General features: G+C 35.2%; 53 protein-coding genes and 1 pseudogene (1 of these 54 running past the window's edge). 41 read left to right on the forward strand and 13 right to left on the reverse strand.

The features are described 5' to 3' along the window. Positions 1 to 139: 139 nt before the first annotated feature. From ACOCEA_RS17360 to ACOCEA_RS17420, 13 genes are all read left to right on the forward strand, one after another. Positions 140 to 913, forward strand: coding sequence for a DUF6090 family protein (locus tag ACOCEA_RS17360; RefSeq protein WP_420757545.1), 774 nt, complete (start codon positions 140 to 142; stop codon positions 911 to 913). A gap of 188 nt (positions 914 to 1101) precedes the next feature. Continuing rightward, a complete protein-coding gene (locus ACOCEA_RS17365) occupies positions 1102 to 1344 on the forward strand; it encodes a type II toxin-antitoxin system ParD family antitoxin (RefSeq protein ID WP_047414192.1) in 243 nt (80 codons plus the stop codon). Beyond that, positions 1341 to 1643: a type II toxin-antitoxin system RelE/ParE family toxin gene (locus ACOCEA_RS17370; RefSeq protein WP_068452287.1), complete on the forward strand. Its 303-nt coding sequence runs from the start codon at positions 1341 to 1343 to the stop codon at positions 1641 to 1643. Before ACOCEA_RS17365 ends, ACOCEA_RS17370 begins: the two co-directional genes overlap by 4 nt. Positions 1644 to 2134: 491 nt before the next feature. After that, positions 2135 to 3274, forward strand: coding sequence for a phosphatidylserine decarboxylase (locus ACOCEA_RS17375; protein ID WP_420757546.1), 1140 nt, complete (start codon positions 2135 to 2137; stop codon positions 3272 to 3274). A gap of 615 nt (positions 3275 to 3889) precedes the next feature. After that, positions 3890 to 5191 carry a serine hydrolase domain-containing protein gene (locus ACOCEA_RS17380; RefSeq protein WP_420757547.1) on the forward strand — a complete coding sequence of 434 codons (1302 nt, stop codon included), beginning with the start codon at positions 3890 to 3892 and terminating at the stop codon, positions 5189 to 5191. 221 nt (positions 5192 to 5412) lie between these two features. Further along, on the forward strand, positions 5413 to 5829 hold the full coding sequence (locus tag ACOCEA_RS17385) for a YybH family protein (RefSeq protein WP_420757548.1): 417 nt from the start codon (positions 5413 to 5415) through the stop codon (positions 5827 to 5829). A 282-nt stretch (positions 5830 to 6111) separates the two neighbouring features. Continuing rightward, positions 6112 to 8277, forward strand: coding sequence for a molybdopterin-containing oxidoreductase family protein (locus ACOCEA_RS17390; RefSeq protein WP_420757549.1), 2166 nt, complete (start codon positions 6112 to 6114; stop codon positions 8275 to 8277). A 267-nt stretch (positions 8278 to 8544) separates the two neighbouring features. Beyond that, positions 8545 to 8871: an ArsR/SmtB family transcription factor gene (locus ACOCEA_RS17395; protein WP_420757550.1), complete on the forward strand. Its 327-nt coding sequence runs from the start codon at positions 8545 to 8547 to the stop codon at positions 8869 to 8871. After that, positions 8868 to 9839: an SRPBCC domain-containing protein gene (locus ACOCEA_RS17400; RefSeq protein ID WP_420757551.1), complete on the forward strand. Its 972-nt coding sequence runs from the start codon at positions 8868 to 8870 to the stop codon at positions 9837 to 9839. The genes ACOCEA_RS17395 and ACOCEA_RS17400 overlap by 4 nt, the downstream gene beginning before the upstream one ends. Beyond that, positions 9839 to 10225, forward strand: coding sequence for a DoxX family membrane protein (locus ACOCEA_RS17405; protein ID WP_420757552.1), 387 nt, complete (start codon positions 9839 to 9841; stop codon positions 10223 to 10225). Before ACOCEA_RS17400 ends, ACOCEA_RS17405 begins: the two co-directional genes overlap by 1 nt. A 451-nt stretch (positions 10226 to 10676) precedes the next feature. Continuing rightward, on the forward strand, positions 10677 to 11708 hold the full coding sequence (locus ACOCEA_RS17410; protein ID WP_420757553.1) for a serine hydrolase domain-containing protein: 1032 nt from the start codon (positions 10677 to 10679) through the stop codon (positions 11706 to 11708). Between the two features lie 271 nt (positions 11709 to 11979). Beyond that, on the forward strand, positions 11980 to 12453 hold the full coding sequence (locus ACOCEA_RS17415; RefSeq protein WP_420757554.1) for a hypothetical protein: 474 nt from the start codon (positions 11980 to 11982) through the stop codon (positions 12451 to 12453). A 164-nt stretch (positions 12454 to 12617) separates the two neighbouring features. After that, on the forward strand, positions 12618 to 13016 hold the full coding sequence (locus ACOCEA_RS17420; protein WP_420757555.1) for a hypothetical protein: 399 nt from the start codon (positions 12618 to 12620) through the stop codon (positions 13014 to 13016). A 121-nt stretch (positions 13017 to 13137) separates the two neighbouring features. On the opposite strand, the pseudogene ACOCEA_RS17425 reads toward ACOCEA_RS17420, so the two are convergent. Further along, positions 13138 to 13374, reverse strand: a pseudogene (locus tag ACOCEA_RS17425) (transposase); the annotation flags it as partial. Between the two features lie 260 nt (positions 13375 to 13634). Between ACOCEA_RS17425 and ACOCEA_RS17430 the strand changes: the two are divergent. The 10 genes from ACOCEA_RS17430 (at position 13635) to ACOCEA_RS17475 (ending at position 23764) form a co-directional block, all read left to right on the forward strand. Further along, positions 13635 to 14345, forward strand: a complete 711-nt coding sequence (locus tag ACOCEA_RS17430) for a DUF6090 family protein (RefSeq protein WP_420757556.1) — start codon at positions 13635 to 13637, stop codon at positions 14343 to 14345. Positions 14346 to 14450: 105 nt separating this feature from the next. Continuing rightward, entirely contained in the window at positions 14451 to 15893 is a 1443-nt protein-coding gene (locus ACOCEA_RS17435; RefSeq protein ID WP_420757557.1) for a P1 family peptidase, read from the forward strand. Between the two features lie 186 nt (positions 15894 to 16079). Beyond that, complete coding sequence (locus ACOCEA_RS17440; RefSeq protein WP_420757558.1) at positions 16080 to 16499, forward strand: DUF6090 family protein; 420 nt, start codon at positions 16080 to 16082, stop codon at positions 16497 to 16499. 99 nt (positions 16500 to 16598) lie between these two features. Further along, complete coding sequence (locus ACOCEA_RS17445) at positions 16599 to 16799, forward strand: hypothetical protein (RefSeq protein WP_420757559.1); 201 nt, start codon at positions 16599 to 16601, stop codon at positions 16797 to 16799. A 180-nt stretch (positions 16800 to 16979) separates the two neighbouring features. Further along, positions 16980 to 17771 carry a DUF6090 family protein gene (locus ACOCEA_RS17450; RefSeq protein ID WP_420757560.1) on the forward strand — a complete coding sequence of 264 codons (792 nt, stop codon included), beginning with the start codon at positions 16980 to 16982 and terminating at the stop codon, positions 17769 to 17771. Positions 17772 to 17912: 141 nt separating this feature from the next. Beyond that, the gene (locus ACOCEA_RS17455) at positions 17913 to 18743 is read left to right on the forward strand and encodes an alpha/beta fold hydrolase (RefSeq protein WP_420757561.1); all 831 of its coding nucleotides are present in this window, start codon (positions 17913 to 17915) and stop codon (positions 18741 to 18743) included. Positions 18744 to 18800: 57 nt separating this feature from the next. Then, positions 18801 to 19709 carry an amidohydrolase family protein gene (locus ACOCEA_RS17460; RefSeq protein ID WP_420757562.1) on the forward strand — a complete coding sequence of 303 codons (909 nt, stop codon included), beginning with the start codon at positions 18801 to 18803 and terminating at the stop codon, positions 19707 to 19709. 32 nt (positions 19710 to 19741) lie between these two features. Further along, a complete protein-coding gene (locus tag ACOCEA_RS17465) occupies positions 19742 to 20524 on the forward strand; it encodes a hypothetical protein (RefSeq protein WP_420757563.1) in 783 nt (260 codons plus the stop codon). A gap of 175 nt (positions 20525 to 20699) precedes the next feature. After that, entirely contained in the window at positions 20700 to 22388 is a 1689-nt protein-coding gene (locus ACOCEA_RS17470; protein WP_420757564.1) for an arylsulfatase, read from the forward strand. A gap of 689 nt (positions 22389 to 23077) precedes the next feature. Then, positions 23078 to 23764, forward strand: a complete 687-nt coding sequence (locus ACOCEA_RS17475) for a DUF4386 domain-containing protein (protein ID WP_420757565.1) — start codon at positions 23078 to 23080, stop codon at positions 23762 to 23764. A 639-nt stretch (positions 23765 to 24403) separates the two neighbouring features. On the opposite strand, the gene ACOCEA_RS17480 is transcribed toward ACOCEA_RS17475, so the two are convergent. Next, positions 24404 to 26353, reverse strand: a complete 1950-nt coding sequence (locus tag ACOCEA_RS17480; RefSeq protein WP_420757566.1) for an amylo-alpha-1,6-glucosidase — start codon at positions 26351 to 26353, stop codon at positions 24404 to 24406. 446 nt (positions 26354 to 26799) lie between these two features. Here ACOCEA_RS17480 and ACOCEA_RS17485 point away from each other — a divergent pair, with 446 nt between their 5' ends. From ACOCEA_RS17485 to ACOCEA_RS17500, 4 genes are all read left to right on the forward strand, one after another. Further along, positions 26800 to 27309 carry a ferritin gene (locus tag ACOCEA_RS17485; RefSeq protein WP_420757567.1) on the forward strand — a complete coding sequence of 170 codons (510 nt, stop codon included), beginning with the start codon at positions 26800 to 26802 and terminating at the stop codon, positions 27307 to 27309. Positions 27310 to 27325: 16 nt separating this feature from the next. Beyond that, complete coding sequence (locus ACOCEA_RS17490; RefSeq protein ID WP_420757568.1) at positions 27326 to 27841, forward strand: hypothetical protein; 516 nt, start codon at positions 27326 to 27328, stop codon at positions 27839 to 27841. 431 nt (positions 27842 to 28272) lie between these two features. After that, on the forward strand, positions 28273 to 32529 hold the full coding sequence (gene glgP, locus ACOCEA_RS17495) for an alpha-glucan family phosphorylase (protein ID WP_420757569.1): 4257 nt from the start codon (positions 28273 to 28275) through the stop codon (positions 32527 to 32529). Positions 32530 to 32551: 22 nt separating this feature from the next. Beyond that, the gene (locus ACOCEA_RS17500; protein WP_420757570.1) at positions 32552 to 33013 is read left to right on the forward strand and encodes a pyridoxamine 5'-phosphate oxidase family protein; all 462 of its coding nucleotides are present in this window, start codon (positions 32552 to 32554) and stop codon (positions 33011 to 33013) included. A gap of 22 nt (positions 33014 to 33035) precedes the next feature. Here ACOCEA_RS17500 and ACOCEA_RS17505 read toward each other — a convergent pair whose 3' ends face one another. Together ACOCEA_RS17505 and ACOCEA_RS17510 are read right to left on the reverse strand one after the other, a co-directional pair. Further along, the gene (locus ACOCEA_RS17505) at positions 33036 to 33206 is read right to left on the reverse strand and encodes a F0F1 ATP synthase subunit gamma (protein ID WP_420757571.1); all 171 of its coding nucleotides are present in this window, start codon (positions 33204 to 33206) and stop codon (positions 33036 to 33038) included. A gap of 51 nt (positions 33207 to 33257) precedes the next feature. Next, positions 33258 to 33767, reverse strand: coding sequence for a nicotinate-nucleotide adenylyltransferase (locus ACOCEA_RS17510; protein WP_420757572.1), 510 nt, complete (start codon positions 33765 to 33767; stop codon positions 33258 to 33260). Between the two features lie 187 nt (positions 33768 to 33954). Between ACOCEA_RS17510 and ACOCEA_RS17515 the strand changes: the two genes are divergently transcribed. Beyond that, positions 33955 to 34419: a hypothetical protein gene (locus ACOCEA_RS17515; RefSeq protein WP_420757573.1), complete on the forward strand. Its 465-nt coding sequence runs from the start codon at positions 33955 to 33957 to the stop codon at positions 34417 to 34419. A gap of 6 nt (positions 34420 to 34425) precedes the next feature. Here ACOCEA_RS17515 and ACOCEA_RS17520 read toward each other — a convergent pair whose 3' ends face one another. Further along, the gene (locus ACOCEA_RS17520) at positions 34426 to 35925 is read right to left on the reverse strand and encodes a Do family serine endopeptidase (RefSeq protein ID WP_420757574.1); all 1500 of its coding nucleotides are present in this window, start codon (positions 35923 to 35925) and stop codon (positions 34426 to 34428) included. A 255-nt stretch (positions 35926 to 36180) separates the two neighbouring features. Between ACOCEA_RS17520 and ACOCEA_RS17525 the strand changes: the two genes are divergently transcribed. The 3 genes from ACOCEA_RS17525 (at position 36181) to ACOCEA_RS17535 (ending at position 39708) form a co-directional block, all read left to right on the forward strand. Beyond that, positions 36181 to 37209 carry a S1C family serine protease gene (locus ACOCEA_RS17525; RefSeq protein ID WP_420757575.1) on the forward strand — a complete coding sequence of 343 codons (1029 nt, stop codon included), beginning with the start codon at positions 36181 to 36183 and terminating at the stop codon, positions 37207 to 37209. A gap of 938 nt (positions 37210 to 38147) precedes the next feature. Next, positions 38148 to 38786, forward strand: a complete 639-nt coding sequence (locus ACOCEA_RS17530) for a hypothetical protein (RefSeq protein ID WP_420757576.1) — start codon at positions 38148 to 38150, stop codon at positions 38784 to 38786. A 103-nt stretch (positions 38787 to 38889) separates the two neighbouring features. After that, positions 38890 to 39708 (forward strand): universal stress protein, encoded by an 819-nt coding sequence (locus tag ACOCEA_RS17535; protein ID WP_420757577.1) that lies wholly within the window; start codon positions 38890 to 38892, stop codon positions 39706 to 39708. Between the two features lie 34 nt (positions 39709 to 39742). On the opposite strand, the gene ACOCEA_RS17540 is transcribed toward ACOCEA_RS17535, so the two are convergent. Then, on the reverse strand, positions 39743 to 40753 hold the full coding sequence (locus ACOCEA_RS17540) for an AI-2E family transporter (protein ID WP_420757578.1): 1011 nt from the start codon (positions 40751 to 40753) through the stop codon (positions 39743 to 39745). Positions 40754 to 41102: 349 nt separating this feature from the next. On the opposite strand from ACOCEA_RS17540, the gene ACOCEA_RS17545 reads away from it, so the two are divergent. Together ACOCEA_RS17545 and ACOCEA_RS17550 are read left to right on the forward strand one after the other, a co-directional pair. After that, entirely contained in the window at positions 41103 to 41753 is a 651-nt protein-coding gene (locus ACOCEA_RS17545) for a dienelactone hydrolase family protein (protein WP_420757579.1), read from the forward strand. Between the two features lie 7 nt (positions 41754 to 41760). Beyond that, positions 41761 to 42387 carry a phosphoribosyltransferase gene (locus ACOCEA_RS17550; protein ID WP_420757580.1) on the forward strand — a complete coding sequence of 209 codons (627 nt, stop codon included), beginning with the start codon at positions 41761 to 41763 and terminating at the stop codon, positions 42385 to 42387. Here ACOCEA_RS17550 and ACOCEA_RS17555 read toward each other — a convergent pair. From ACOCEA_RS17555 to ACOCEA_RS17585, 7 genes are all read right to left on the reverse strand, one after another. Beyond that, a complete protein-coding gene (locus ACOCEA_RS17555) occupies positions 42377 to 43825 on the reverse strand; it encodes an RtcB family protein (protein WP_420757581.1) in 1449 nt (482 codons plus the stop codon). The genes ACOCEA_RS17550 and ACOCEA_RS17555 overlap by 11 nt on opposite strands. After that, a complete protein-coding gene (locus ACOCEA_RS17560; RefSeq protein WP_420757582.1) occupies positions 43825 to 44235 on the reverse strand; it encodes an archease in 411 nt (136 codons plus the stop codon). Before ACOCEA_RS17560 ends, ACOCEA_RS17555 begins: the two co-directional genes overlap by 1 nt. Then, positions 44232 to 44870: a class I SAM-dependent methyltransferase gene (locus ACOCEA_RS17565; RefSeq protein ID WP_420757583.1), complete on the reverse strand. Its 639-nt coding sequence runs from the start codon at positions 44868 to 44870 to the stop codon at positions 44232 to 44234. Before ACOCEA_RS17565 ends, ACOCEA_RS17560 begins: the two co-directional genes overlap by 4 nt. Before the next feature lie 178 nt (positions 44871 to 45048). Further along, a complete protein-coding gene (locus ACOCEA_RS17570; RefSeq protein ID WP_420757584.1) occupies positions 45049 to 45255 on the reverse strand; it encodes a dodecin family protein in 207 nt (68 codons plus the stop codon). Positions 45256 to 45306: 51 nt separating this feature from the next. Continuing rightward, a complete protein-coding gene (locus tag ACOCEA_RS17575; protein ID WP_420757585.1) occupies positions 45307 to 46173 on the reverse strand; it encodes a universal stress protein in 867 nt (288 codons plus the stop codon). A 33-nt stretch (positions 46174 to 46206) separates the two neighbouring features. Continuing rightward, positions 46207 to 46608: a hypothetical protein gene (locus tag ACOCEA_RS17580; protein WP_420757586.1), complete on the reverse strand. Its 402-nt coding sequence runs from the start codon at positions 46606 to 46608 to the stop codon at positions 46207 to 46209. A gap of 124 nt (positions 46609 to 46732) precedes the next feature. Next, positions 46733 to 47182, reverse strand: a complete 450-nt coding sequence (locus tag ACOCEA_RS17585) for a pyridoxamine 5'-phosphate oxidase family protein (protein ID WP_420757587.1) — start codon at positions 47180 to 47182, stop codon at positions 46733 to 46735. 176 nt (positions 47183 to 47358) lie between these two features. Here ACOCEA_RS17585 and ftsH point away from each other — a divergent pair, with 176 nt between their 5' ends. The 8 genes from ftsH to ligD form a co-directional block, all read left to right on the forward strand. Continuing rightward, positions 47359 to 49314, forward strand: a complete 1956-nt coding sequence (ftsH, locus tag ACOCEA_RS17590) for an ATP-dependent zinc metalloprotease FtsH (protein ID WP_420757588.1) — start codon at positions 47359 to 47361, stop codon at positions 49312 to 49314. A 113-nt stretch (positions 49315 to 49427) separates the two neighbouring features. After that, positions 49428 to 49814 carry a hypothetical protein gene (locus tag ACOCEA_RS17595; RefSeq protein WP_420757589.1) on the forward strand — a complete coding sequence of 129 codons (387 nt, stop codon included), beginning with the start codon at positions 49428 to 49430 and terminating at the stop codon, positions 49812 to 49814. Positions 49815 to 50034: 220 nt separating this feature from the next. Further along, complete coding sequence (locus ACOCEA_RS17600) at positions 50035 to 53010, forward strand: CheR family methyltransferase (protein WP_420757590.1); 2976 nt, start codon at positions 50035 to 50037, stop codon at positions 53008 to 53010. Then, positions 52997 to 54718 (forward strand): sensor histidine kinase, encoded by a 1722-nt coding sequence (locus tag ACOCEA_RS17605; protein ID WP_420757591.1) that lies wholly within the window; start codon positions 52997 to 52999, stop codon positions 54716 to 54718. Before ACOCEA_RS17600 ends, ACOCEA_RS17605 begins: the two co-directional genes overlap by 14 nt. 151 nt (positions 54719 to 54869) lie before the next feature. Beyond that, positions 54870 to 55247 carry a response regulator transcription factor gene (locus ACOCEA_RS17610; RefSeq protein WP_420757592.1) on the forward strand — a complete coding sequence of 126 codons (378 nt, stop codon included), beginning with the start codon at positions 54870 to 54872 and terminating at the stop codon, positions 55245 to 55247. 379 nt (positions 55248 to 55626) lie between these two features. Next, positions 55627 to 56295, forward strand: coding sequence for a BON domain-containing protein (locus ACOCEA_RS17615; protein ID WP_420757593.1), 669 nt, complete (start codon positions 55627 to 55629; stop codon positions 56293 to 56295). 286 nt (positions 56296 to 56581) lie between these two features. Next, on the forward strand, positions 56582 to 57253 hold the full coding sequence (locus ACOCEA_RS17620) for a BON domain-containing protein (RefSeq protein WP_420757594.1): 672 nt from the start codon (positions 56582 to 56584) through the stop codon (positions 57251 to 57253). A 43-nt stretch (positions 57254 to 57296) separates the two neighbouring features. After that, a protein-coding gene (gene ligD / locus ACOCEA_RS17625; RefSeq protein ID WP_420757595.1) for a non-homologous end-joining DNA ligase crosses the window boundary here: on the forward strand, positions 57297 to 57671 show its beginning. It continues 543 nt past the right edge of the window; the window shows 375 of its 918 coding nt (coding positions 1-375); its start codon is at positions 57297 to 57299; its stop codon lies beyond the right edge, outside the window.

Raw genomic sequence — 57671 nt, forward strand, 5'->3', positions numbered from 1 at the left:
ATTTTTAGGATACTTTGATGAACATGTGTTTAGAAAAAAAGAACAATCAGTGAGGTTAGAAACTAACTTAGTGTAAACTCTAATCTATAACTTTTGTAAACAATGTATATTAACGAACATTATCAGAAACCGCTAACCAATGATAAAATTCTTTAGAAAAATTAGACAAAACTTACTTTCAGAAGGAAAATCTGGAAAGTATTTGAAATATGCAATCGGAGAAATTATACTTGTAGTTATTGGAATCTTAATTGCGCTTCAAATCAACAATTGGAATGAAAAGCATAAAGCTAATACCCAAGAACAAGAGTACTATTGTTTATTATTACAAAATATAGAGCAGGACAAAGAACAAATAGCAAAATTAAAAACTTTAGTCCAAAAGCGATTTGAGGCTAGTTTTGGACTTATAAGAGAAATACAGAAAGAAAAGCCCGAAACTGTGCTATTTGCAAAAAAATGGTTCCCAGCATTTCAGAAATCAAATAATACGTTTAAACCTAATGACGCAGTGTATTCAGATATAAAATCGAGTGGTAATTTAAAGCTTATTAAAGATAAGTCAATCACCAATGCGCTGAATTTATATTTTAAGAATGTCACTGGATTTTCAGAAGCTATTTTATCAAATGAACAAAGTTTAATTAATAAATTATACAGTTTGGAAACATATTTTGAAATTGGGTTTTACCAAGCATATTTCGAAGATAACGACAAAAACTTCCCCGAAGATATTGTATTTAAAGTCAAGACGGATTTGCCCAAGCATATATCAGACGATTACAAGCCAAAATTATATGATATGGCACTTTTTCTTGGAACAGTTAACCAAAGACGAAGTGAATTATTGCTGGAGATAGAAAATCAGGTGGAAAATATCAAAGAAATTTTAGAAAGGAAATGCAAAAAATAACGAAAGCACAACAACGTGTATAGCTCATTGCGGCTGAATTCCTAATCGGAATTCATTGCAATTTGCTATCCTCGTTTTACAGCGGAAAATCATAGCTGATTTCCCGAAACGAGCCATACACAAAACCGTTGTGTGCAATTTGGCTACGTTACCAAGATTTGGTATTTTTGAGTAAAATTATAGTCAAAATGGGAAAAAACACATCAATATCACTCGGAAATCATTTTGAGGATTTTATCAGAGAAGAAGTAAATTCAGGTAGATATGGTTCTGTAAGCGAAGTTATTCGTTCTGCATTACGTTTACTGGAACGCGAAGAAAAAAAAGAAAGAGAATTAATTAAAGCTCTCGAAGTCGGAGAAAATAGTGGTTTTATTGAAAATTTTGACCCAAAACAAAACCTGACTGAATTACATCGCAAGCACTTATGAGTAAAAACCAATACCGAATAAGTAAACAAGCGATTGATGATTTAAATGATATTTGGGTTTATACTTTTCACAAATGGTCTAAAGAACAAGCCGACAGATATTACGACTTAATAATCGGAGAGATTGAATTTATAGCGGATAACTATCTGATTGGAAAATCGGCTGAACAAACTCGAAAAAACTATCGAGTAACGAAAATCAAATCACATCTGATTTTTTATAGAAAGGTCGAAAATGAAATTGTTGAAATCGTTAGAATTTTACATCAGAGAATGGATATTAAAAAACGACTGAAATAAACAAACTTAGGACGGCTATAGTAACCTTACTCTGCTCTTTTGTTCTTTGATTATATCTAATTTAAATTAATAGAAAACAAACTTAGGCTGGCTATAAGTAATTGCTTGTTCTCGCCTACTTCTGAAAATCCTCGCGGATTTTCAGTTTGGTGTGTACTTGCAAAGTTAAGTGCTAACCCACGCAACTACTCATAGCCTAAACGTTGTGTCGAATTCAGCTGAAGCTGACCTATGTTGCTATACTTTGCCCTGCAAAGCCCCACACCAAAGGAAATTCGACACAATGCCCCGCTAAACCAAATTGCTTATCTCCCACCAACATACAGCTTTGGCGCTGCCGGTTCAAACCGTCCACTCCACACAACAATCGTTAAAAGCAATTTGGCAAGGTTCACCGGTCTTTTAAAACTACAGGAATAAATTCCCTATTTTTAAAATCCAGAACCTCACTAGGTTTAGCGGGGCGTTATGCTCAATTAAAAAATACGAAAATGATTAAAAAAATTATTTGCCTTTTTACTATTCTTTTAATTGGATTTAATTCATCGGCACAAGAGGAAAGTTTACCTGTTGAAAATCTAAAAAATCTTTATAAAAACAATAAAGAATTAAGGAATACCGTTGACTTAATGCTCGAAAATGTACACGATTTACCTAATGGGAACTCAAACCCTTGGAAGGACAAAAACGTTGATGATTTATATGATTTTTTAAACGACTGGTTCTATTTCCTGCCAAATACCCATAATGGACTGGATAGAATACTAAAATTTTCCTTTCTCTATTATAAAAATCCTGATGGAATGAAGTTCGTTCTAAGCGAACCAGGCCTTAGTTGGACTATTTCGTTCATCGAAGAACGTGGTAAATTTATGGATAGTCCAGAATCTGCAAAAATAATTGAGGAATGGTTGTCTGATAATTCTCTCGGAAATGAAGACTTTGTATTGCCAGAAAATGGATTTAAGTCCTTCAATGATTTTTTTACTCGAGACTTAAAACCTGGAACTCGACCCATAGATGATGCTACAGACAATTCTGTGCTAGTTTCGCCAGCTGATGGAATTATTAATATGATAGCCAATGAACTGGAATTAGACACTGAAATTCCAACAAAAGGTAGAATGACAATGAGCCTAAATTCTCTTCTTGATAATTCAAAATATGCCGAAAAATTTGTTGGAGGTTCGGCAATGGCCGTTTTTCTAATGCCAGACAATTATCATCACTATCATTCACCTACAACCGGAAAAATAGTGGAATCAAAAGAAGAAGTAGGAAGCAGACTTTTTGGAATGCCTGACTTGCTTGATATGATTAATAATGGCAATCCGGGTTATAATAAAGACTATAGTGTGTTTGAGAACTTTAGACACGGATATTTCATTATTGAAACAAAAAAATACGGATTCATTGCAATGGCTCCTATTGGATTACAAACAGTTGGTTCAGTAGTATTTAAGAATGAATTTAAAGAAATTAATAGTGAAAATCCAATACAGATATACAAAGGAGATAAGCTTGGTCATTTCGAATATGGTGGCTCAACTGTGTTATTGATTTTTGAGAAAGGTAAGTTGAATTCCATAACAGTTGAACAAGGACAAAGAATTGGAAAATTAAAATACTGAGCATAACAAAACCTAAACTGCATTAAAACGCAGTTTAGGTTTTGTGTCAAAAAACAAGCTTTTTCTTTGAAATTTAGGAAACAAATTGATTTATCAAGTTGTTATCCCGCGCAGCAAGGGCTTCATGCTTTTGCTGCTTTTTGTTTCAAATTTCGCATCATAAACTTCTTCGTTCTTCCACAAGGTGTACATCAATGTCAGTAGTTTTCGCTGAACAGCTATTAAAGCAACCAACGGCTTTGCTTTATTGGGTTTATCATCCTTGCTCGCGTTTGATTCGATCTCTGTAATCAGGATCTAGGTACTGTCCGGATTCCAAGAAAATAATAGAAGGGCGGGGTTTCTATGAAACGATATCACTATGTATGTGTATTTGGCCGAGAACTCGCTATCCCTTCTATTTAAGCTTATTGTTAATTATCCAAGCTAATGTTTTAAACATTAGCTTGGGAAGGGTATGAAAACTATGGAGCAATATCCTTCCCAAGTATCTAGCCGAACCTCGAAATCACTCTTCTTTACCAACTCTTTTATTATTCTAAATATCTTATCTTCAAACTTAGAACCAAACATAAGAGCTAAACCGTTGTGTGTCAGCTTAAAAATAAAAATATTATGAGAAGAAAACTAGTTATACTATCACTTTTGCTATCGGTAAGCCTAAGTTTAAATGCTCAGGAGTCGTTGAATGCGGAACAATCCGATCCGACTAAATTAGGTTGGATGAATGGTTTTCCACCACCCAAAGACAAAATAATTTCCGCATTAGATGGGAGCTTTTTTAGGTTTCCAGCCTTAAGATACAGCGTCTGTCATATGCGTCAATTTATGCCGACAACTGTTGTTGAAGCTGCTAAGACCAAACAGTACAAATTCAAAGAAAAATATGATAACGTTATTGACTCGCTTTCATTTTTTCCTCTGAATAGTTCTGAATCGATGACATGGAAAGAATCACTTTCTAAGAACTATACAGATGGCATTTTAATATTGCATAAGGGTAAAATTGTATATGAAAAATATTTTGGAGAATTGAAACCAGATGGTTTACATGCAGCGATGTCTGTTAGCAAAACACTCACGGGAACTTTAGGAGCTTTACTAGTAGAAGAAGGTAAGTTGGACGAAAATAAAGCGGGAGCAAGTTATGTTCCAGAATTAAAGGGTTCAGCCTTTGGTGATGCTACAATTAGACAAATACTTGATATGACTACAGGATTGAATTACAGCGAAGACTACTCGGATCCTAAGGCTGAAATATGGGTATTTTCAAGTGCGGGCAATCCCTTTTCAAAACCCGTTTCTCAAAATGCTCCATCAAACTATTATGAGTACCTGGAGACTGTTCAGAAACAAGGTGAGCATGGAAATGTTTTTGCTTATAAAACAATCAACACAGATTTATTGGGTTGGATTATATCAAGAGTTACAGGGAAAACTATTCCTGAATTACTGTCGGAACGTATTTGGAAACCTTTAGGTACACATATCGATGGTTATTACCAAATTGATGGAGCCGGGATAGCCTTTGCCGGTGGTGGATTTAGTGCAAACATGCGAGATATGGCAATGTTTGGAGAAATGATACGCAAAATGGGAAAGTTTAATAAAAAACAAATCTTACCCGTCGAACTCATAGAAGATATAATGAATGGAGGAAGTCAAGAAGCATTTAATAAGTCGGTTTATGCTAATACACTAAAGAATTGGAGTTACAGGAATATGTGGTGGAAAACCAATAACAAACATGCGGCATTTGCAGCACGTGGAGTTCATGGGCAAACCATTTACATCGACCCGAAAGCTGAGATGGTGATAGTTAGATTTGCTTCTCATCCTGAAGCCAAAAATTCTAAAATTGACCCTACTTCTTTACCTGCTTATCATGCTGTCGCTGAATATCTTACGAAAAAATAAAGCCGAACGCACAACAGTGTGTAAAAGAAATAGCGGGTTCAGTGCAAAATCAATGCTCAGTTTTTTTAATAAAAGTCTATGCTAAACTGAAAGTTAAGTGCTTTTAAAACTAGAGGAATAAATTCCCTATTTTTAAAATCCAGAACCTCACTACATTTAGCGGGGCGTTGGCAACAAGCTAAAAAAATGACATTTTAACAGAAATAATCAGACAAAAGCATATGAAGGAAATCGAAGATTTTTTTGAAGACTATAAAAATGCAGTTTGGCAAAAAGATGCAACCATGTTATTAAAACTATATGCTAATGAGGTTATGTCATTTGACATGTGGGACATAGGGTATTATAAAACCCTTAATGAATGGACCCCCGAAATTGAAAATTGGCTATCATCCTTGGGAGAAGAAAAAGTGAAGGTTGACTTTGAAATGATTAAAGTGTTCAAATCAGATACAAATGGATTTGCAAGTGGCTTAGTAGAATTTCAAGCTATAAATACTCAAGGGGCAGTAATAAGGAAAATGAAAAATAGAATTACTGTCGGATTTTCAAGATTCAAAAATGACTGGAAAGTGGTTCATCAACATGTTTCGGCACCTGTAACCTCTGAAAATCTCACTGCCATTTTGGATTTATAAATGATTTTTAAAAATAATTATGAAATGGGATAAAACGAAATTCGAGAAAGTAAACAATGGTATAATTGAAAAGCCTGTTACCAACAGTGTATAAAAAAATAGGGTTAATAGGTATTAAACAAAGGCTTGGGCGTATTTATAAAGTTGCCAAATCTTTTAATTTGGGTTTCAGAAAAATAAAAACAAAATACAAAAGCTTTGGCTTGTAGCTAAACCAAATAGTCATCGCTTAGCAACGGCCCTACTTTTCTTATACTAGATGGTGGTCATTAAAAACTAGAGATGAAGTCAAAGAAGAATAAAGATATAGATCGCAGGGAGTTTATTGAAATAAGCGCCAAAACTGCCATAGGGATTGGGCTGACTCCTTTGCCCCTATTGACTAACAGTTGCCTCGCTTCTACAACTACCAAAATAGTACACGGTGCGTGCTATCACGATTGTCCGGACAGATGTAGTTGGAAAGTGACAACAATTGAGAATAAGGTTACTGATTTTCAGGCAAGTCAGAATCCCTACACCGCTGGAAAATTATGTAATAAGATGGTCAACTTCCCTAATGATGTGACATTCAATTCCGATAGAATATTGACACCCCTAAAAAGAACCGGAGATAAGGGGAAAGGTGAGTTTACTCAAATCAGCTGGAAACAAGCCATAAACGAAGTTTCAGCAAAACTCAAGACAATCATTAATGAAAAAGGTGGTGAGTCCATTCTCCCGTATAGTTTTGGTGGCAATCAAGGTATAGTCCAGAGCAATGCTCACAATCGATTTTTTGCACATATTGGAGCTAGCCAACTGGAAAGAACAATTTGTGGCGATGCAGCAGTAGCCGGAGTATTGGCAACAAACGGGCAAACAACGGGTGTATTACCTGAAGATTGCGTGCATAGCAGATTTATAATTTTATGGGGAACAAATCCAGTACTTTCCAACCAACATCTCTGGCCATTTATTCAAAAGGCTAAAGGGAATGGGGCCACAATTGTTGTGGTCGATCCTTTCAAATCTGCCACTGCTGAAAAAGCTGACTGGCATATTCAACCTTATCCGGGTACTGATACGGCTCTTGCTTTGGGGCTGATACATGTAATACTAAAAGAAAATCTGCATGATCAGGAATATATTGATCTTTATACGGTTGGGGTCGAAGAATTAAAAGATCATGTACGAAAATATGACCCAGTTTCAGTTTCTCAAATTACGGGTCTGGAAAAGGAAACTATCATTTTATTAGCTAAAACATATGCCCAAAGCTCACCTTCCCTGATTCGAGTACTTATTGGTATGGAACATCAGGTAAATGGAGCAAGTGCCTTTAGAGTTGTAGCCATGTTGCCAGCATTAACAGGTGCCTGGAGACATTTTGGTGGTGGATTGATGCATATGACCTATGAGTTGTTCGGAGCATCACTGAATTGGGAAAGCATAACCTTACCGAAGGAGTTGGCAAACAAGAAAACTCGGTCTATCAATATGATAGAGTTGGGGAAAGCTTTGACTAGCAAAGATCTAAATCCTCGTATAGATGCATTATTTGTATTTAATTCGAACCCGGCAGTTACCACTCCCAATCAAAATCTGGTTCTTAAGGGGTTGGAAAGGGATGACTTATTGACCATTGTATCAGAGCACTTCATTACTGATACAGCACGATACGCTGACTATATTTTTCCGGCAACCAGCGTTCTTGAAAATTGGGACATTCTAGATTCATGGGGCACGGCATATATCAACATCAACGAGCCAGCCATTGAACCATTAGGGGATTCAAAACCCAACTCTGAACTTTTCAGATTACTCTCTCGGGAGATGGGATTCCCCGAATCTTACTTGTACCAATCAGATATTGATATTGTTAAGAAAACATTGCAAAGTGATCACGAATATTTGAAGGGTATCACTTTTGAATCCCTCAGAGAAACAGGAGGTCAAAGATTAAACCTGCCTAATCAATGGATGCCCCATGCTCAGGGTAATTTCAAGACCAAAACAGGAAAATGTCATTTTTACGATGAGGATATTGTACCTAGTCTTCCAACATATATCCCCAAAGAGTATAATAAAACAGACAAGGAGAAATATCCATTACACTTATTGACAATTAAGACGCCTAAATATTTACTGAATAGTAGTCATGGGAATATTGACCATATTCTAAAAAAGGAAGGAAAGATCTTTTTGGAGGTGAACCCTAAGGATGCAGCGTCTAGGAACATAGCCGATGGTGATGAATTAAAAGTATATAATCAGAGAGGTAGTGTTTTGATCACTGCACGGATTGGTGAAAAAGTACAACAGGGAATTGTGTGTATGCCACAAGGCTTCTGGCCTTCGTTGATAAATGGTGGATCTTCAGCCAATGCACTCACTGATCATCTCTTAACAGATATGGGGCGTGGCGGTGCAATTCAAGAAGCTAAAGTGGAAATAGTAAAGGTCTGAAAAACGACCACCAACAATGTATAAAAATAATAGCCAATTCAGCAGTAAATCAAAGTATTGTAGTCCGCTTCAATTTTCATGTAATTTGATAGTTATTAAACCTGTAATCGGCTACTATGCTTATACTAACCGTTGTTGGTCATTGGAGAAGAACCGTTTACATCAATAAATAGCCTCACCTAATTATCAAAAATATTTTTCAAATCTATTGCGCAATCAAATAATTGCACATATTTTTGCAACTACCTAATTGCATATCATAAGGCAATGGAAACTAGACGAGATATTTTTCAAGCAATAGCCGACCCTACCAGACGAGCCATAATTTTGCTTTTGACGATGGGTGCTATGACGCCCAATGCCATAGCAGAACACTTTAATTCAAGCAGGCAGGCAGTTTCTAAACATTTACAGATTTTGACGGAATGTGATATAGTAAAACGGGAGCAACAAGGACGTGAAATTCACTATCACTTAGATGCTGATAAAATGAAAGACATAGAGAAATGGTTGGAGCAATTCAAACAACTAATGGCAAAACGTTTCGACCAACTTGATACTGTTTTAGAACAATTAAAATCTAAAAGAAAATGAATACCAATTTAAAATTTGACTTTAAAGTCAACAAAGAAAACAATACCGTAAACATAATACGTGAGTTTGCCGCAAACCTTGAATTGGTTTGGGAGGCTTGGACAAATCCGGAAATATTGGACCAATGGTGGGCACCAAAACCCTATCGTACAGAAACGAAATCAATGGATTTTAGAGAAGGTGGCATGTGGCTATACGCTATGATTAGCCCAGAAAATGAAAAACATTGGTGTAAAAATGATTATCAAAAAATAGAACACCAAAAGTATTTCTCAGGCTTGGATGCGTTTTGCAATGAGCATGGTGATGTAAATATAGATATGCCAAGAACTATATGGACAAATAATTTCACCGAAAATGGAGAAACAACAACTGTACATATTGTTGCCCGATATGATAACCTATCTGACCTTGAAAAGATTATTGAATTAGGCTTTAAAGAAGGTTTTACAATGGCACTTGAAAATCTCGACCAATACATTGAAGCCAAATTCAAACTTCGTAAGCAAAACAAAACCGAGAATACAGCAAGAGTTTGCACCTATCTAAATTTCCCTGGAAACACGGAAGAAGCATTTCTATTTTACAAATCGGTTTTCAAAACAGAATTTATAGGTAAAGGTATTGAACGTTTTGAAGATGTGCCTTCAAGTACGGAAAATTGGCCTCCCGTTGCCGATGAAGTAAAGAAAATGGTTTTGCACGTAGAACTTCCAATAGTTGGCAGACATATATTAATGGGCACAGATGCACCAAAAGAAATGGGCTTTACACTAACAAGTGGAAACAATATGCATATTTGCCTTGAACCCGAAACAAGAAAAGAAGCCGACCGACTATTTAGCGAACTTTCGGTAGGTGGCAATATTACAATGCCAATGGCCGATATGTTTTTCGGTGCTTACTTCGGAGAATTTACCGATAAGTTTGGTATTAACTGGATAATTAACTTTCAAAATAGAAACTAATGAAAAATAAAATCATTTTTATTTTAAGCTTACTTTTTGGTTTAATGTTTATAAATGCTGGTTTAAATAAATTCTTCAATTATTTGCCGCCGCCAGATGACCTTCCCGAAAGTATGCTAAAAGTGACGGAAGCATTTAATACCATTAGTTGGTTAATGCCATTGGTAGGACTATTCGAAATAATTGGCGGTATACTATTTATAATCCCCAAAACCAGAGCATTGGGAGCTATCGTTATCTTTCCAATAATGGTAGGTATACTACTCACAAATACTATAAATATGCCAGCAGGCCTTCCTCTTGCAGCGATACTTTTTGTAATCAATCTGTGGGTAATAGTTGAAAATAGAACAAAATATTTACCGCTAATAGCTGCTAAATCTTGAGATTAAAAAATTAACTCCTGAATAAAAAATATACGGCTGTAAAGCAAAGGTGACCATTGTGTCGAATTCAGCTGAAGCTGACCTATGTTGCTATACTTTGCCCTGCTAAGCCCCGTATCAAAGGAAATTAGACACAACGCCCCTACCAACATTCAGCTCTGGCGCTGCCGGTTCAAACCGTCCACTCCACACAACAATCGCTAAAAGCAATTTGGCAAGGTTCACTGGTCTTTTAAAACTACAGGAATAAATTCCCTATTTTTAAAATCCAGAACCTCACTACGTTTAGCGGGGCGTTGTAGCCAATTAAACTTTGCCTTCAAGTAAATGAAACATTAAGTTTTTCTCATCGTCCTTTAAGGAAAACAAAACAATGAAATTAAAACTATCCTATTTAACAATATATATTTTGACGATTTCGGGAATCGTGAGCTGTCAAAATCAAGACAATTTGAATACTTACATAAGTAATCAATGCGACTCTTTACTCACAAATGGAGAAATAAAATCGCTTTCCATCGGAGTTGTTAAGAATGGTAAAATCTACAAATTCCACAAAGGTAAATTAACAAACGGAGAAAGTCCGAACGACCAAACTCTTTATGAAATAGCGTCCCTAACGAAAACCTTCACAGGTACTCTATTGGCAAAAGCGATTTTGGACAAAAAAGTTGGACTTGATGATGATGTGAGAAATTATTTACCAGAGCGTTATCCAAATTTAGAATTTAACGGCCAACCAATAACATTTAGAAATTTGGTGACACACACAAGTGGATTACCAAATATGTTTCCTAACCGACCCGAAATATTTGAAAACCCAAATTGGGACAATCTACCTTTTGAAATCAACAAATTACAGGTTGGATTTACCAAAAAACAATTCTTGACAGAGTTGCATAAAGTAAAATTGGATACCGTTTCGGGACATAAATTTAGCTATTCTAACGCTGGTGCCAATCTACTTGGATATTCCCTTGAAAGAATATATAAAAAGCCCTACGAGGAATTAATCAAAAATTATATTCTCGAACCGTTGGAAATGAACAGAACCTATTTCGGAATTTCCAAAAAATACGACCAATTTTTAGCTAGAGGGCTAAATGCCAACGGAATCGAAATGCCACCTAGGGCGGTAAAGGAATTGCAAGCAGAGGGTGGAATAGTCTCAACACTTGATGATATGATAAAATATATGCAATTCGAATTGGACGTGGACAATCCAGTTGTTCAAACCTCACATCAGGAATTGCTCAACGGTAAATACGGCGATTTTGAAAACGGACTGTTCTGGCAAATATTCAAAAATGTAGATAAACCAAAAAGGATTTTTCAGAATGGAGGTGCATTTGGCACATCCTGTTGGTTGACAATTGTACCAGAGACTAAAACAGGTGTTTTTATCATCACTACAGTTTCAGGACCACAGGTTCATCAAAAATTGAGTGCGTTGGCGGACAAAATAATTGAGCGGGTAGAATAAAAACTAGCTACAGGACAACCTACAAACAATTTGGGCTACTGGCATAATCGTAAGGTTTGTGTATTTTTAAGAAGTACGCAAAATCTTTTGGGTTTTACTTTAAACGCAGAAAAGAAAAAACAAAATACAAAATACAAAAGCTATGGCTAAGTACTTAAACAGAAAGGTCTTTGCTTGTCCCATGCCCTACTTGCGATAGCCGTGACCGTTGTAATTTATTGAAACAAATAATGCTTTTAAGTTGAATGCTAATCCAAACAAAATATCACTTATGAAAAATTCAACATTATTACTTTTAATTATTTTCTTAACAACTAATTGCTCTGAAAAGAAAAAGGCGGAAGAAAACGAGCAAGATATTATGAATAATATTTTAACTACGTACAATGAGATGTATACATCCTATGGAGAAGGTACCGATGATTTTTTTAAATATTATGAAAATAATTTTATAAGAGTGACTAGTTCAGGAGATATTCAAAAAGGTATAGAAAAACCAAAGATTGAATGGGCTGATTATTTAAAAATATATTCAGTCTATCTCAAAAGTTTTAGTACGCCAGAAATAATAATTAGCAAAAAACAAGCCATTACCATTGGTGATTACGAAGAATATTTTATAAACCGAGAGACAAAAGATAGTATTTATAATCGAGGAGTATACGTTGCCTCATGGAGAGAACAAGAGGACGGTTCTTGGAAAATAAGCATGGATACTTGGCATGCTGGATTAGATAAAGAATAAAACGCATTACAACACCATGTATAATTAATAGCGGCTGAATTACCTCGTGGAAATTCAATCTTATTAATTATATTTAGTTTAAGGCGGAAAAAATCCTGCTGATTTTCCAGCTACGCTTTATGTATGTAAACGTTGGCAAATATGTAAAACATGATCCAATGAAAATGAAAAATCTATTTCTATTTACAATAATGATATTAACCTTCCCAAGTTGTGACCCTGCATCAAACATGGAAGCAAATATTGAAAATTTAACATCTCAAACCCTTACCATCGAATTTATCTCGTCCACTGAAAGTTTAAGCAAAACCTTGCAAATACCTCCTAATGGAATTGAACTTTTTCAGGAAGGTTTTGATATTGGTAGCAACTTTCTTAAACCTTCACTTTTAGACTATGACTCCGTGGTTATAAAAAATCAAACCAAACAGATTCTTAAAGTGTTCAAAGAAATTGAGAATGGGAAAAATATTTATAACGTAGATGAATATTGGATAGCAAGCGAACCATCAAAAAGATTTTTTATATACGAATATGAAATAGGGAACGAGGACATTGAATAAACACTTATGCCAACAATGGTAACCGTTGTAAAAAAGCTACGTAAAGGTCTTGAAGGACACTTTTTACGGATTCGGCCGAAGTGAGCTGCCCCGCTCCACTTTTTTGTTGCAAGTCCAGGGCGACCAGCTGGCGGTCGCCGATCAGGTTCTCCAGATAGCCCACCAAACACAGCTTGAAGAACACAACGGGGTCGATGCTCTTTTGGCCGCTTTCATCATAATAGCCCTTGGTAAGCGAATAGAGATAGTCAAGGTCCAATGCACCTTTCATCCTCCTGTAAAAATTGTCCTGCGGCATACGCTCGCTCAAATGGAAACTAGCGAACAGCTTTTCCTGATAATCCTTCTTTCCCTGCATACCTAAAGTTACAATCCATTACCGCATCGGCAAGATCGATATGCCACTTTTTTTCCTAACTTGTGCAACAGGCACTATGTATAAGCGTAATGTAGCCTAAAGTGCTAAATTTAAAGTAAATGAATATTAACAAACATATCGGTAAACTGAAAGTGAAGAGCCTTATAAACCCTCGCTACGCTTATACTGGACCGTTGTGCTTCATTACCACTACCCAATAACCAATGATAAAATTATTTCGGAAAATACGTTACAACCTTATGAGTGAAAACAAAACCGGAAAGTATTTTAAGTATGCCATTGGTGAAATTGTACTCGTAGTTATAGGGATTTTAATTGCTTTGAGTATTAATAATTGGAATGAAGAAAGAAAAGAGTTTTCTAATGAAACAAAGGTTTTAAAAACACTTAATGCTGAATTTTATCAAAACAGCATCACATTAGATTCTATACTAAAACAACTATACCAAATTGAAGAGTCATTGAGTTTTGTGTTTCAAAACATAAAACCAAACCCAAATCTTGACTTTTCACCAATACAACTAGACAGTATTTTAAGTAATTCATTTTCTGATCCATATTGGACAAGAAGTGAATATACCTTGAGAAATTTAGAAAGTTCTGGGAAAATAAGTACCCTTACGAGTGAAGAATTAAAGAGCATACTTTATGAATGGTCTTTAGTTGCCACAGATATTACAGATAAAGATTCAGACGCTACAAAAGGTTTTAATAATTTATTAAATTATTATAGAGAAAATGGTTCTTTAAGAAATCTAGATGAAGGTGGTTGGGTAATTTCAGAAGGACGTTCGTCGTTAGAATATGATCATTTTAAATTTTTCACTGACATAGACTTTGAAAATATTATAGACGACTGCTTGGTGTATACAAGACAAAGAATACGAAGATATAAAAAAGCTAAGATTGTTATTGATCAAGTAATAGCACTCACACAGACCGAAGAATGAAAATATTTTTTAGGAATTAACGAAAGCACAACAATGCCTATACACAATGCCCTTCGCGACACTGCGCATTGCCTAACCGTTATGTCTCATTGAAAACCAACCAATATGAAAAGGATATGTATAGTTTTTATAGTACTGCTTATTTGTTTCCAATCCTACGGACAAAATCCTAGATCGAGAGATTTAGGAATTCCTTTTGTAGGTATAACTGGTAAGTTTAATGCTATTACAGATGTAAAAGGCGTTGAAGTTGGTTATAGTACAATTATTGAAGGAAATGGAAAGAACATTATCGGAGAAGGCCCCATTAGAACAGGAGTCACAGCGATATTTCCAAGAGGAAAAGCTAAAAAATTCAGTCCTGTATATGCCAATTGGTATAGCCTGAACGGAAATGGAGAAATGACTGGTACCACATGGGTTACGGAGTCTGGTTTTCTAGAAACTCCAATTATGATTACCAATACAAATAGTGTTGGTGCTGTAAGACAAGCTGTATTAAAATATTATGTAGATACAGATTGGTATAATGGGGAAGAATGGTGGTACACCTACCCAGTTGTTGCAGAAACTTATGATGGATTTTTAAATGACATTTATGGCTTTCACGTCAAGGAAAAACATGTTCTAGAAGCAATAGAAAATTCATCAAGCGGAAAGATTGCAGAAGGAAATGTGGGTGGTGGAACAGGAATGATGTGTTTAGGCTTTAAAGGTGGAACTGGAACCTCTTCAAGAGTTATACATATTAATGATTCTACTTACACCGTTGGAGTTCTTGTCCAGTCCAATTTTGGCGCAAAAAAGAATCTAACAATTGCTGGCGTGCCTGTTGGCATGGAGCTCTTGAATGTAAAAGGTGAAATCTTAAAAGGTGCTCCACTATCTAACAGAAAAGAAGGTGATGGTTCTATTATTGTAATAGTAGCCACAGACGCTCCTTTATTACCACATCAATTAAAGCGCATAGCGCAACGAATTCCTTTGGGAATAGGAAATGTAGGTGGGCGTGGAACCAATGGTTCTGGCGATATTTTTATGGCCTTTTCTACGGCAAATGAAAATGCGTTTAATCGTGAAGAAAATAGATCTATAGTTAGTCTTGCTAATGATATGATTAACCCGTTGTTTGAAGCCACAGTGCAAGGAGTTGAAGAAGCAATAATAAATGCAATGGTAGCTGCCGAAACAATGGTAGGCATTAATGGGAATACCAGTTATCGCTTACCTCATGATGCTACTATTGAAGTCCTTAAAAAATACAATAGGTTTCAACCTAAAGTAATTATAGATAATACTTTACTTGAAAAATATCTTGGTAAGTATGAACTTGAACCTGAATTCTATTTAACCATTTTTAAAGAAGGTGAAACTATATTTGCTCAAATAACTAACCAAATAAAAGTAGGATTGACAGCTGTTAATGAGAATACATACGATGTCTTTGATTATGGAATAAGGATTGTATTTAATATGGATGAGAATCAAAATATTTCTGAACTTACAATTTTATCAAATGGGGAGATAAAAGCCAAAAAAATTGAATAAAAAGACATAACACCGTAAATTTATTGCTAGTCCTAGAGTATACTTACGAAAATTGCTAACGCCAGTTCGCTTCGCTAGTGTCTCACAGATTTTCTATGCGGTTAGTATTTATTAAATTAGGTGCTTAAAACACGCAACAAACCTTATACCATCACTTTGTGCACAAGTTTGACCAACCAATAAACAATGATAAAATTCTTTAGAAAAATTAGACAAAAACTGCTATCTGAAAATAAGTTCAGCAAGTATCTAGTTTATGCAATCGGAGAAATTGTCCTTGTTGTTATTGGTATTTTGATTGCCTTACAAATTAATGATTGGAATGAACACAGGAAAGATAAAGCCACTGAGCACACACTGTTAATTGCCATGCATGATGATTTGTTAATCAATATCGACCGTTTAAATAACGACATCCAAATAGAGCAAAATACAATAAACCAAGCAAACAAAGTCATCCAGCATTTAGACGAAAGAAAGCGGTATAACCCCAACCTAGATAAGCTTTTCGCAGAAGCCATATTCTCACCGGATATTACTATTTCGGCATCAAGCTACGAATCAATAAAGTTTAAAGGAATTGATATTGTACATAATGAGTCTTAGCAGAGAAAGATCATAGATTTATTTGATGTCATATATGCCAATTTAATCGCAGAGACTGTACGTTTAGAAAATCAATTTTGGCCTTCTTCCGTTTTACCAATGGTCCATAAACATTTTAGGGAGACAGAAGCGGGTAACTTAAAACCAACCAATTATGAGAAATTGTTGGATGATACCACCTATAAAAATATGGTCGCACATCGGGCTGGTTTTAGGGCACAAGCACTAGTTCTGAAAAGAAAAGCATTAAACAATACGAAACAATTAGTTGAATTGATAGAACTAGAATTGCAGAAATAAAAAAGCACAACAACGCATAACTCCAAGCCTGGCTGATGTACTTGCCGGGGGCAAGCGGTGAAGAGTGTACCATGAGCGGTGAACCGAAAAATAATAACTAACTTATAAAAATATCCCTTTAAACCCAGGCCGATGTATTATGCGAGGCCATTGTGCTTTATTATAATTAACCAATAACCAATGATTAAATTCTTTAGAAAAATTAGACTAAACTTACTCTCTGAAAGCAAGTTCAGGAAATATCTGCTTTATGCAACGGGAGAGATCCTTCTGGTGGTTATCGGTATTTTAATTGCTTTACAAATTAACTCTTGGAATGATAATCGCAAAGCAAAAATCGTGGAAAACAACTTCTTTGCCAATGTCCTACTAGATTTGGAAAAGGATAATGAAAAGCTTAATTATTACAATAGATTTCACCAAAAAAGAATTCAATATTTAGATACACTTTTAACTTATGTAAGAAATCCTGATCGGACCATGGGTATTGAAAAATTTGGCATGTATGTAGAACCTTTGTTTTATCCAGTAAATGCTACCAATTACTCAACGACATTCGAATCGGCTAAATCGATGGGTATTTTCAACAATTTTCGTGAAAAAGATATTATAAAAGAGCTCTCTCAGTACTATGCCGACTTTGTTTTAATAGAGAATTCTTTTAGCACAATAACAAGAATAGTTGAAAATCAATTTGAACCTATGATGCAAACACTACCAAAAGGCTATTTTACAGAGACTACTGGAGCATTGGTAATAAATGAAGAGGATGTACAGAAGTTCTATCATAAGGTCTCGTCAATAAAGGACAATCGAAATATCACCTATGATTATGACAGGATTTTAAAAACGTCAAGCTTTGAAAGTTATTTGATTGGAGATATGGGTAGGTCATATGACGCAATGGGTATTATAGAATCTAGAAAGTCTATTTTAAATCGATTATTTGAGCGTATAAAGGAACACAACTAAATTAAAAATAACGTAAGCAACTCACTATGGGTATAATTCAGCATGGGGCGAATCACCAACTTGAAAAATCTTATCTTCAAACTTAGAACCAAACATACGCGCCGAACCGTTAGCATCAATCTAAATGCGACACTACGTCAAATGAAAAAGATAATACTAGTGATACTTATGGGACTAATTTCAAGACAAAGCTTTGGACAACTCTCTAAAAAAACAGAGTACGTAAAAGTTAATGGACTTGATATGTATTATGAAGTATATGGAGAAGGGGAACCACTTTTACTTCTCCATGGTTGGACACAATCTTCAAATTTTTGGTCCGAATATATACCAACCTACGCCAAACACTTTAAAGTTTACGCTATTGATCTTCGCGGACATGGAAGAACTTCCCAACTAACAGCTGACTTCTCAATTAAAAATTCGGCTAAAGACATTTTAGAACTTATAGACCATTTACAAATAAAAAAAGCAAAAGCAATTGGTTTAAGCTTTGGCGGTCTAACACTACTTGAACTAGCCAGTTCTAACCCAGAAAGAATCCAAGCAATAATTCTTATTGGTGCTTCTCAAAGCTATAAAGGAGGAGAAAATAACGAAGGTGATAATACATTTTCTTATGAAACTCTACCAAAATCGTTTGTTGAAGAACTAAAAAAAATACATTACCATGGTGAAGCTCAAATTAAGGCGTTATTCAATCCAAATCTTGACTATCAAATCAAACTAAAAGATGAAGAACTAAATGCATTTAATTTCAGGACTTTGATTGTTCACGGGGATCGCGATGAAATACTTGGTATCGACCCAGCAATTGCATTGCATAAAAATATTCCGAATTCGGCATTATGGATTGTGCCCAACACAGGACATATTGCTATAACTGAACCAAACCTAGATGCTTTTCTAACAAACAGTCTTCAATTTATGAATGTGGACAACGAAAATAAAACTGATGCCAACAAAAAATAAAGACCATTAAAACGGGCGTTTATTCAGACCTTTAGGTACAATTAAAAACAACATGTTATGAATAGAGCCATTCTTGCCATACTTGCTTTCTTAGTACAGTTGTCACTTGCTTTCTCTCAGACTAAAATTATTGACATGCACATTCATTCCTATTCAGGAGCTGACTTTGGTGAACGTGAACCCACAAGCGATTACTATGGAAATAAAGGTGCGGCAAACGCAGAGGCACATCGAATTGAAACTTTCGCAGCTTTTAATAAATTGAACATTGCGAAAGCTATGGTAAGTGGTAATCCTCAAAGTGTGGAAGAATGGGCCACAAAGGATAGCACTAATCGAGTAATCAGGGGAATATTGATTTATTCTCCGGATGATTATGGATTGGACAGTGTTAAGTTTGAGCAAATGGTAATAGACAAGAAAATTGAAGTATTTGGAGAAATTGGGGCGTATTATAGTGGTACAACACTAAGCGATTCTATTTGGCAGCCCTATTTACGCATTTGTGAAAAGTATGACATACCTGTTGCAGTGCATACAGGTGGTGGCGATCCAGGAGGAACTTATTCATGGTCTCCTAAAGCACGGCTGAAAATGGGTGACCCGTATTTGATTGAAGATGTATTGGTAAAATATCCGAAACTGAGGATTCATTTGATGCATAACGGTGGGGAAGAATGGCACGAACATGCTTTGCGACTTATGGCCTATTATCCCCAATTATATACTGATATAGCTGTTATGCTATGGGTTGAGCCCAATACCCAACGAACTGTTACAGAATTTCTGAAGAACGCAAAACATGCAGGTTATTTAGATAGGGTGATGTTTGGGTCTGACCAAATGGTTTGGCCATATGCTATTGAAAAATCAATTAATTATCTGAACAGTCTGGATTTCCTTACTGAAAATGATAAAGAAGGTATTTTCTATGACAATGCCGTAAGATTTTTAAAATTGAAATAAGTGTGCCTAACGATTAGTATAAAAAAAACAGAATGCATAGAAAAATAGTCACACTTTTACTTTTAGCAATATTCACAAATTTTGGATATTCTCAATCTGAAAAAATCAAGATTAAAACAGACAATCTAACGGAAGTGAATTATCTACAAATGGATGATTTTTATTTAACCCATTATTTATATATCGACCTGTTTTTAAGAGAAAATCTGTTTCCCGAATCAAATCCAGAAGATGTATCCTCAATTCTTAAAGCTCTTAAAAAATATGTTTCTGTAGAAAATAAATTAGACGTTGAAATTGAAAAGCCAGGAAAAAGAAATTACTTAATTAGATTTGCAATTTTGAAGAAAGATGACGGAACTGAACTATTAATTGCTTTCACAAACTGGAGTTTAAAGAAAAAGGTATTTGAAAAAGAAATTAAAATAGAAAATGATTCCTATACAAGATGGTATTTTCTAAATGGAAACAAAATGACCTACAGAAAAGATATGGCCGATAAGAATGATTACTCAAGTATGAATAAATCTGACTTAGCTAATGCATATTTATTTGATGAACTTACTGATAACGATTCCCAGATAAAAAATACAATAGACAACTTTTTAAAGCAAAGTGATTTAAGTGTGTCTGATAAAATTATGGCAAATTTAATTCTCTTGAAATACCATGTTTTTCAAAAAGAGAACAAAAAAGTGTCTAAGCAATCTGAATACTTAAATGAACTATTTGAAAAAAATAAATCTGAGTCTAACCTGAATGGTTTACAAATGGCTTATGATGCAACAAAATTTCAAATAGAATTAATGAAATAAATACTGTGTACAACCATGACTATAAGTAATTGTGGCAGTATGCAAAAAACATTAATATTAACCACCAAAAGGCCTACTTTCATAAGTGGAGAAATCTACGACGTTCCCCACAACGAAATAATAGCCTAGGAGTTGTTTATCATGTACATTAACCTAAAATAAAATTCAACAAGCGATGAAAATAGTATCGAAGAATAAGAGGATAATAGTAATGATTGCCCATCAAAGTTTAATTCTAAGCAATCGTAGTTTCCTACTGCTGGTATTGATATGCTCTTTGATTTCCTGTTATAATCCAAAAGAAAAAAATAAAGAAGCCCTCCGACCTAATATACTTTTATTGGTAGCGGATGATCTTGGATATGCAGATTTAGGGTGCTATGGTGGCGATATAGAAACACCAAATATTGATAATTTGGCAGCGCTAGGTATTAGATTTAGTCGGTTCCATACCTCACCATTGTGTGCCCCTACTAGGGCAATGTTACTTTCGGGTAATGATAACCACATTGCCGGAATGGGTATACAATCAAATCAGAACACTGGATTCGGCTATGAAGGAAAGTTAACAGATCGAATAGTTACAATTCCAGCATTACTCCAAGCCAATGGTTACCATACCTACATGGCAGGAAAATGGCATCTTGGAAGAGACTCTTTATCCATTCCATTAAATAAAGGTTTTGAACGCTCATTTGTTAATATTCGAGGGGCTGGAAATCATTATGATGACCAAGGGCTCTTTGAGGAAGATCCAATCACTCCATATGTCGAAGATGGTAAACCTGCCACTTGGAACAAAGGAGATTATTCTACTGACTTTTATACGGATAAACTAATAGAATACATTGACCTTAATATAGAAGATAAAAAACCGTTTTTCGGCTTTGCAGCTTATACATCTCCGCACTGGCCATTGCAAGTGGATGAAAAATATTGGAAAAAATATGAAGGACGCTATGATGATGGGTATGAAAAACTAAAGGAAAGACGCCTGGAAAGTCTAAAAAATGCAGCGATGATTCCAAAAGATGCCGTGTTACCCCCGAATCATGAAAAAGTAATACCATGGGATTCTTTATCATTAGATGAACAAAAAAAAGAATCAAGAAAAATGGAATTATATGCTGGAATGGTAGATAATCTTGATTATAATATTGGAAGAATAATTCAGCATTTAAAAGATATAGGTCAATTTGAAAATACATTAATCGTGTTTATGTCCGATAATGGTGCCGCAGCTGAAGACTTTTATTATGATTCAAATTTAGGGCCCTTTATAAGGGAGCATTTTAATGATGATTATGAAACCATGGGCCAGCCAAGTTCATTTATTTCGTATGGTCCTCAATGGGCGGAGGCGGGATCCTCTCCATTTCGACATTACAAAGGATTTACGACTGAAGGAGGTATCAATGCTCCTATGATTATTGCAGGACCAAATGTGGAAAGGCATAATGAAATTCATGATGAGTTTGTAACCTTGATGGATATTGCTCCTACTTTTTATGAAGTGGCCCAAGCTACCTATCCAGAAAAATTTGAAGGGAATGATATATATCCGATGAAAGGAAATTCATTGATGCCTTTTGTGTCTGGCATGTCTGATGAAATACATTCTTCTGAGTATGTATTCGGTTTGGAGCACAATAATCTTGCAATGATCAGAAAAGGAGATTGGAAAATCACTAATATAACGCGCCCTTTTATTGAGGAAAATTTTAAACTTTATAATGTATCCCAAGACCTTGCAGAGCTTAATGATCTCAAAGAATCTGAGCCTGAAAAATATAAGGAAATGTTAGGGGAATGGAGGAAATTTTCCAATGAAGTAAAGATACAAATACCTCCCCCTTCTTGGTAAATAGCTTTAGGAAAACACGAATGCAAAACAAAATGTATGAAACCATAGCCGCACAAAGTCAATGCGCAAGCCAAAGCTAAGATTCATACTAAAACCGTTGTGTGCTAGGGCATAAACTGTAACAATTGCCCTGTTACACCGTCAAATTTTAGTATGAATTACTAAACGCTAACAAATATGAGCGTAAAAAGGACCTCTTCCAAATCATTGGGCAATTACAATGTAAACATCAAAATTAAACTTGCAGCACTCGGGACTGCATTGAAGTTTTTGTATATATGCTGACTTTTTTCAGCTAATGACACCTATTAAAAGTTGGAGAAAATGATTGATCTTCAAACCCAAATGTGACCAACATCTTCTGAGATTTTGGTTGTTTTTTCTGCGATTTTAATTATTCCTTCGCTAATGATCTTTTTGTCCGTTTTTCTGAAAACACAAATTAATAAATGGTTGCATATTTGTATTGCAGCCTTATATGCAAGCATGTCTATTTTAATTACCGTTTCTACTTTAGGTAATGAATGGCACACATTTTATATCTTGTTAAATCTTATTGAAGTTTTGTTTTTGCAATGATTATTTATCAAGCATTGAATTGGCCTAAGGTGGAATAGTGTAACATATTACAAGAAGTCATGATAATCACTAAAATTTTAAATTCATTATTTAATAAACTTAATTAATCTATGAGTGCAAATAAAAAACAAAAGCAATTGATTAAAACTGCGAGAACAACTGGCGTTTGGTATTTAATAATGGCCATTTCAGGAATTTTAGGTTTTATGGTCTTTCATTCCCAAATATTTGTATCTGGTAATCCCCAACAAACACTAACGAATTTAATAGAATTAGAATCTACAGCAAGAATTAGGTTGCTATTAGAGTTTGCTATCGTAATATCCCAGGCACTTACCGCAGTTTGGTTTTTCAAATTATTTAAGGATAATTATGAATGGGAGGCTTGGACTCTTGGTATATGGGGAATGGTGAATGCTTTAGCCATTATGATAAGTGCAATTTCAATCGCCTCTGCAATAGGTGTTGCTAATTCTGACATAAGTGCTATGGAAGATAAGGTTCTACTTATTGAGGTTTTTCAAAATATAATTTCAAATGCTTGGGGCATTGGTGGTCTTTTCTTCGGGCTTTGGCTGTTTCCCATGGGATACATAGTCATCAAATCTAAAAAAATGCCTGTCTGGCTAGGAAGAATTATTATTATAGGGGGTATAGGCTATCTAATTAGCACCGTTATCCGCTACACAGGAATTGATTTTAGCTTCAATAGATTTCTTATTCTACCCGCAACCATTGGAGAGTTTTGGATAATCGGTTATTTGCTGATTTTTGGGATAAGATCTAGTAACGAATGAAATTAAATTAAAACGGCACATGACAAAAGAACTGAGGCAATAACCATTTTTTACTTAAAACAAAATAATTATTTTTTATGTTAGTAAGGCAAAAGATATGATATTATCCTTTGGTTCAAAAGCGACCGAACAATTTTGGAATGGATTCCAAGAAAAAAATGCCGGTCGAAGTTCAAAAAGTTGTATAACGAATTCTCAGAATGCTTAATAGCGAGCAAGACATTTTACATATTTCACTTCCAATTCAGATATTCCTTATTTCTATTTTAGTTATCATGAGTTGGAAAGGAGCAAAACGCAGTAGGTAGGACAAAATCATAACTTTTAACCAGGACTAAAATGATTGGCCCAGTTAAGAAATTTCTAGTCTACTATTTTTATTTATGCCTCTAGATTTATATTAAAACCATGATGTTTATTTCATCAAAATATACTACTTTCAATTAGTAATTTTTTAATTAATCGTGAACACAAAACTGAACACGTTTTGGAACACGATTTTCTACTATAGCATCTCTCAACCGCCTATAAACAGGCTATTGAAAAATTAAGAGGGGAATTCATAATCAAGAGGCCAAGGGTTCAAATCCGCCTCTCGCCACATTGGTAAAATCACCCAAAACAACGGTTTTGTTCTCTCTAAACTGTTGTATTTGGTCTATCTAATTCAAATAAATTGTATTCAGTATATATTTGGATCACTGCAGCAATTGACCACGCCTGTTGAATACACCCCTTACCCTTTTCTGGTGCATCACCATCAAAAATCTCGGAGATACAATGTAACCCTTGATGGTTATAAAAATGATCTTTTAAAGAAGTCAATTCTTCAACAACCTTTTTTTTATTCTTCAAATTAGCTCCATATAGTTTAAAAAATGAATGATAATACTCATAAAGTAAGTATGGCCATACGGTTCCCTGATGATACGCAGTGTCTCTCTGTAATGGGTCTCCACTATATTCACCTTTATAATTAGGGTTGGCTTGGTTAAGTGTCCTTAAGCCATAAGGGGTAAACAACATATCACGGACAGTCTCAAAAATTACTTTTTGCTGTTTTGTTTGTAATATATTGAAAGGCAAACTCAGACAAAATAATTGGTTAGGCCTAAAGCTATCGTCTTTAGGGCCGTTAGGTACTATTACATCAAAAAGAGTTCCTTCTGAATTTGTAAACATCCTGGAGAAATTAGTTTCAAATTGGGTTATGATTTCTTTGTACTTGGATCCGAACATGATATCAAAGTTTTTACAGAATTTCTCATAAATTTTCAAGGCATTGTACCATAAAGCATTGATTTCAACAGGGCAACCTTGCCTGGGCGTGATTACAGAGTCATTAACTTTAGCGTCCATCCATGTAAGCTGCTGCCCTTTCTCCCCTCCATATAAAAATCCCTCTTCGGTAACGTGAATATTAAAGCGTGTTCCTTCTATATGACAATCCAAAATCCACTTTAACACGTTCATATGCCTTTTTATGAAAGCAAAATCGTTAAACTTAGTAAAGTACTCATAAGTAGCAATAAATAACCAAAGAGTAGCATCCATGGCATTATATGGGACCACATCCTCACTATTATCGGGAAATCTATTTGGAATCATTCCCTGATCAATGCTGCAAAAAAAAGTAGATAAGATTGATTTGGAAGCCAATTTGTTCCCAGTAGCTATTGTCAAGCCACGCATAGCGATCATGGTATCCCGTCCCCAATCTGCAAACCATGGATAGCCGGCAATAATCGACATGGTTTGGGTAGATGTCCTTCTGACCAAGAATTGCTTACCGGAACGTAGTAAGTCCTTATAAAAATTCTGTCTTTGAATTTCATTACTTCCGTTTGATTCTTTATTTTCCGTAGGCCAAAAGTCCACCATATCTTTCTGATGTCCTTCCTCTAAAGTAAAGCACAAAATCATTTCCTCATTTGGTTTTAATTCATGCCTCAGATAACCAATTCTATAATAATCACATAAAAAATCTAAGTTTCGTTCCCGTTCTTTAAGAAGCACAATATTCCGATACCATGCACGAGCCTCAAAAAACTCCCCTACACTCCAACTTGTGAAAATAGGCTTGCTTCCGTAATGGGCATAGGTTTTTATATGGCTTCCCAGAATCTCTGAATAAAAATCGGTGTATGTGTTTTTATGAAATGTGCTATGAAAATCACTGTCATCATAAAGCGGGTGAAGCTCCAGAACAAAAGGATTCTTGCCTTTATTAATATATTTAATCAATGTGGTATTAGAATCAGTAACCATGGAAATACTTTTTTCTAATTGCCAAGTATTCATCCCGTAGTGCCAAGTTGGAAAAGGAGCAACATCAAAATTGTTTAAATATTTGGTTCCAGTTGGGTGTACAACATCTGGATATTGATTACAGGATAAATCGTGATATGTACCCTCTACATAAATACGTTCTTCAATTTTTGCAACCATTACCCTTCTATCTGTTGGAGGGTTAAGGGCCGCAGTTAACAGGCCATGGTAACGTCTTGTATTGGCTCCACTAACAGTCCCAGAAGAAAAACTCCCTAGTCCGTTGGTCAATAACCATTCCTTATCAAATAGATCTTCCATACTTTCCTAAAACATATTATTTATGAATTGATTTTTCATCAATCCATTTCAAGATATTCCTTATAAAGGATGCCACTTTAAGAGTAATAAGCAGTATTGAATCAAAATAAAGCTGTATTTGGTCAAACTAGAATGATCTAGATCATGTTCTAAAAAACCTATTTCCAGCGGCTTAAAATAAATGGTATTCAACGGATTGGTATACCATAAAAATTCTTTACCCATTTATCGGCCGGATTTCAATATTTCTAGAAGTACTAACTGTCTTGCATAGTCTTGAAACTTTGGAAACCTAAGATCAGTTTATAAAAACTTAAAAGGAATTCTTGTATATAGAATTGATATTTCTCTGATATAGGTCATTTGAAACGATAGACCATTCCTATAAATTTGGGAGATTAACACAATAGAGGTAAAAGAACAACTAATGTGCAAGAAACTATCATATGAAAACTAAGTCAGAATTTTTAAGCACGGAAATAGTTCAATTACTTAATTATAGGGTAGAACAAGAAGAATTTTCCTCAAGAACATATCTTTCCATGTCTTTATGGTCAATCGATAAAGGGTATTTGGGTGCTGGCAAATTATTCAAGAAATATAGTGAGGAAGAATTAGAACATGCTGGTAAAGCCAGAGCAATGCTCTTGGCCAATGGAGTTCAACCTATTACATCTGCACTTAAACAACCCGAGCAGGAATTTGAAAATCTCCCTAAAGCCATACAAATAGCCTTTGCCCATGAAACAGAAATCACAAAACAATGCTATGCGCTTACCAAGGCCGCATATAAAGAAGAAAATTACATGGTAGCAGAATTAGGGCTTTGGTACTGTAAGGAACAGGCCGAAGAATTAGACAAGTTTCAAAACCTACTGGATAGATGTAATGCATTTGGAGAAAAATCGGATATGTTAAGGGAACTCGACGAGGAAATGGAAAAATTATCGGAATGATACTAATAAAAGAATCATGAAAAATAGTATTGCTTTTACAATTTTAAGTAGCTGTTTCGCTTTGTTACTATTTGGCAACTGCAAACAGAAACAGGCTGAAAAATATAAGGAAGATGCAACGGATAGTGTATCTGTGACTGAAGGCTTAAATCGTTATGATAAAGATAGGATGCAGGATGATATTGGGAAAACAATAAAAAAAGACTGGGAAAAATTTAAAGATGAATCGGAGGGTCTTGTTAAAAACACAGGAGATCAAATAAAAAAGTTACGTGAAAATATCGCCAAATTCGATGAAATAGAACGTGAAAAACTTCAAAAAACTTTGGACAGTTTAGAACAAAAAAACCTTGGGCTAAAAGAAAAATTGGAGATGCGCACTCTTGAGTTCAAAGAAAATATGATTGCTTTCAATTCTAATGCGAAAGAAAAGCAAAAGAAATTTCAAGAAGAGGTCAAACATGACATAGATGAGATAATTAAGGCATTAGAAAAAATTGTAACTCCGAATGAAAGTATTAAAGACCAATAAGTGATACTATCCTGCTATTTTTAAAGTACACACTTAGCTCCTTAGCTAGGCTATTATTTTTCTACAAAAACTACTTTTACAGTAACTGACATTGTCTTTTTGGTTTGGTATCCAACATACCAATTTATAGATTTTTGCTATGACGGTATGACCTATTCTTTGTACAATCTTGTACATATGATGTAAGTCATTTATAAAGCACTTTTCTATATATAATTTTAAGGTTAAATACCAATAGAACCGATAAACAAAATATGGTAAAAGTAAGAAGTAGAATGATTTACCGGAACGCGTATATTGAAAATCAAAAGCCAAGTTAGCTCATATACTTAGACCATGCTAATCACACATTTTATTTTAAAAATTCTTACTTCAAATGTTCTACATGCTCTAATGGATTTGACTGCTGTTAATTTCTAATACTCAAACGTATGACGGAAAATAAAAAATCACTTCTAAAAACAGATTACGTATTTGAAGTTAGTTGGGAGGTCTGTAATAAAGTAGGCGGTATTTACACCGTTGTGTCTACAAAGGCTACCCTAATGCAAGAAAAATTTGGTGATCACTTTATAATGCTTGGGCCCGATCTTTATAAAGGCAGTAGAGGAAATATAGAATTTATAGAAGATGATGAACTTTTTAAAGAATGGAAAGGTCAATTTAACACAGACGGAATTAAGATCAGAGTCGGCAAGTGGGATATTCCCAGCAAACCAATTACCATACTAATAGATTTTTCACCATTATTTGTAATGAAAGATCAAATTTTTGGTGATTTATGGTCCAAGAATCGACTAGATTCTTTAAGTGGTGGATGGGATTATATAGAGCCCGCTTTATTTGGCTTTGCGGCAGGTAAGGTAATAGAGGATTTGAAAGGGTTTTACTTTACTAAAGGTAATCAGGTAATTGCACATTTTCATGAGTGGATGACCGGGGCAGGTATATTATATCTAGAAAATATGGTTCCTGAAATTGCCACCGTATTTACAACACATGCCACCGTAGTAGGTAGGGCCCTTTGCAATAGTGCACAACCTTTTTACAGTAGATTCGACACCTACAATGGTGATCAGGTGGCCAATAGCTTTAATACCGTTGCCAAACACTCCTTAGAAAAAACTTCAGCTATAACGGCTGATGTTTTCACTACAGTGAGTAATAATACTGCCAGGGAATGTCAGCAATTATTAGGTAAGGGAGTGGATAAGGTAACCACAAATGCTTTTGATGATACTTTTGTGCCTAAAACCAACCTATTTGACGAAAAGCGTAACCAAGCTAGGGAAAAGCTCCTACAAGTTGCATCGTCCGCGGTAGGTTATAAGTTAAAAAAAGATAGCTTTTTAGTAGCCACAAGTGGTCGCTACGAATATAAGAACAAAGGCATAGATCTTTTTGTGGATGCAATATCAGGATTAGGTATTAAAACCGAACTAAAAAAAGACATAATTGCATTTGTAATTGTTCCAGCAGCACATACTTCCCCAGTTTCCGAAATAATGGAGGCCCTTAAGTCAGATCATCAGAACGAAGACCACAAACCCTCCTCTATATTAACCCATTACCTTCAAGACCCCGGTCATGACAGGATATGGCAGCAGATAAAAAATAGTAGTTTAAAAAATGAAATTGATCAAAGGACTAAAATTATATATGCTCCCATCTATTTAAATGGTAATGATGGTGTTTTTGATTTGCCGTATTACGATATATTAATAGGTTTTGACCTTACTGTATTTCCTTCCTATTATGAACCATTTGGATACACTCCATTAGAGAGTCTGTCCTTTCATGTGCCAACTGTAACCACTACATTAACCGGTTTTGGGCAGCAAGTAAAATCAAAAATCAAAAATAGTAAAGAAGGCATGTTGGTAATTGAACGATCTGATTTTAACGATCAAACTGTAATCGACCAAATCGCGAACCATATCTATGAATTTAGCACTAAAACCAATAGTGAACTAGAAGCTGCTCGTGAAAAAGCATACAAAATATCCCGATCCTTTTTATGGAGAAATCTTATCAACAATTATGACCAAGTGTATAGCATGGCATTGGAAAGACATATGTTAAAAATAAAAAGTTTAGAACACTTTCTTGAAATTGTTCCAAAATCTTATACCGCTCCAGCAAAATCCAATGAACCCATTTGGAAAAGCGCTATGGTAAAATTCCGAATTCCCAAAGCACTACAAGACTTGGAAACATTGAGTAACAATCTTTGGTGGACCTGGCATCCCAAGGTTAATGAGCTTTTCATGTACATTGATGCCGACCTTTGGGAAGCCGTAGGCCATAATCCTATCGCATTATTGACCTTATTAGATTATCAACGGTTTTTAGAATTGGAAAAAGACGAAAAGTTTAGAGAGCAACTCAAGCACATGATAGCGGATTTTAATGGTTATATGGCCTCTAAAATTGAAAAGCCTTCGCCTAAAGTTGCCTATCTGTGTATGGAATATGGCTTGCATGAATCCTTACCTATTTATGCCGGAGGACTAGGAATATTGGCTGGTGATTTCTTAAAGGAAGCCAGTGACATGGGCACAGATATAGTTGCCTTTGGACTACTCTATAGATATGGGTATTTTAAGCAAAGCCTAACACTGCAAGGAGCTCAGGTAGCTACGTACAAAAAACAACACTTTACCCATTTACCAATATGTCCGGTAATGAATTCCGAGGGAAATAGATTAATCATACAATTACCGTTGCGTGGACCTATGATCAATGTTCAAGTATGGAAAGTATCGGTCGGACATATACCCCTCTATCTATTTGATACCGATATTCCGGAGAATGGTGATGAAAATAAAAAGATAACCCATCATTTATACGGTGGGGATAACCAAAATCGTCTAAAACAAGAATTACTGTTGGCTATAAGTACCATAGAACTACTTGAAATTCTAGATATACATCCAGATCTTTATCATTATAACGAAGGCCATACGGCTTTTACAGCGCTTATAAGAATTGCCAAATTAGTAATGGGAAAAAACCTTGGTTTTGATGAAGCTTTGGAATTTGTTAAATCCTCTACCCTATTCACTACGCACACCCCTGTTGCCGCAGGTAACGATGTTTTTGAAGAAGATTTATTAAGGAGTTACCAATCACACTTAGCGGATACCGTAAATATTCCTTGGGAGCGAATCTTAGGTTTTGGAAAAATAAATGCATCAAATCGTAATGAACAATTTTCAATGAGCTATTTGGCTGCACGATTATCGGGCGAAATAAATGCTGTTAGTAAAATACATGCTGGTGTAACCCAAAAAATGTTCAGCCCTATTTGGAAAGGTTTGCTTGACGAGGAATTGGAAATAGATAACGTAACCAATGGTGTGCATTATGCTACCTGGACGGCACCCCAATGGCAGCAAGTGTTCATTAAATATTTCAAGGACGATTTTTTCGACAATATCTCAAATCAATCCTATTGGGCCAAGGCAGAGAGCATACCTTCCCAACACATCATTGAAACTAAGAAAAAACTTAAAATAGAGCTTATTGATGGTATTCAAAATAGGTTGAAAAATGAAATAAGAGATTTGCATTTACATGCGGCCAGGGTTTATGAAATTTTTAACTCCCTAAAAGTGAACGATTTTATAATTGGTTTTGCGCGTCGTTTTGCCACGTATAAACGAGCAGATCTCTTATTTAGGGATACTGATAGACTTTCTAAAATTGTCAACCATTCAGAAAAACCTGTAAAATTCATATTTGCAGGAAAGGCACATCCAGCAGATAAAGCAGGTCAAAATATAATTCAAAGAATACTAGAGGTGTCACAGCGCCCAGAATTTTTAGGAAAAATATTATTTGTACAAGATTATGATATGGATCTAGCCCGATTATTGATACAAGGAGCGGACGTATGGTTAAATACGCCAGAAAGAGGTCACGAGGCCTCCGGTACCAGTGGAATGAAAGCCATATTGAACGGCACCTTAAACTTTAGTGTATTGGATGGCTGGTGGGCCGAGGCAAACAACGCAGAATGTGGATGGTCCTTGCCCAAAGAACGCATATATGAAAATCAGTCTGATCAGGATGATCTAGATGCAGAAACCATTTATAATATCCTGCAACATGAAATTATTCCGGAATATTACGATATAAATGAAAAGGGAATTTCGGAAAAATGGATAGCACGAATAAAAAAAGGCTTTGTAAACATTGCCCCCCATTTTACCATGTCAAGGGTACTAGACCAGTACAAGACAAACTACTATGCTAAAATGTACCGGCGAGTAAAAAAAATGGAAGAGAATAATTTTGAGCTAACAAAGACTTATGTTGCATGGACCAAGAAAATCAATAAAGAATGGCCAAAAATTTCCATTGTAGATGTACAATTCTCAAACGATAACCAATCCTTAGAATTGGGAGAGGAATTTTCAGCAGAAATCACTATAAATCTTGGAGAACTTTTGGCAACAGATATTGGCGTAGAACTGGTTTTTGCTAAACGTTCCAAAGATGGAATTTGTTTTAAAATAAAAGAGATAACAGAATTACAGTTAGTAGAAAGCAAAAAAAATCAAGCCGTGTACAAAGGGGAAGCCATCGCTTCTTTTACAGGAGCATTTCAGTATGATATTCGCTTTTTTCCAAAAAATCCGATGGTGAACCACCGAAGAAATTTACCCTTGGTAAAATGGGTTTAGTCTAACTTATAAATAAAACACTATGATTAATTTAAAAAAAAATGAATGCATTGATATTCTCCGCAATAATTATTTAGGTCATTTGGCATTTATCTCTAACAAAAAACCTTATGTCTTACCCATAACCTTTTTTTTTGACGAGGCCAATAATAGCATAATAAGTTATGCCATAGAAGGGCATAAAATAAATGCGATGCGCAAAAACAAAGCAGTATCCCTAGAAGTAGAGGAAATAGATACCGTAAATAATTGGAGATCTATCTTGCTTCATGGAACCTTTGAGGAACTTCACCAAATAGATGCCAAGCACAAACTCCACTTGTTCACCCAGGGTGTAAAAAAAATGGTGACAGAAAAGGAACATATGCATCCAGAGTTTATAAGTGACTTTTCAGTACAGTTAAATACCAAAGGAATGCCGGTTGTTTATCGAATTAATATAATTTCAATGACCGGTAAACAACGAAAGCCCAAAAAAGAGTAAAATAGTATATTAAGGTATTCGTTTACAGTTTGTCTTTTAATGCCTCAAATCCAGATATTACATCAAAAAGTTCTTCGTCTATTGAACTTTGACGTAATCGGTGGTACGTGTCATTGACTTCATCAAGCAAATCTTCAATGTTTTTTTCCGCTCGTTGCATGGCACCTAAGCGACTGTAATTTTCGCTGGCCAAGGATATTTAAAAGGTCCTTGTTCCACATACATTTCAAGTAATTATTCAAACTCAAATGAAATTTCCTTTTTCATCCACTTTCACCCGTATTACTTGGTCTCCATTTTCCAATTTAATCTTATATTTTTTTGTCACTCCACGGTCTTCATGATACTGTACCAAATAAATATCCTTTGTTATTTTCCACCCAGGAAATCTGTTTTTAATGGCATGACGTACTGTTTTTGATAAGGCAACATTTTTAAAGCGCTCCGCTGTTCTCATAAGTTTGCCGTCTTTGTCATAAGCAGCAAGTATGCGACCCTCTGGTATATAAAAATTAATGTTGTACGTCCCATAGTCATCCTCATAATACTCAGATTCCTTAAGATTAAAAGCAGCTACTTTACGTTCTAACATTGCCACCGGAACCGGTGCAGGTTCATCTGATGCCAAACTATGTAAATATTTATAGTTTGTAGCATAGACTACAACTTCAGACAATTCTATTGGCTTTATTATTTGGGCAAAAGACTGTGCAGTGAGGCCCATAAAAACTATTCCTATGATAACTTTTTTCATGATCATTACTATTTAAGAAGAAATTGAATTTACATCATAGTTTATCTAAAAGAAATGACCTTTATCAGCCATAATACTTAAAAAAACAATGACCATAAGATTTAATTCGTGTTTAAAATCACCTCCTGACTTAGGTCATTTCAAACATAAATACACCTAAATACTTTTAAGACAAATTTTAATGGACATGGATAATTACAGAAAAAGACCGAAGGACCTATTTATATTCGATGCTGAATGGCAAGACTTATATAAACTTACAGAACAATGGAAGTCTGACTTGTTATTCTATAAAGACGACTTAACGTTTTTAAAGCATCTGATTGATAATTATTTTATCTGGATCTTAAAAAAAGAAAACATAGATATTGTTAAAGAATTAGATTTGGGGTTAATTGAAATGGAAGGACAAGCTGAAGATCTACTGGTTAGAATAAATACGCATTTACATCATATTGCTGAGCTTCTTGATAATCCTTTTGCTTATGATTCACATACGTTCAGAACTGAACATGAGCTTCTCGAGGATGATATTTCTTATTTTGCCATGGAATTTAAGAGACAACGAAAAGAAGTTTTAAAAATAACGGACTATTTAATTGATACAGAAGAATTTTTAAACAAACTGAAGGTTGGCATTTTAAAAGGCTAATATTTATTAATCAATACCAAAGGCATAATAATATTTTCCTGGTAAGTCTTCATATACACCTTCTAACATAACACCACCTTCTTTACCTTCTAGCTCTTCTACTAAATCCTTAATGGAATTTACTTTTTTGCCATTTACATGGGTAATTATAAAACCAACTTTTATCTGTGTTTTCTGTCGTAATACCCCTGGGTATAACTCAACAATTTTAACGCCACCATCTATATTAAGTTTAGCAGCGGTCTCTTTTGTAATGGTCTCAAAATCTGCACCCATAAAATTGAGCATCTCCACACTTTCCTTTTTACTTAATTCTGTAGTGCCTTTGACATTTTCCAAGGTCACCACTACTTTTTTCTCAGTCCCCTTTCTGTTCACGACTAAGGAAAGTTTATCTCCTGGTCTATGCTGTGCAATGATTTCCTGTAATCTTGGTGAGGTAGTTACGTTTATTCCATCTATTTGGGTAATGATGTCCCCTGCCTTGATTCCTGCCTTTTCTGCGGCACTGTCTTCATTGACATTTTCTACCCAAACCCCTTTTCTAAAATCCACCTTTTTTTCCTTGGCCAAATTACCATTCATGGTTATTATGTTAATTCCTAGCATACCCCTTTGCACATGCCCGTATTCCAAAAGATCAGCAACTACTTTTGTTACTATATTACTGGGAATGGCAAAACCATAACCACTATAACTACCCGTTTGACTCGCTATGGCTGTATTTATCCCTACTATTTCCCCAGATAGATTTACAAGTGCACCACCACTATTTCCAGGATTTATGGCTGCATCGGTCTGTATAAAACTCTCCACCGCAAATTTTTCTGGGTTAATGTTTATATTTCTTGCTTTTGCACTAATAATACCTGCGGTTACGGTAGAGTATAAGCTGTAAGGGTTGCCAATGGCCAATACCCACTCCCCTATCTCAACATTGTCAGAATCAACAAATGATAATGCTTTTAAGTTAGCTCCCTTTATCTGTAGTAAAGCAAGATCTGTTGCTGGGTCTGCACCAATTACCGTTGCTTTATACGTTTCGTTATCGTGTAAGGTGACTTCTAATTCTTTGGCATTATTGATTACATGGTTGTTGGTTACTATATACCCCTTCTCATCTATTATCACACCAGATCCTGAGCCTACAACAGGTTGTTGTGGCATATTCTCAGGTAACTGAAACCGATCTCCAAAAAAATCTTTGAAAATATCAGGTAATTGTCTAGGAGTTATTTGGCCGTCCGCGTCAGAAACAACTTGCGTAGAACGAATATGAACTACCGCATCCAATACCATTTTAGCAGTTGCCGTAAAATTTGGGGGCATTCCCTTATTATCAAGATTGTTAGCCTGTGGCGTTTTATCCGCTATTTCTTGTGTATAAAAGGACATTCGCAAATTATCAACGTTCTCTTCCCTATCTCTTTCATTTTTACAAGCGAAAACAAAAAGAGTTAAAAGTACAATAGGCAAATAATGCAGGAATATTTTCAATTTTTTCATGACAATCTATTTAGAATAATGACGATGAACTATGTATTGGTGAAAGAAAACAATTGCATTTTTAAAATTCATTCACCAAGTATATAATGCATAAAGTAAGCAGAGTGTAACATTTCTTGAAATGATCTATATCATTTCAATCCATTAAATAGGACACTACTTTGTTGTCTGTCATTACTATTAGTTCTTTTCCTTTTTACATAGGACTAATGAATTACATATAACCCTTTACTACTTCTAATTAGATCTTAAGAAATGAAAAACAAGCTAGTCCTACTATTCATTTTTCTATATAACTTAAGTTATTCACAACAAATAAGCGATTTATATGAGAAGGCGAACGCGGCCGTTGTTTTGATAAGAACCATAAAACCAGAATTGGTTGATTTGGGTAACCAACAATATACAGTTGGTCTTGAAGGTATTGGTTCAGGTTTCGTCATTTCCAAAACTGGAGAAATTATTACGGCATCCCACATAGTACAAACAGCAGAGGAAATCACGGTAGTATTTAATGATGGGGAGGAAGTTCCCGCAAGAGTCCTTTTTACCTACCCAGCTGCCGATGTGGCGTTGATTAAACTTAGTACACCTAAAAGTACTCCTTTGCTCCCTGTACGTTTGGGTGATTCGGATAAAGTGCGCATTGGTGACCAAGTTTTTATTATTGGTGCTCCATATGGTATTGGTCAGTCGCTCTCCGTAGGCTATGTGAGTGGTAAACATGGTAGAAAACATATGAGCGGGGGATTTTTAAATACAGAATTCATACAGACCGATGCTGCCATTAACGAGGGCAGCTCTGGTGCCCCAATGTTCAATACAAAAGGTGAGGTAATAGGAATAGCCAGTTTTATCCTTAGTCATTCACACGGGTTCAATGGGTTGGGTTTTGCATCTTCCTCAAATATTGCGAAAACTATGCTAAACAAGGAACACAGTATATGGACAGGTATTGAGGCATTTTTTATTACGGATACTATGGCAGAAATTTTAAACGTGCCACAGTCTGGTGGTATTCTTGTGGAAAAAGTGGCCAGTACGTCTTTAGGACATAAATTAGGGCTTAAAGGGGGTAGTTATGCCATGACCTTGGAGGGTGAAACAATATGGGTTGGCGGGGATATTATTTTAAAATTAGAAGATATACCTCTCACAGACAATACGAATCTATTAAAGGCCTGGCAAAAATTACTATCCTTAAAAACGGGTGAACCCCTTTCATTTACCATTCTAAGAAAAGGAAAACTTATGGTCTTAAAAGATACTATGCCCATAGAGTAAACCTTAAACAGCTTTTAATTCTTCAATAGTGATATAAAATACACGGTTATATCTAGAGTGAATGTTTATAATAAATGTTAAAAAGCAAAAAAAATATATAAACTGACTTAGGTCATTTTAAAGCGTAGGTCATAGCATTAGTTTAGCAGTATAATTAAAAGATAAAGTTCTTTGAAATAAAATTACAGTTGGGTCAATATTCGGGGGAACACATGGCCCATAAGTATAGAAGCGATCAAGGGCACCCTTTAAACCATTTGAATTGCGAACGGATCTAGCGATAGCTCCTATTAGGGATCAGTGTAAGCGGTAATTGGGTAGAATTGAAAGTTTCTTAGGAAACCGGAATACTTCGGTATCCCGGTTTCTTTTAAAAACTAAACTGGAAATAAATTAGACGTCTAAGCAGTAATGCCTTAGGAGTCATATATAGGTAACTAAAATTTATTTATCTGAAAACCCAAGTTTATGCGTAGCTAGACGTTTCCACTTGGTTAACATTCGAAAATAAATTGGTTTTAGTTACTATAAAAAGGACCGGAATATAAACATAGACCTGTCCTTTTTTTAAAATATTGAGAAAAGGTCTTTATTATCGTAAGGTAATAAATGCCAGAATGGTTCCAATTATTTAATACCAAATCTGCCCCTACATCATTTTAGAAATAAGATGACTTAAGGATTGGATGGAAGTAAACGAATAACTAGAGCTATTCTAAGGAAACAGGAGACCTATGGCCTCCTGTTTCTGTTTTTATATACATCATATTCACTACAACCAAGATCATATTTAGTTTAACCATCAATCCAAAAACACTTCAGAAATAATGCTTTGAAATATGAATTCTACTTCATTAGGACATTGTAATGATTAAGGTCATTGTAGCAAAATTGCTAGGAATTTACATTTGGCTACAATAGCGTAAATAACATGTATAATGAAAAAAATAGCAATCATCCTTGGATGCCTTATCATTTCGGCATGTACCTCTACCCAGTTTGTTGGTAGCTGGAAAAGTCCAGAAATAAGCAAATTACAACCAGAAAAATTATTGGTGGTAGGAATGACAGATAATCTAACTGCCAGAAAAATATTTGAAAGGGAATTAAGCACAGAACTAATTAAAAGGGGCATAAATGCCCATGAAAGTGCTACCATTATTGATGCTAGCTTTACAGATTCAAAAAAAAGTGAAACAGAAATAGATGAAATGAAGGACAAACTCATTTCTGAAGGGTTTGATACCGTTATCTTGACTGCAGTAATTGGTGTGAATGAAAAAAGAGTCTACCATCCGGGACAATACTATCCCATTGGTTTTACTTGGTATCGTTTTGGTAGATATTATTACTGGTTCCAGGATGTTTATTATACCCCTGATTATTATAATGATTATCGTGTTTATCAAATAGAAACTTCAATTTATAATATAAAGCAAGATGGGGATAAATCTTTGTTATGGGTGGGCTCCTTTAATATAGTTGATCCTTCAAATGTATCAGTAACCGTAAATGACTATGTTACCCAAACTATAAAACAGTTAGAGAAAGAAGGGGTAATAGATACTTTTCATTAGGCTCTTTCTGAGATATTACGTTCCTGGTATATTTATCGTAACTGATAAAAATCATAGTAAGATATTGACTTTCCAGATACATTTATGGCATAAATAAACAAGTATGCTCAACATTCTATTACCTACCGATTTTTCCGAAAATGCACAGAAAGCAATTTATTACGCCGTATATCTTTTAGAAAGGGAAGTATGTAAATTTTATTTTTTACATGCGTATCATGACACCCCTTCTATTTCTGGAAATAAGGCTGACAGTAGAAATGATTTAGAAAAATTAATGGAACGTGTACGAATTGAAAATGACAATCCAAAACACTATTACGAAATCATATTAGAGACAGATTCATTACTTAATTTGATAAACAAGACCGTTTTGAACATTAAAATGGACTATATTTTTGTTGGCACTAAAGGGTTCTCTACCCTACACGAAGTATTTATGGGCAGCAATACCGTTGATCTAATTAAAAATGTTCATACTTGCCCTATTATAACCGTTCCACAAACATATGACTATGACCTACCTGAGGAAATTATTTTCGCCAGTGACTACGAGCATTATTATATAGAACCAGAATTGGCACCTCTTATTAACATGGTGAAGCTGTGGGATTCTAGATTGTCCGTGGTACATCTCCATGCAAAAAAGCAACTTACGAGTGAACAAGAACGTAGAAAGGAATTACTTAAACATATTCTGAAAGAGGTTAAAACGAAATTCAAGGAAGAGATTATTATAAAATCTATTGCCTATACCTTACAACAACTTACCCATGAAAATGAAAATATTGGTATGATAGCGTTGTTAAATACCAAACACAGTTTCTTTCAGAAATTATTGAGGGAACCCGTAATTAAAAACTTGACATTTCAGACCAACGTACCTTTACTGGTCTTACCACAGTTAGCAGAAAACATTTAAAGTTTTAGAGTATTTCAAAATAGACCATGAAACGCTAAAGGTCTTGTTTATCTTCGGTAATAAATAGCTTAAAAATTCTATTTTTTGAGTAATCAAACTGCTTTAGGAAAATATCGGACTTTTTAGAAAGGCCATCTTCCATTAAATAACTTAGCGGTTTTAAGACATCAAAGCTTCTAAAAATTTCCTTTGAAATGGCCAGAAAAGGTAAAGACAGGATCATTCCTGAAATTCCCCACATATATCCCCCCAGAAATAGTCCGAGTATAATAAACAAAGGATTTATTTTAATACTGGAGCCCATTACATTTGGGGATATCAAGTTACCTTCTATTTGTTGAATAAAAATGTATAATGCCACTACTGCCCAAGGTTGCCATAGGGTGTCAGAAATCAATAACATATAAAAGAACGGCAAAATACCACCAATAGACGTACCAACATAAGGGATAATTTCTAAAAACCCAGCTAAAAATCCCCAAAAATAGGGATATGGAACACCAATTAACCATAGTCCAGAACCAATTAGCACGCCAAGAATTACTATTATTATTCCTTGCCCTACCATATACCTTTTGGTTAATTTTTGAATTTGCTCCAAAAGCTTTTCCAATGTACCTCTGTCTTCAGGGTTCATTTGGGCCAATAAAAAATTTTTTAATGCCGTTCTATACAGTAGCAGAAAATAAGTGATTAATGCAATCAGTACCATATTAGCAATCAACGCAGTTCCCGACTCAAAACTCCGTTGTAAAAAAGTAAATGGAATATCCATAATTGATGCTAAATTATCGGTAATCCATGCTGAAGAGGTATTAGAATCTAATTGTAATTGGGTACCCAACCATGTGACAATATCTGTACTTAAGCTTTCAAGCTTATCCTTAATCGATGGTAGACCAAGAAATAAAATTTTTGATTGATTGTAGAAAAATAGAATCAATGCCAATAATGGTATAAACGCTACAATATAAGCTACTAAAATAGCCAGTACCCTATTATGGAACTTTCTTTCAAAAAAAACTGCAATGGGTTTTAACATCAAGGCAAAAAAAAACTAAAACATAATGGAACCAAGATGACTTCTGCGAGAATAAGAATAGTAATGGTCAATACCAATATACTAAGAAAATAGAATAAACTGGGTAGTTTGATATTAAAGGAACTCATCTATAAGGTTTTAAATGCATAAAAATGGCTGAATGCCAAAAGAAAAACTAGGGTTGAATAATCAGTTATTACATATCACTCCTTACTATAAAAGTACTCATGACAGTACTGGCACATAATGATATTTATCAGTTTGGATTAAAACTAATAGTGTGGCACTTTAGAATGATTTGCATCATTGTATTTCCTTTGAACTAAGGTTTATTTTATCAAAATAAAAAGTCATGCTAATAAAAGAAATACATAATACCATATCTATTCCTTTAAAGAATGTTGTATTAAAAGGTGTTTTACATGTACCAAAAAACGCCAAGGGATTGGTCTTATTTTCCCATGGTAGTGGTAGTAGTAGATTAAGTCCTAGAAACAATTATGTAGCTAACGTTTTACAACAAAACAACTTGGCTACCCTTCTATTTGATTTACTCACAGAAAAAGAAGATGAAATCTACGAAACAAGGTTTAACATAGATCTACTTACCCAAAGATTAATTGCTGTAACCCAATGGGTCCAAGAACATATGGAAACAAAAGGATTGCCTATTGGATATTTTGGAGCAAGTACAGGAGCGGCCTCGGCATTAAGGGCTGCAGCCCATTTTGGTAAGGAAATAAAGGCTGTGGTCTCCAGAGGTGGCCGACCTGACCTTGCCTTATCTGAATTACATAAAGTTAATGCTGCAACACTGCTTTTAGTTGGTGGCCTTGATGATGTAGTGATTACTTTAAACCAAAAAGCATATAATAATCTACAATGTGAACGTAAGTTGGAAATTATACCTGGTGCAAGTCATTTATTTGAGGAAAAAGGAAAATTGGAAGAAGTGGCAAGACAATCATCTGCATGGTTTACCAAGTGGTTACCGTCTAAATAAAGAAACAATGTTTAAAGACAGAATAGATGCAGCCAATCAGTTGGCAAATAGGTTATCTGCCTATAAAAACAAAGAATCAAAAGTAGTATTGGCGGTACCTAGGGGCGGTCTTCCCTTGGGTGCGATAATAGCTAAAGCGTTAGGGGCAGATTTAGATGTTGCTCTTTCAAAAAAAATAGGTCATCCCTATAATAAAGAATATGCTATTGGAGCAGTGAGTTTAGAGAGTGTTATTTTGAATGAGGATTTGGACATCCCTAAGACCTATATAGAAGAGGAAACCAAACGAATACGGGAAACACTAAAAACCAGACAGGATCAATATTATAAGCATAGGACCCCAAAAATACTAAAGGACAAGGTTGTGATCATTGTAGACGATGGTATTGCAACTGGTAATACAATTATGGCAACTGCACAGTTGGTACATGGTCAGCAGCCACAAAAAGTGATTGTTGCCGTTCCAGTAGCGCCATACTCAACAATACATAGGTTAGAAGATTCCCCATATATAGACGAAGTTGTATGTATATTATCACCTACTGACTTTAGGGCCGTAGGTCAATACTACAAGAATTTTGACCAAGTTTCAGATCAGGAAGCCATAAAAATCTTGGAAGAATTTACCCCTTAATAACAGTGAGAGGCCTTAATTTGGCAATCTTTTTTGCTATTCCTGAAGCAACTACCGTATCTACAACCATATTTACATCTTTATAGGCTATAGGTGCTTCTTCTGCTATACCTCTAAATGACCCTTTTACAACAATACCTTTGTCTAAAAGTTCCTGTTTTAAAACTGGGGCATTTACCTCTCTTTTTGCCGCTGTTCTGGACAAACGCCTACCGGCCCCATGACAACAGGAGCCAAAAGTAATTTCCTTACTCTTGGCCGTTCCCGAAAGCACATAGGAGCACGTACCCATACTACCAGGAATAAGAACAGGTTGTCCATATTGTCTATACACTTCGGGCAAATCTTTAAAACCTGGTCCAAACGCCCTTGTCGCCCCTTTGCGATGTACAATTACCTTTTGTTGCACACCCCCAATAGTATGGTCTTCTATTTTGGCTATGTTGTGCGCAACATCATACAGTAACCTTAATTCACCTCCCTGATCTCCAAAAACAGCATGCCAAGCCTTTCTAGTTTCCCAAGAGATGATTTGTCTATTGCACCATGCGTAGTTAGCAGCAGCACACATGGCCTTAAAATAATCTTGGCCATCTTTAGAATTGAAAGGTACGCATGCAAGTTCCCTGTCTGGTACCTTGATATTGTATTTGGCCATTGCCGTCATCATTTTACGAATGTAGTCTGTTGCTACTTGGTGCCCTAGCCCTCTTGACCCGGTATGTATCAATATGACCACTTGTCCTATTTTAAGGTCATAGGCTTTTGCAATTTCCTCATCATAAATTTCCTCAACATAGTCCACCTCCACAAAATGATTGCCCGAACCTATGGTTCCTAATTGATCTGCGCCCCTATTTTTTGCCATTATAGAAACTAAACTAGCATCGGCAAAAAGTAATTTGCCATTGCTTTCTATCCGTTCCAGATCCTGATAGGTACCATACCCATTTTCCACTGCCCATTCTGCACCTTTGGCAAGCACATCGTTCATCTCTGTTGTCGATATTTTAATGGTTCCCCCTTTTCCCATTCCTGTCGGTATTTGCTCCAACAAGGTTTTTGACAGTGTCTCCAATTTATCTTGGACATCTTCCCTATTTAATTTTGAAGTCATTAATCTTACTCCACAATTGATATCATATCCAATTCCACCAGGGGTAATGGCCCCATCTGGATAATTTGTTGCTGCAACGCCTCCAATGGGAAATCCGTAACCTTCATGTACATCTGGCATTACCAAGGAAGCTAACTTAATACCCGGCAAACAGGCTACATTAACCAATTGGTTCAAGGATCTATCTTCCAGTATATCATCTAGCAACTCCTCATTGGCTAGAATACGTGCGGGCACCTTCATTTCAGAGAATACAGATTTGGGTATCTCCCACAGATAATCGGTAACTTTTTTAATATGTGATTTAGTTATTTTTTGCACTAGAGGTCAAATATGATATGGGTTTCCCAAATATTATCTTGGTTCTTTTTTACATCGGCCTCATGATAGGTGACGCCTTTTATTTCCTCATCAAACTGGTCAAACCAAATACCATACAATTGGGCATCGATTTTATTTTCTGTTATTTCCGAAAAATAAGCATAGCAAAAAATGGTCTTATGTACATAGGACAATGCCAAAACCTCTGAAAGAAAGTCAATTAAAAGGCAAGTACTATCCTCAGATTTTGTTTCAATTTTCATGGAACAATCATAATGTTCTACCTTATCACAAGAACCTTCTTTAAGAATATTGTTCATACTTTTTAAGCTATTCACAAAAAGTTCTTGCAATGTATTTCCCTTTACTTCTACTTCTACATCTGAGGTATGTTCCAAATAATCTTTCATCTTTTTATAGCCTTTACAGTAACAAAAGAACCTTCACCAAAACTAGGTTTTGGTAGCTGTATTTCCTTAATTTCCTTTTCTCCATTAAAAAGAGTCTGATTAAATTTTAAATCCTTAAAACCAGCCTCCTTCAATAATCGTTCTATATAACTAACCGAATAAAATGTAGCCTTACCATAAAAATTACTTTTATGCCGGCGGGCCATATATTCTTTGGCAATATTTTGGTCCTTGTCCAAAAAACCAATGATAATCGCTCCATTTGGTTTTAAGACCCTATGGGCCTCATTCAAGGCCAACTTAATGTTTTGTAGAAAGCAAATGGTAACGAACAGGACAAAATCAAATTGTAATGCCGAATATGGTAATCGTTCGGCAGTTCCCTCAATAATTTCTATACCCCTTTTTTTTGCTTTTTTGGCCATTTCAGGCGATGGCTCTACGCCTTCTTTAATACCCAAGGCTTCCGCAAACCTTCCGGTTCCCAAACCAACCTCTATGACTCTAATGTTTTCAGGTAATTCCTGTAACTGCTCTTTAATTGCAAGTACCTCAGATTGGTACATCCCAGGATGTTCTTCATACCAATTTTCATACTGCCTTACATGCGCTTCAAAAGTTTCAATCTGTGCCATAATTCTAGTTTTACTTGAATATGTTTAAAAAGGACAATGAAGGCAATGACCTAAATCACTACGTAGTTTTTTAACACATTTAGAAAGCGATTTCCAAAAAAAATAATGGAATAAACAAAAATCCGCCCAAGGTATACCACATGAACCTTGGGCGGATACTAAGGAAAACCAAAACTAACTAAGCAGAGAGAATACCGAAAGTAACCTTAGCATTTACCCGGTATTCGGATATTTTATTATTCTTTACCGATACTTGCATATCTTTTATGTAAACCGACTTCACATCATTTACCGTTTTAGATACTTCATTAATAACATTTTGCACAGCATCCTCAAAACTTACTGTTGAGTTGCCTAAGATCTCTATTACTTTTAATACGGACATAACTATTTATTTTTAGGATTAATTATTATTCTTAATTCAAGGGTTTTTCTGTTAAACATTATAATAGAAGGTTTGTAAATAATGTTCGTTAAAACTCAAAAGCGGAACCCTACCATAGGACTCCATTTTTTTTACTTTGTCCCTATGTATCAATTTGCTTAAAAAACCTTCTTTTTTACGTTCTAACATCACTACCAAATCTGCCCCTATATCACCTAAATAAATTCGCAAAGAGTCAAAGATGTCATCCGAAAAAATAAGTTTGAACTCTATTTTAGAATAAAGAAACTGACTCTCCAACATATCCCTGAACCATTCCATTTGCATATCTCCAGCATACTCATCCCTTGTAGAAACATGTACTATCTTTATTTCTGCATCCAATGGTTCTGCAAATTCTACTAATTTTTGAATGGCATGTATATCCTCCTCCTCAAAATCTGTAGCATAGACCACCCGTTTTATAGGCATATAACTAGCATCGGCAGGAATAGCCAAAACAGGACATGGCGCTTTTTGAATGAGGGCATTGGTGGTGGTACCAAAAAGCAAATCAATCAATTTACTTTCACCCTTCATACCAACAATTATCATTTCTGCATGCCAATTGTTGGCTGTATCCAATATACCGTTAAGAATAGTGCTATTTTCAACCGGTTCTATCTGTAAATTTTTAGTACGCCAATCTTTGCCCAGGTGTTCTGAACAAAATTTTTCCAACTTAACCCTAGTCGCTTTTTTAGCCTTTTTCTGAAGTTTGGGTATATCATCCAAAACTACGCTATCCCCAATTATTGGAAGTCCAAAAATATGGCAAACCACCAAACGGTAATTTAAACTTACACTCAATTGATGGGCATATTTTAAAGCTGCTACGGCGTTATCTGAGAAATCGGTTGCGTATAGAATTGCTTTCATAATTATTTACTATAGAAGTACGTATGGTACTGTTTAATTTCTGTTTCTCGGGTCTCTAGGGCTTCTTGTGGTCCTATTGCTTCGCCCCCTGTTTGCATTATGTTCCTCATGATATCTTTTTATATCATCATCATGGTAATTCCTAATTCTTTCATATCGCGAACGCCTCAAGTCCAAACCACGATATTTTGGGGGCAATACGTTTCGGCGTATCCAAATACCACCATCTAAGTAGAGATAGGTTCTTGCCGATAAATCATAATAAATATGAAACTCCGGAAAATAGATATAACGTACCACTTCCAATCGATTTGGGTAAAACCAAGGTGGAGGTGGACTACTTGGCCTAGAGGATATGACAACCGGGCCACAACTCGCGACTAGTAAAATACTGGCTACAATAAAAATATTCCAAATAGATTTTAACTGTTTCATCACCTACAATTTCACTCAAAGGAAAGAATGGGATACTTGCTATGGTATGATTTAGGTCATTTTACAAAAATTAAGACATAAGAAATAAAAATGATTAATTTCAAGACTACTAATAACAACACTGCTATCTCTTTTCAAACCTACCCGTTTTCTTGGTAAGTTCTACTCTGTATACAACGCCCCTCATAGCTTCAACATATTTTTCTTGGGCATCGACCATTGAATTTTGAACTGTAGTAGAACCTGTCATAATAGGCGTTATCCTATCCATTATTATTTCCATACCCGCCTCTCGTTCATAAGGTGTAGCAAGTTCCTCAAAATTGCCCCAAGCTATCACACTTCTCCAGTTGCTCATATTCTCCCTAATATCTACCTCCAAACAAATTTTTGGGTTTTTCCGCATCATGTCTATTTTCATGCCTTCTGTACTATGCCCATAAATATATTTACCATCGTAGGCGTAGGTAATTGGAACAACGTAGGTTACATCATCTGCATGACAACCTAATCGGCCAATAACCGTGCTGTACAATACATTTTCAATTTGGCCACTTGTTAATTCTCCTAACATTTTGGTATTGGTTTTAAATGGTTCTTCTTTTACTTTAAAATCCCATCGAAATGAATTTCCATAAAAATAATAGCATACGCCATGAAACTGAAATGACGAATATCATTTTAGGTATGATTGAGTATAGATAGTTTTAAAATGTAAAAGAGCATATTTCCATCGATTTAAAAATCAATATGAAACCTATGTTGGATAAAAATGATAAAACACCCTCAACTAATGGGCAAGGATCCAAAAAACCAAAAGGAGGGTATGGTTTTAGTTGGTTTTACATTATGCTATTTGTGATGATGCTTATATTTTCCATTATATCAAATTCCTTGACAAACCTTAACGAGATTGACTGGAAAGAATTTGAATTAACCATGTTGAAAAATAATGAGGTAGAAAGAATTGTTGTTGTTAATAAAGAAATTGCAGAAATATACATTAAGAAAGACCTTCTTACTACCGAAAAATATAAATCTATTGGCAACAAACCCTTTAAATCTAATTTAGGACCTCATTATACACTACAAATAGGTTCTGTAGAAGGTTTTGAAAGCAAATTGGAAAAGGCACAAAAAGACTTTGACCCAGAAGATAAAATTGCTGTACGGTACACTACAAGAACCAGCCTTTGGAATATATTACCGTGGATCTTCCCTATTTTGATCCTGGTTTTATTCTGGATACTAATGCTTAGGCGAATGGGTACTTCCGGGGGTACCAATAGCATCTTCAATTTTGGAAAGTTCAATACCCAATTAATGGAAAAAGGAAAAAAAAGCACGGTAACCTTTCAAGATATAGCTGGGTTAAAGGAGGCTAAAACTGAAGTAATGGAAGTCGTAGATTTTCTAAAAAATCCTGGGACCTATACCAAGTTAGGTGCTAAAATTCCTAAAGGTGTAATGTTAGTGGGACCACCAGGAACTGGAAAAACCTTAATGGCAAAAGCAGTTGCCGGGGAAGCGGGTGTTCCTTTTTACTCTATCTCTGGTTCAGAATTTGTAGAAATGTTCGTTGGTGTAGGTGCATCAAGAGTACGGGATCTTTTCAAAAAAGCAAAGGAAAATGCCCCCAGCATAATATTTATAGATGAGATAGATGCGGTAGGCCGTACACGTGGAAAAGTAAATGCATTTCAGGCAAACGACGAAAGGGAAAGTACCCTTAACCAATTATTGACAGAGCTAGATGGTTTCGGTGCCAATACGGGCGTAATTGTTTTGGCAGCAACCAACCGCCCAGATGTTTTGGATAAGGCCCTTTTAAGGCCTGGCCGTTTTGACCGCCATATCTATTTGGAACTTCCCAATAAAGATGAACGTATAGAAATCTTTAAAGTACATATTAGGGGCATAAAATTGGATAAAAATGTAAACTTGGATAAGTTGTCCTCACAAACCCCAGGGTTTTCTGGGGCTGATATTGCCAATATCTGTAATGAGGCCGCTTTAATTGCCGCTCGAAAAAAGAAAAATACCGTAGAACAGGAAGACTTTATGGATGCTCGAGACCGCGCTGTGGGAGGATTGGAAAGAAAAAGTAAAATTATTTCTGCCAAGGAAAAGGAAATTGTGGCCTATCATGAAGCAGGACATGCCGTAGCTAGTTGGTATTTAGAACATGTAGACTCCTTGGTAAAAGTATCAATAATCCCTAGGGGGAAATCTTTAGGTTCTGCATGGTATTTACCAGAAGAGCGGCAGCTTGTTTCAAAGAAACAGTTTATGGACCAGATCTGTGCCTCTTTGGGCGGTAGGGCCGCCGAGGAAATAATTTTTAACGAGATTACTTCTGGCGCCCTGGACGATCTAGAAAAGACAACCAAGCAAGCCTATACCATGGTAGCCTTCTACGGCTTGGATGAGGAAATTGGCCCCATTAGTTTTTACGATTCTACCGGACAAAATGAACGTCTTCTAGGAAAACCGTATAGTGAGCACATGGCGCAATTGATAGATAAAGAAGTACAAGACCTCATAACCACAGCGTACGAAAGAACAAAACATTTATTGCAAGAGCATAAAAGTGAATTGATAAAACTAGCAGAACTATTACTTAAGCAGGAAGTAGTGGATGAAGAGGACTTAGAGCTAATTCTAGGAAAAAGAATGACAGAGCTCTTAGCAAAGGATAGCATTTAGCTACTTATCAATCATTTTTAAATTTCTACAATGCTAAATTTTAAAAAATAGGTATCTAAAAATCATCAATTAAAAAATAGAATTTGAGTCATTACCAATTAAAATAAAATATCATGGAAAAAGAAATTATCTATAATGAGAACTTACACTTTGAGCATAAACAATGGCAGTCTGAACTTGCCTTTTGGGAAGATGAACTAAAATCCTTTACTAAAAGACTAGAGGAATTGGTTACGAAATGGACAAAGAAAGAGGTGTTGACCCAACTAGAACATTTTCAAAATGAATTTATTCTCCAAGATGGTATAATTGATAAGCTCCTAGAAGAAATCGAAATTCATGAATCACGTATTGCTGGTCAAAGCCTTACCGGTGAAAATGCGATTGACACCGTTTTAATGAAAGGACATCTTGATTTTAGAAATAAAATGGAAACACAAAGACAAATTTATGCTGACCTTAAAAAGGAGTTCTTTAAGTTCCTAACTAAATATATGTAATGAACACTTCTAATTGCTTTATTTATTTAGGCTTTAAAATTTTGATACCCTATTATTTTTTTTTGAAAGATGATACGTTTGGGTATACCTATTTAAATTAAGTAAATATGACACTTTCATTTCTGACAATTATCATTTATCCCACATTTGGACTTCGTTATATTTAGCTAAATTTGGAGATATCTTTAAAAAAAGATACCCTATATCCATTTTTAGTAGCATGGTAAAAAATAAGACAACGGCGAACACTAACGAAAGCGATAAAACTTCACAAAAAGATAAAGACGCTGTTAAAGAAAAAAACTTCTTAATTGTGGGTATGGGTGCGTCTGCTGGTGGCCTTGAAGCCTTTAAATTATTTTTTGAGGGGATGCCGGAATCTCCCAATATGGCCTTTGTTTTAGTGCAACATTTAGACCCAACACACAAAAGTCTTATGGTGCCACTTTTGGAAAATCACACAAAAATGCCGGTTACACAGATAGTTGATAATACAACAGTGGAAAAAAACCATGTGTACATTATACCTCCAAATAAGGATTTGGCCATTTTTAAGGGGATATTACATTTATTAGAACCTACAATGGCTAGGGGTTTTCGAAGGCCTATTGATTTTTTTCTACGTTCTTTAGCTGATGACCAAATGGAAAAAGCTGTTGGTATTATCCTATCTGGAACTGGCACGGAAGGTTCATTAAGCCTAAAGAATATAAAAGGAAATGGTGGTCTATCTTTAGTCCAAGACCCAAAAAATGCAAAATACGATGGCATGCCTACAAGCGTTATAGCTGCTGGTGCTCACGATTTTATATTGCCCGTAGAGGACATGCCTAATTTTCTTCTAAATTATGCGAAAAACAGAGGGTTTAAACCAGAAGAAATAGTTAAACCGATAGATACAGCAAAAGAACAACTTGAAAAGATTTTTATTCTACTAAGAAATGAGACAGGTTGCAATTTTGGGGATTATAAAAGCAGTACGGTAGTTAGGCGCATAGAAAAAAGAATGGCGTTGAACCAAGTAGACAAAATAGATAACTACATTAAATATTTACAAAAGAACAGAGAGGAAGTTCAAAAACTGTTTAAAGAACTTTTAATTGGTGTTACCAGTTTTTTTAGGGATATTGAAGCTTTTGAAGAAATTGGCAAAACAGTAATTCCATATATCTTATCCACAAAAAATGAAGGGGATACCATTAGAATTTGGGTACCTGGTTGTTCTACTGGAGAGGAAGTCTATTCCTTGGCAATTCTTTTTAATGAAGCTATTAGTGCAAATAAGCAAAAATTAAAAGTTCAAATATTTGCATCTGACCTAGATGACAATGCCATAAATTTTGCTCGCCAAGGAGTTTATCCAGAAACAATTTCTACAGACATAAGCGAAGATTATCTAACAAAATATTTTGTAACGGGTACGCATACCTATCGGATAAAAAAAGAAATACGGGATCAAATAGTATTTGCAGAACACAATCTTATTAAAGATCCACCATTCTCAAAATTGGATATGATAAGCTGTAGAAATTTACTGATTTATCTAAATGCAGATGCACAAAAAAAGGTATTCGCCTTATTTCATTATGCGTTAAATCCAAAGGGAATTTTATTTTTAGGAAATTCTGAATCCCTTGGCCAATATGAGTCCGTTTTTGAGGTACTAGATAGAAAGAATAAAATATTTAAGTCCAAAGATGTTAAGCTAGAAAAAACACCAAGAATCGATCAATTTTACCATGACCATTTATTGCATAGATCTACTGATACACCCACTACTAAAGCAAAATGGAATACAAGTGTTGCCTCTATTACGGAAAAAACGCTTTTAGCCAATTTTGCACCGCCCTGTGCCATAATAAATGGATCTGGTGATGCCATCTATTTTTCAGGTAATACTGGAAAATACTTACAACCATCACCTGGCGAGGCAAAGTTAAATATTGTGGACATGGCTCGTGAAGGCTTAAAAGCTGATTTAAGGGCATTGATCTCAAAAGCAAGAAAAAGTTTAGCTATAGAAACCCGTGAAGGCGTTAAAGTTAAAACCAATGGAAAAATCCAGAATATAAGGCTAACTATAAGGCCATTAAAGGAAACCGGGCTGGAAAAAAACCATTGGATGGTTACTTTTGAAGATATAGACAAACCCGATCCCAGTACAACAAATAAGGTCATTAAAAGTGAGGAAACTACCGAACTAGTAGCCTTGGAACAAGAACTGGCAGCAACAAAGGAATATTTAAGGTCCACTATAGAACAATTGGAAATATCCAATGAAGAATTAAAGTCCTCTAATGAAGAATTACACTCCAGCAATGAAGAACTTCAAAGTACCAATGAAGAAATGGAGACATCCAAAGAAGAGTTAAAAAGTGTAAATGAAGAAATAATTACTGTAAATACAGAGCTACAAGGTAAAATAGATGAGCTAGCCCAGGCATATGATGATATGAACAATTTGTTGGCAAGTACCGAGATTGGAACAATTTTCTTGGATTCCAAGCTTAAAATAAAGCGCTTTACACCTTCAATGACAAAAATAATCAACCTAATAGAAACAGATATTGGTAGATCCATAGAGGATTTATCCTCAAATCTTATCTACAGTGGTATTGCTAGTGATGCAAAGACCGTACTTGAAAAACTTATTCCTTATAAAAAATCGGTAAAAAGTAATGATGGTATCTGGTACCAAATGCAAATAATGCCCTATCGTACTTCAGAGAATGTTATAGAAGGGGTTGTAATAACATTTGTTGACATTACCCAAGAAAAGCAAATGGCAGACCAATTACTTGATTTTAAGGAGAAGTATGAGCATTTATTGGAAATGACCCAAACAGTGGTGTATACCCAGGATAGCAACCTGTTATATACAAGTATGGCCAACATCCATCCAAATTTCCAATTCAAGGATATGATTGGAAAAAAAGACACGGACTTTTTTAATAAAGAAGATGCTAAAAAGTTGGCTGCCATTAAAAGAAATGTTTTAAAAATAGGTAAACCAGAAAGAGAAACGATATCCTTAGAAATTGGAGGAGAACTACATTATTTTGACCTAATGGTTAGACCAGTATTCAAAGATGGTACCATTAACGGAATTGCCTGTTCTTCAATTGATGTGACAGATCTTACGGTTACCGAACAGGAATTGGCGGAAATGAAAAGAGGTGAAAATGGAAAAAAATGAGGATGAAAATAGAAGTAAACTTCGTTCCAGGGCAGAAAAGGAGGTAAAAAAGAATCTAAATTCAAAACTTGACCTGACCTTGGACAAGGCTAGGTTGCTTATGCATGAATTGGAAGTGCACCAAACAGAATTGGAAATGCAGAACCAGGAGTTACGTGAGGTTCAGCATCGTTTGGAAGAATCGCATGATGAATATACAAATCTTTTTGACTTTGCCCCAGTTGGTTATTTGGTATTAAATGAAAAAGGGGTAATAGAGAATATTAACCTTACCGCATGTACCCTAATGGGGGTTGATCGTCTACGGATTTTAGATAAGCCTTTTTCTGCATTTATGTCCATAGGTGAATCCAAAACACTTTTTCTTAAACTTCGAGAAGCCTTTGATATTGGCTTTATAAAGCCTTTTGAATTAGTAATAAAAAAGAACCGATATGATACTTTTACCGCACTTGCACATATCACAATTACAAAAAAAAACGGAAACAATCCTGTATGTTTATTGGCCTTACAAGACATAACAGAAATTAGGGAGGCAGAAGCAATTCAACAGCATCATAAAAATTTACAATTAGAAAAAGAAAAAATACAACAGTACCTTGAATTGGCACCTGTTATTTTTCTATTGCTTGATAATGAGTATAAAGTTCAGCTGATCAATAAAAAAGGGTGTGACCTTCTTGGCTTTGGGAAGAACGAGATAGAAGGAAATCCTTGGTTTGACTATTTTACCACCACAAACCATGAGCAGGAAAACCTTGAAGAAAAAGGGTACTTTAAAAAGAAAAGGGTTTTGGCATCCCCATATTTTGAAAGTAATGTGCGTTGTAAAAATGGGGAAATTCGCCTAATTGGATGGACAAATACCACTTTACATGATAACAATGGTAAAAATATAGGTACACTAAGTGCAGGTGAGGATATTACGGAAAGAAAAAAAATGGAAGCCTCCATGCAAAAATATACCGATTTATTGGAGCAAACCGTTGAAAAAAGAACTCAGGAACTAAGCAATGCACTTGAGGCAGAACAAAGGATAAATGAAATCAAAAGTTCTTTCATCTCTATAGCATCGCACGAATTAAGAACACCCATTACAATCGTAATGTCCTCTATTATATTACTGGAGAAATACAATCAGAAAGGTCTTTATGACAAAGAACCAAAACATATTGCACGCATTAAAACCTCTGTAAACCATTTCACAAATATTCTAAACGATTTTCTTTCTTTAGATCAATTGGAAAGAGGAGATGTAAGAATACACCGAGAAAAATTTGATTTTGCAGCGTTTATAAATGAAATTATAACAGAATTGGAAGTGTTGCAAAAAACAGGACAACAAATTAGTTATGCCAATAGACGGCCACAGTACATAGTACAGGATCGTAAAATATTACACCATATCATATTAAACCTTCTTTCCAATGCCTTAAAATATTCAGATAAAACGGTAAACATTTCAAGTGTTTTACAAGCAAATGGGTTAAAAGTAGTAATATCAGATTATGGTATGGGAATACCCAAAGAAGACCTAGATTATATATTCACAAGGTTTTTTAGGTCTAAAAATGTAGAAAACATTCAAGGAACAGGCTTAGGACTAAGTATTGTTAAGCGTTATTTAGAATTATTGGGTGGTACTATTTCTTGTACAAGTGAGCTAAATGTGGGGACAACCTTTACAATGATTATACCAACTGAATAGTATTATGAATAACTCTCTTATAGGTAATAAGCTATAGTGAGGTATTAAATATAGTAATGAATTTTCTTACTAATAGAAATTTAACTATTTTAGAATAAATAATAGAACGTAGCGTAAAATCCCCCTAATATCAATAACCATTATAACTCTTATGGCTACTATTTTTCTTATCGAGGACGATTCCACCATCCGGGAGAACACGACTGAATTCCTTGAAATGGAAGGCTACAAAGTAAAGACGGCCACAAATGGCAAGGAAGGCCTGGAAAAGATGTCTGTCTATAAACCAGACCTAATTGTTTGTGACATTCGTATGCCAGAAATGGATGGTTTAGAGTTACTTGAGAAATTGGGCCTACATACAGAACTTAAAACAGTACCACTAATTTTTTTTAGTGCTAAAAGTGAAAAAAAGGATATTTCCATTGGGTTAAAACAAGGTGCTTTTGATTACATTGTTAAACCATCGGACCTGGATGATCTACTGGCATCCATTAAGCGATGTTTGCTTCAAAGAAAACAGTTATAGAGAACGGTTTAGGAAAATAGGTAATATATGTTCTGCTATAAAAGGTCAAACCCATCACCAACAAAACAGTCAACCTGTCTGGCATCACCAACTTCTTATTGTGATTATAATCGGAAAATTGTCAATCCTTAATTTAAATCATCTGCCAATTCCCCAAAATAAAAAATAAACAGTCTTACCAATACACTTGTAAATCATAAATTACTGCCAAGTTGTTACCTCTAACTTTTATACCCTGGTTTAACCGTCAGGTACTATAAGTAAAAACAGTTGTGAAAAAATCTTAAAAAAAATCAATCCTGATATACATCATTTTCAACACCCCTACCCTGCCTTAATTTTGAACCATTAAAATAGTAATGAATTAAAACTATATATTATGAAAACAGATGTAGAAATTAAGGAAGATGTATTAGATGAGTTGGCTTGGCAACCAAATATTAATGAGACCGAAATAGGTGTTATTGTAGAAGACGGCATCGTAACTTTAAGTGGAGTCGTGAATAGCTATGCTAAAAAAATTGCAGCAGAAAAGGCGGTAAAATCTGTAATGGGGGTAAAAGCCATTGCGGGTGATATCGAAGTAAAATATGGCGATGAATTTAAAAAGACAGATAAGGAAATTGCCAAAGCCGTCGTAGATGCCATAGAGTGGAACTCTGCAGTACCAGAAAAAGACATCACCATTAAAGTTGAAGATGGTTGGGTATATCTTTCTGGGGAGGTTAAATGGGAGTATCAGAAAAATGCCGCAAAACGGGCAGTTCAAAACCTTCTAGGGGTACGCAATGTTAGCAACAACATAAAAATTAAGCAAAGTGTTAAACCTGTTGAAGTAAAGGACAAGATTAAAAGGGCCTTTGAACGTGCAGCAGAATTAGATGCCAACAATATTACCGTAATCGCAGATGGCCATACCGTAACTTTATCTGGTAAGGTTCATTCCTTAAAAGAAAAAGAAGATGCCGAAACTGCAGCTTATAAAGCACCTGGTGTTTACCACGTAGAAAACAATTTAAGGGTAGACTATTCTGCGGAATATGCTTAATATAAGTGAGGTATCACTTATATCAATCCTTAAATTTTATAATGGCGTTAGGAATTATAATTCTTAACGCCATTATTTATTTGAATAAAATTACATCCTATACAGGTTTTAAAAATAGGCTAGGCATGATGCAGATCATTTTATATGGGAACCCTTAAAAATACCTTTACAATAATCCAAATGGTAGGATTGAGAAACTGGTAGCTATAAATTTTTCATTTGAATACTATAATGATTAGGCTTATAAATTTAGATCTACCTAATAGGCGTATTTAAAAATATTATCATGAAAACAGATGCTCAAATTAAAAAGGATATTTCGGAAGAGCTTGTTTGGCATCCCAATATAGATGAAGCTCAAATAGGCATTATTGTTGAGGATGGTGTAGCCACACTTACAGGCTATGTTAATGATTACACTACAAAATTAGCTGTTGAAAATGCTGTTAAGGGTGTAGCCGGCGTAAGGGCGGTAGCTACGGATATTGATGTTAAGTTTAGTGAAAACTATAAAAAAACAGATATGGAAATTGCAAAAGCCGTAGTAAATGCCCTGGAGTGGAATACCTTAATACCAAAAGACAGCATTATGGTAAAAGTTGACAATGGCTTTGTATACCTTTCTGGAAGCGTACCTTGGGAATACCAAAAAAATGCCGCAAAAAACACCGTTGAAAATCTTATTGGTGTCAAAGGTGTTATAAACACCGTTCAAATCGACCAAAATGTAAGTACGGTTGAAGTGAAGGAAAAAATCAAAAACGCATATAAGCGTTCCGCATCTATTGATAGTGCTAAAATAAATGTTACTGTAGATGGCAGTACCATAACATTAGCGGGCACCGTTACCTCCATTATAGAAAAAGAGGAAGCAGAAAAAGCTGCATATCTATCGCCAGGTATTACGAAGGTAAAGAACGAGCTTAAAGTGCAATATTATCCAGAATATTCTATTTAAACCATAAATACTTATCAGTAAAACAATAGCTTAAACCTTAGTTATGGCACTTATGGGAAACATTATTGAAATATCACATGCTGATAAAGTATTGTTTCCTCTTTCTGGAATAACAAAAACTGATTTATATTCCTATTATAATGAGATAGCCAAATTCATACTGCCCTATTTAAAAGATCGCCCACTTACCATTCACCGTTTTCCAGAAGGCATAGGCAAAGTAGGGTTTTATCAAAAAAATGCCTCTGATTATTTTCCGGACTGGATTCAACGTGCCAAGGTCAAAAAAAAGAATGGTTGGGTAAACCATGTGGTTTGCAACTCAAAGGAAACATTATTATATCTTGTAAATCAAGGGGTTATCACCTTTCATATCGGCTTGAGTAAAATTGACATGATAGATTATCCTGACAAAATA

It is taken from the genome of Maribacter luteocoastalis, assembly GCF_048890225.1.
Classification (GTDB): domain Bacteria; phylum Bacteroidota; class Bacteroidia; order Flavobacteriales; family Flavobacteriaceae; genus Maribacter; species Maribacter luteocoastalis.

Excerpts from the sequence above, each read along its gene's own strand:
- ACOCEA_RS17360 (WP_420757545.1), top strand. The coding sequence starts at position 140 with ATGATAAAATTCTTTAGAAAAATTAGACAAAACTTACTTTCAGAAGGA.
- ACOCEA_RS17365 (WP_047414192.1), top strand. The coding sequence starts at position 1,102 with ATGGGAAAAAACACATCAATATCACTCGGAAATCATTTTGAGGATTTT.
- ACOCEA_RS17370 (WP_068452287.1), top strand. The coding sequence starts at position 1,341 with ATGAGTAAAAACCAATACCGAATAAGTAAACAAGCGATTGATGATTTA.
- ACOCEA_RS17375 (WP_420757546.1), top strand. The coding sequence starts at position 2,135 with ATGATTAAAAAAATTATTTGCCTTTTTACTATTCTTTTAATTGGATTT.
- ACOCEA_RS17380 (WP_420757547.1), top strand. The coding sequence starts at position 3,890 with ATGAGAAGAAAACTAGTTATACTATCACTTTTGCTATCGGTAAGCCTA.
- ACOCEA_RS17385 (WP_420757548.1), top strand. The coding sequence starts at position 5,413 with ATGAAGGAAATCGAAGATTTTTTTGAAGACTATAAAAATGCAGTTTGG.
- ACOCEA_RS17390 (WP_420757549.1), top strand. The coding sequence starts at position 6,112 with ATGAAGTCAAAGAAGAATAAAGATATAGATCGCAGGGAGTTTATTGAA.
- ACOCEA_RS17395 (WP_420757550.1), top strand. The coding sequence starts at position 8,545 with ATGGAAACTAGACGAGATATTTTTCAAGCAATAGCCGACCCTACCAGA.
- ACOCEA_RS17400 (WP_420757551.1), top strand. The coding sequence starts at position 8,868 with ATGAATACCAATTTAAAATTTGACTTTAAAGTCAACAAAGAAAACAAT.
- ACOCEA_RS17405 (WP_420757552.1), top strand. The coding sequence starts at position 9,839 with ATGAAAAATAAAATCATTTTTATTTTAAGCTTACTTTTTGGTTTAATG.
- ACOCEA_RS17415 (WP_420757554.1), top strand. The coding sequence starts at position 11,980 with ATGAAAAATTCAACATTATTACTTTTAATTATTTTCTTAACAACTAAT.
- ACOCEA_RS17420 (WP_420757555.1), top strand. The coding sequence starts at position 12,618 with ATGAAAAATCTATTTCTATTTACAATAATGATATTAACCTTCCCAAGT.
- ACOCEA_RS17430 (WP_420757556.1), top strand. The coding sequence starts at position 13,635 with ATGAGTGAAAACAAAACCGGAAAGTATTTTAAGTATGCCATTGGTGAA.
- ACOCEA_RS17435 (WP_420757557.1), top strand. The coding sequence starts at position 14,451 with ATGAAAAGGATATGTATAGTTTTTATAGTACTGCTTATTTGTTTCCAA.
- ACOCEA_RS17440 (WP_420757558.1), top strand. The coding sequence starts at position 16,080 with ATGATAAAATTCTTTAGAAAAATTAGACAAAAACTGCTATCTGAAAAT.
- ACOCEA_RS17445 (WP_420757559.1), top strand. The coding sequence starts at position 16,599 with ATGGTCCATAAACATTTTAGGGAGACAGAAGCGGGTAACTTAAAACCA.
- ACOCEA_RS17450 (WP_420757560.1), top strand. The coding sequence starts at position 16,980 with ATGATTAAATTCTTTAGAAAAATTAGACTAAACTTACTCTCTGAAAGC.
- ACOCEA_RS17455 (WP_420757561.1), top strand. The coding sequence starts at position 17,913 with ATGAAAAAGATAATACTAGTGATACTTATGGGACTAATTTCAAGACAA.
- ACOCEA_RS17460 (WP_420757562.1), top strand. The coding sequence starts at position 18,801 with ATGAATAGAGCCATTCTTGCCATACTTGCTTTCTTAGTACAGTTGTCA.
- ACOCEA_RS17465 (WP_420757563.1), top strand. The coding sequence starts at position 19,742 with ATGCATAGAAAAATAGTCACACTTTTACTTTTAGCAATATTCACAAAT.
- ACOCEA_RS17470 (WP_420757564.1), top strand. The coding sequence starts at position 20,700 with ATGAAAATAGTATCGAAGAATAAGAGGATAATAGTAATGATTGCCCAT.
- ACOCEA_RS17475 (WP_420757565.1), top strand. The coding sequence starts at position 23,078 with ATGAGTGCAAATAAAAAACAAAAGCAATTGATTAAAACTGCGAGAACA.
- ACOCEA_RS17480 (WP_420757566.1), bottom strand. The coding sequence starts at position 26,353 with ATGGAAGATCTATTTGATAAGGAATGGTTATTGACCAACGGACTAGGG.
- ACOCEA_RS17485 (WP_420757567.1), top strand. The coding sequence starts at position 26,800 with ATGAAAACTAAGTCAGAATTTTTAAGCACGGAAATAGTTCAATTACTT.
- ACOCEA_RS17490 (WP_420757568.1), top strand. The coding sequence starts at position 27,326 with ATGAAAAATAGTATTGCTTTTACAATTTTAAGTAGCTGTTTCGCTTTG.
- glgP (WP_420757569.1), top strand. The coding sequence starts at position 28,273 with ATGACGGAAAATAAAAAATCACTTCTAAAAACAGATTACGTATTTGAA.
- ACOCEA_RS17500 (WP_420757570.1), top strand. The coding sequence starts at position 32,552 with ATGATTAATTTAAAAAAAAATGAATGCATTGATATTCTCCGCAATAAT.
- ACOCEA_RS17510 (WP_420757572.1), bottom strand. The coding sequence starts at position 33,767 with ATGAAAAAAGTTATCATAGGAATAGTTTTTATGGGCCTCACTGCACAG.
- ACOCEA_RS17515 (WP_420757573.1), top strand. The coding sequence starts at position 33,955 with ATGGATAATTACAGAAAAAGACCGAAGGACCTATTTATATTCGATGCT.
- ACOCEA_RS17520 (WP_420757574.1), bottom strand. The coding sequence starts at position 35,925 with ATGAAAAAATTGAAAATATTCCTGCATTATTTGCCTATTGTACTTTTA.
- ACOCEA_RS17525 (WP_420757575.1), top strand. The coding sequence starts at position 36,181 with ATGAAAAACAAGCTAGTCCTACTATTCATTTTTCTATATAACTTAAGT.
- ACOCEA_RS17530 (WP_420757576.1), top strand. The coding sequence starts at position 38,148 with ATGAAAAAAATAGCAATCATCCTTGGATGCCTTATCATTTCGGCATGT.
- ACOCEA_RS17535 (WP_420757577.1), top strand. The coding sequence starts at position 38,890 with ATGCTCAACATTCTATTACCTACCGATTTTTCCGAAAATGCACAGAAA.
- ACOCEA_RS17545 (WP_420757579.1), top strand. The coding sequence starts at position 41,103 with ATGCTAATAAAAGAAATACATAATACCATATCTATTCCTTTAAAGAAT.
- ACOCEA_RS17550 (WP_420757580.1), top strand. The coding sequence starts at position 41,761 with ATGTTTAAAGACAGAATAGATGCAGCCAATCAGTTGGCAAATAGGTTA.
- ACOCEA_RS17560 (WP_420757582.1), bottom strand. The coding sequence starts at position 44,235 with ATGAAAGATTATTTGGAACATACCTCAGATGTAGAAGTAGAAGTAAAG.
- ACOCEA_RS17565 (WP_420757583.1), bottom strand. The coding sequence starts at position 44,870 with ATGGCACAGATTGAAACTTTTGAAGCGCATGTAAGGCAGTATGAAAAT.
- ACOCEA_RS17570 (WP_420757584.1), bottom strand. The coding sequence starts at position 45,255 with ATGTCCGTATTAAAAGTAATAGAGATCTTAGGCAACTCAACAGTAAGT.
- ACOCEA_RS17575 (WP_420757585.1), bottom strand. The coding sequence starts at position 46,173 with ATGAAAGCAATTCTATACGCAACCGATTTCTCAGATAACGCCGTAGCA.
- ACOCEA_RS17580 (WP_420757586.1), bottom strand. The coding sequence starts at position 46,608 with ATGAAACAGTTAAAATCTATTTGGAATATTTTTATTGTAGCCAGTATT.
- ACOCEA_RS17585 (WP_420757587.1), bottom strand. The coding sequence starts at position 47,182 with ATGTTAGGAGAATTAACAAGTGGCCAAATTGAAAATGTATTGTACAGC.
- ftsH (WP_420757588.1), top strand. The coding sequence starts at position 47,359 with ATGAAACCTATGTTGGATAAAAATGATAAAACACCCTCAACTAATGGG.
- ACOCEA_RS17595 (WP_420757589.1), top strand. The coding sequence starts at position 49,428 with ATGGAAAAAGAAATTATCTATAATGAGAACTTACACTTTGAGCATAAA.
- ACOCEA_RS17600 (WP_420757590.1), top strand. The coding sequence starts at position 50,035 with ATGGTAAAAAATAAGACAACGGCGAACACTAACGAAAGCGATAAAACT.
- ACOCEA_RS17605 (WP_420757591.1), top strand. The coding sequence starts at position 52,997 with ATGGAAAAAAATGAGGATGAAAATAGAAGTAAACTTCGTTCCAGGGCA.
- ACOCEA_RS17610 (WP_420757592.1), top strand. The coding sequence starts at position 54,870 with ATGGCTACTATTTTTCTTATCGAGGACGATTCCACCATCCGGGAGAAC.
- ACOCEA_RS17615 (WP_420757593.1), top strand. The coding sequence starts at position 55,627 with ATGAAAACAGATGTAGAAATTAAGGAAGATGTATTAGATGAGTTGGCT.
- ACOCEA_RS17620 (WP_420757594.1), top strand. The coding sequence starts at position 56,582 with ATGAAAACAGATGCTCAAATTAAAAAGGATATTTCGGAAGAGCTTGTT.